This window comes from Streptomyces sp. NPDC057682 (genome assembly GCF_042799575.1).
In the GTDB taxonomy this organism is placed as follows: Bacteria; Actinomycetota; Actinomycetes; order Streptomycetales; family Streptomycetaceae; genus Streptomyces.
Genome location: NZ_JBHVIN010000005.1, coordinates 1 through 54,638, shown reverse-complemented (window position 1 = coordinate 54,638; position 54,638 = coordinate 1). Strand labels below are relative to the sequence as shown.

Below are 54,638 nucleotides of genomic sequence, written 5' to 3'. Positions count from 1 at the left end.
ATGAGCGCGGAGGCGCCGAGGCGGTTGGCGCCGTGGTCGGAGAAGTTGGCCTCGCCGATCGCGAACAGTCCGGGGATCGTGGTCTGGAGGTCGTAGTCGACCCAGAGCCCGCCCATCGTGTAGTGCACGGCCGGGTAGATCCGCATCGGGGTCTCGTACGGGTTCTCCGCGGTGATCCGCGCGTACATGTCGAAGAGGTTGCCGTACTTCTCCTCGACCTTCGCGCGTCCCATCCGTTCGATGGCCTCGGCGAAGTCGAGGTAGACGCCCTGGCCGCCGGGTCCGACGCCGCGGCCCTCGTCGCAGACGTTCTTGGCGGCGCGGGAGGCGATGTCCCGGGGCACGAGGTTGCCGAAGGCGGGGTAGATCCGCTCCAGGTAGTAGTCGCGCTCGTCCTCGGGGATCTCGGCGGCGGGCCGGTCGTCGCCCTTGGCCTTCGGCACCCAGATCCGGCCGTCGTTGCGCAGCGACTCGCTCATCAGGGTGAGCTTCGACTGGTGGTCGCCGGTGCGCGGGATGCACGTGGGGTGGATCTGGGTGAAGCACGGGTTGGCGAAGTAGGCACCCCGGCGGTGGGCGCGCCAGATCGCGGTGGCGTTGGAGTTCATCGCGTTGGTCGACAGGTAGAAGACGTTGCCGTAGCCGCCGCTGGCCAGCACGACCGCGTCCGCGAAGTAGGTGTCGATCCTCCCGGTGATCAGGTCGCGGGCCACGATGCCGCGCGCCCGGCCGTCCACCACGATCAGGTCGAGCATCTCGGTACGGGAGTGCAGTTCGACGTTGCCCGCGGCGATCTGCCGCGACAGCGCCTGGTAGGCGCCGAGCAGGAGCTGCTGCCCCGTCTGGCCCCGGGCGTAGAAGGTGCGCGAGACCTGGACGCCGCCGAAGGAGCGGTTGTCGAGGAGGCCGCCGTACTCGCGGGCGAAGGGGACGCCCTGGGCGACGCACTGGTCGATGATCTCGACGGAGATCTGGGCGAGCCGGTGGACGTTGGACTCGCGGGCGCGGAAGTCGCCGCCCTTGACCGTGTCGTAGAAGAGCCGGTGGACCGAGTCGCCGTCGTTGCGGTAGTTCTTCGCGGCGTTGATGCCGCCCTGGGCGGCGACCGAGTGGGCCCGGCGGGGCGAGTCCTGGAAGCAGAACTGGACGACGTGGTAGCCCTGTTCGGCCAGGGTGGCCCCGGCCGATCCGCCGGCCAGGCCGGTGCCGACGACGATGACGGTGTGCTTGCGGCGGTTGGCCGGGTTGACCAGCTTGGCCTGGAAGCGCCGGGTGTCCCAGCGTTCGGCGACGGGCCCCTCGGGCGCCTTGGTGTCGGTGACCGGTTCCCCGGTCGTGTAGCGCGTGTAGTCGTTCATGTCAGCTCACCACTCCGGTCATGACCGCGACGGGTACGGAGACGAAGCCCACCGTCAGCACCAGGGCGAGGGCGTCGGCCAGGGTCTTGAGGACGCGGTCGCGGCTCGCGCTCCCGGCGCCGAGGGTCTGCGCGGCGCTCCAGAACCCGTGCCGGACGTGCAGCCCCACGGCGACCACGGCGACGATGTAGATGACGTTGCCGTACCAGGTGGAGAAGGTGTCGATGACGTTCTGGTACGGGTGCCCGGACTGGAAGCCGCCCGAGTGCACGGTGCCGGTGGTCAGGTCGAGGATGTGCCAGACGATGAAGAGCGCCATGATGATGCCGCCCCAGCGCATGGTGCGGGTGGCGTAGCTCGTGCGGGCCTTGCGGTGGACGTACCGGTCGGGCCGGGCCCGCAGGTCGCGCCGGCTGAGCTGGTACGCGGAGACGGCGTGCAGCACGACGGCGGCGACGAGGACGACGCGGACGATCCACAGCGCCCACTCGTGGTGCAGGAAGGGCTCGCCCATCACCCGCAGCCAGTGCGCGTAGCCGTTGAACTCGTCGGCCCCGAAGAAGATCTTCAGATTGCCCAGCATGTGGACGACCAGGTAGAGGAGCATGATCAGACCGCTCACGGCCATGATCGTCTTCTTGCCGACGGACGAGTCCCAGAGCGTGCGCGTCATGGACGGCCGTCGATCCGTCCGCGTTGCCAATGCCATGAGCACGACGCTAGGGGCGAAGGGCCCGATCAGTCCAAGACATGGAATGGCTGATATCCATAGAGGCTCCCTATCGATAGGGGTAGGCTGGATGCATGCAGCTCCAGCAGCTCACCTATTTCGTGGCGGTCGCCGAGACCCGGCACTTCACCCGGGCCGCGGAGGAGGTCCATGTCTCGCAGCCCTCCCTCTCCCAGCAGATCAGGGCCCTGGAGAACGAGCTGGGCGCCGAGCTGTTCAGCCGGGCCCGGGGGAACATCACGCTGACGGACGCCGGCGAGGCACTGCTTCCGCTCGCCCGGCGCATCCTGGCCGACGCGGACACCGCGCGCCACGAGGTCCAGGAGCTGGCCCAGCTGCGCCGGGGCCGGGTCAGGCTGGGCGCGACCCCCAGCCTCTGCACCGGGCTCCTCCCGGATGTGCTGCGCGCCTTCCACGACCGGCATCCGGGCATCCAGCTGCTCCTGGAGGAGGGCGGTTCGCACGACCTGGTCAGGGAGCTGGCCCGGGGCGCCCTCGATCTGGCCCTGGTGGTGCTCCCGCTGCCGGCCGCCTCCCCCGCGCTGACCACCGTCGAACTGCTCCAGGAGGACCTGGTGGTGGTCTCGGCGGCGGACGCGCCCCGGCCGGGGCGGCGCGGCGAGGTCCGGATCGCCGATCTGGAGGGCGTTCCACTGGTGATGTTCCGTCACGGGTACGACCTGCGCGAGCTGACCGTGGCCGCCTGCCGGGCGGAGGGCTTCGAGCCCTCGTTCACCGTGGAGGGCGGGGAGATGGACGCGGTCCTCGGCTTCGTCCGGGCGGGGCTGGGCGCCGCCGTAGTCCCGAGCATGGTGGCCGGCCGGGCGGGCCGCGACCTGCGGACGACGCCGCTGGCCCGGCCGGGTCTGCGGCGCACGATCGCGCTGGCGCACCGCAGCGACGTGGCCCCGCCGCGCGCGGCCCGCGAGTTGCAGCGGATGCTGCTGACCAGCCGGGCGGACACCGTCTGAGGCGTCCGCCCGGCCGGCTCACACCGCGTCGGCCAGCAGCAGCGAGTGGATCCGGTCCGGGGCGCCGGGGCGGGCGTAGTACCAGCCCTGCGCCGTGTCGCAGCCCAGCTTGCGCAACTGCTCCGCCTGCGCCCCGGTCTCCACGCCCTCCACCGTCACGGCCAGGTCCAGGCTGTGGGCCAGCGAGACGATGCCCTCGACGATCTTCAGGTCCACCGGGTCGGCCGGGTGGTGCTGCATGCCCTGGGTGAAGGAACGGTCCAGCTTGAGCACGCTGACCGGCAGCCGTCGCAGGTTGGCGAGGTTGGAGTAGCCGGTGCCGAAGTCGTCGAGAGCGATGTCGACGCCCATCTCGGACAGTTGCCGCAGCGGCTTCAGCAGGTCCTCGTCGGCCCCGATGAGCGCGGACTCGGTGACCTCCAGGCAGAGCGCCCCGGCTTCGAGCCCCGAGCGCTCCAGGACGTCCACCGTCTCGGCGACCAGGTTGGGGTGGTGCAGCTGGGCCGGGGAGAGGTTGACGTTGATCCGCAGGGGACCGCCGTCGCTGTGCCGCTCCTGCCAGAAGTTGGCCTGCCGCACCGATTCCTCCAGCACCCACCGGCCCAGCGGCACGATGAGCCCGGTGTGCTCGGCGAGCCCGATGAAGCGGTCGGGCCCCAGCACCCCGTGCTGCGGATGGCACCAGCGCACCAGCGCCTCCGCGCCGTGCACGGAACCGTCGCCGAGATGGACGAGCGGCTGGTACTCGATGAAGAACTCGCCGCGCTCCAGCGCCGCCGGCAGGGCCGTGGTCAGCCCGTGCCGGGTGATCGCACGGGCGTCCGCCTCCGCGTCGGCGCGCTCGAAGCGGTTGCCGCCCGCGGACTTGGCCCGGTACATGGTGATGTCCGCGCTGCGCAGCACCTCGGCGGCGCTGCGTTCGCCGGCCGGGCCCTCCACGACGCCGATGGAGCCGCGCACGCTGAGTTCGCGTCCGTCGAGCCGGATCGGCGTGCCGAGGACTCCGAGGATCCGGCAGGCCAGCTCGTCGACCTCGTCCGCCGTGTCGGTGCCGGTGGTGAGGGCGACGAACTCGTCGCCGCCGAGCCGCGCGACCATCTCGCCGGGCGCGGTGGCACAGCTCTGCAGCCGGTCCGCGACCTCGACGAGCAGCCGGTCGCCCGACGCGTGGCCGAGGCTGTCGTTGATGGCCTTGAAGCCGTCGAGGTCCAGGTAGCAGAGGCCGAAGCGCAGGCCGTCGCCCGCCGAGAGCGCTTTCTCCAGACGTTCGAAGAAGAGCGTGCGGTTGGGCAGGCCGGTGAGCGCGTCGTGGGTGGCCTCGTAGCGCAGCCGGAGGTTGAGCAGCCGGCGCTCGGTGGTGTCCTCCAGCAGCGCCAGCTGGTACTCCGGCCGGCCCTCGGCGTCGCGCAGCAGCGACACCGTCAGATTGGTCCACAGCACGGTGCCGTCGTTGCGGTAGTACGGCTTCTCGACCCGGTAGTGCTCGCGTTCGCCGCGTACCAGCTCGTTGTAGTACTTCCAGACCTGCGGCGAGTCCTCGGGGTGCACCCACTCGTTGATGCGGTGGCTGAGGACGTGGTTCTCCAGGCCGCCGAACATCCGGGTCAGGGTGTCGTTGACCTCCAGCACACGGCCGTCGAGGTCGGCGATGCCGATGCCGATCGCGGCGTCCTTGAAGACCGCGCGGAAGCGGGCCTCCGTGGCGTGCAGGGCCTGTTCGGCCTGGGAGCGCGCGGCGAGCGCGGAGCGGGCGATCGCCTCCTGCTCGGCGAGGGTGCGTTCGCGCAGTGCCTGGGAGAAGCCTCCGGCGACCGCGTGCTGGATGCGCGCGGCCCGCGACCGGCCGTCCTCGGTGGACAGGGCCTGGGGTCCGTTGCCGCCGAGGTAGAGCACCAGGTAGGAGTCGACGACGCCGAGCGTGGAGCTGAGCGCGTCGGGGTCCGTGCAGTGCGCGGCGACGAGCGCGGTGCCCACGGCGGCGGCGGGTGCCGCGTCGAAGGGGTGCGCGTGCAGGATGCCGTCGAGGGTCCGGGCCAGGGGGAGCAGATGCTGCTCGAACTCCGGCCGGGTCATGGACGTGGCCGTGGACGGGAAGATGGCCCGGCTCCAGATCGTGGCGAATCTCCGGAGCCGGTCCTCGGGCCCGTCGGGCTCCGCGTCCGGGGCTTCGGACTGCTGGGCGGGGATGCTCACGCCTTGCGTCCCACTCCGGCGAAGCCCGAGAACGCGTACGGGTCCTCGTTCTCCCGGGCGCCCGGGGTCTCGGGACGCCAGTCCGGCATGGCCACCAGACCGGGCTCGACCATCTCGTAGCCGTCGAAGAACCGGGCGATCTCGGCGCTGGAGCGCATGATCAGCGGATTGCGGATGTCCTTGTAGACGCCGACCGCGCCGCCCGCCTGCTCCTGGGTGAGCGGGATCCCCTCGTACGAGGCGTGGGTGACGACGAGAAGGCTGCCGGGGGCGAGCATGTCGCGCAGGGCGGCGACGGCGGTCTGCGGGTCGTCGGCGTCCTCGATGAAGTGGAGTACGGCGACGAGGAGCAGGGCCACCGGCCGGTCGAGGTCGAGCACCTTGGCGACCTCGGGGTGGTCGCGGATCTCCTCGGGGCGGCGCAGATCGGCGGTGGCGATCACGGCGCGGTCGTTGCCCTCCAGGACCGCCTGACTGTGTGCGACCGCGACCGGGTCGTGATCCACATAGGCGACGACCGCCTTCGGGTCGATCGCCTGGGCGACCTCGTGGACGTTTCCGAAAGTCGGTATCCCGGATCCGATGTCCAGGAACTGACTGACGCCCTCGTCCAGCGCGTAGCGCACGGCGCGTCGCATAAAGGCCCGGTTCGCCTGCATCACCTTGGGAAGTCCCGGCATGAACTCCATGGCCTTGCGGGCCGCTTCCCGGTCCACCTCGAAATTGTGCGAGCCGCCCAGATAGAAGTCATACATTCGGGACACGCTCGGCACCGAAATGTCAATGCCTTGCGGTGCCCAGGCGGGACGCTCCATCGATGTCTCCAACAAGTCGCCACGGCGATCCGGCCATGTTCATGGTCAGTGTTGACCAGAGGCTACTGATCCACCGCCAAGAGAGCGAGCGGAAACGGAAATTAGCGGTCCGTTATTGGTCACACACCAGTGGCATGTGCAACCGTCCCGTCGCTACGCGTGACATTCACCGTTCCGCGACGAACGGGAAGGGCTCCCGGACAACGCATTCCCGCCCTCTCCCCCAGCTCACCGAACAGATTGGGCCACAGGCACAACAATCGGCCACTTCGCACGACAAGCCCCGCGAAGAGCCGACTTGGCCCGCACCGGCCTTTCGCACCGTCGCCTTCGCAATTCCCCGCCGGTCCCCGCCGCCCGCCCGGCGCCGGCCGCACTCCGACCGCGGCCCGGCGTCAACACACGCGAGCCCGGCCGTCGGTACGCGAGCGTGTCGCGCGGTGTGAACTCCCGTGAAAAAAGGGGCTGTTGTGACGAAAGATGCCAGCTTCACCGGTCCAGGGGTACCCGTCCCCGGGGCGCGAACCCGCACCATCCGCACGCCGAAAGTTCCCGGGTCCCAAACACCGGGTACTCCAAGTCCGCTCCATCGGGCGAACCGGGCGACACTCCGGCGTGCCGTTCCCCGGCCCGGAACATGCTCCCCGTCGTGTACGGATCACTCATCGGCCGGCTGACCGCGGCCGTCGCCCTGACCTGGCTGCTGACCGCGCCCGCACCCGCGGTCGCCGACAGCTGCGCCTACGCGTCGATCGGGGAGGACGGCACGGGTTCCTCGGTGGCCGTCAGCGGCGACGGCGACTGCTGGGCCGGACCGGTCGAGCCCTCACCCACCCCGGAGCCCACGCCCACTCCGGCCCCGCCACCCGCGCCGCCACCTCCTCCACCACCCCCGCCCCCTCCCCCGCCGCCGTCGCCCGAGCCCCGGCCGGCCCCCGCACCACCGCCTCCGCCACCGCCCACACCCTCGCCTCCCGAGCCGGCGCCACCCCCCTCACCCGCGCCGACCTCGTCCGTGCGCCCGACGTCCGCGGCCCCCGTCGCCCTGCCCACCTACCGCCGCCCCGTCCGGAAGACGCTCCGGCGCCACACCTCGCTGGTCACGCTCACCCTCATGATCACCGCGCCCGCGGTGTTCGCCGTCGCCGTGCTGCGGCCCCGCTCCCGATGACCCACGGAGGCATCCATGTCGGAATGGCTTGTTCTCACCCTCGCCATGGCCGCGGCCTGCGCGGTCGTGCTGACCATCGCCGTCCTCAGCAACCGGCGGCTGCCCGAGGACGACGACCCGTCCGAAACACCGGACGTCATCGAGTACATGACGATGATGATCGGCGTGGTGTACGCGATCGTGCTGGGCCTGGCCATCGCGGGCGTCTGGGAGGGACGCGGCGCCGCGCAGGAGTACGTGCGCCAGGAGGCCCAGGCGCTGCACGAGGTCAGCGCGCGCTCCTCGGCCTACCCCGTGGAGGTGCGCACCCGGATCCGCGCCGATGTCGACGCCTATGTGAGCTTTGTCGTGCACGACGAATGGCGTGTCATGACCGACCACGGCAGGCTCGACGACCGCGGCACGGAACTGCTGAACCGGGTACGGGCCGACGTCACGGACTACCACCCGAAGAACGACTACGAGGGCCAGGCCTACCAGCCGCTGGTCGACCAGGTCGCCGCCGCGGACGACGCCCGCACCGCGCGCGGCCAGAGCGCCGGAGCGACGATGCCGGGCGTGGTCTGGTTCGGCCTCGTCACCGGGGCCCTGGTGACGGTGGGGCTGATCTTCACGCTCCAGATCCGGCGTACCTTCCGCGAGCTGCTGCTGGCGGGGCTCTTCAGCGTGCTGATCGCCTTCCTGCTCTTCCTCATCTGGGACTTCGACTCCCCCTTCGGCCGGGGCCTGTCGGCCACCGAGGCACCGTTCCTGGATCTGTTCCCCCAGGTGACCGGGGGTTAGGTCCTCCCCGGCGGGCCGTTCGCCCCCGGGCGGTCCGCCGCTCGGGGGACAGCGAAGCCCCATTGGCCGTTCCCCGATCGCGGGCGAAATGCGGCACTTCTAGCGTGGCCGCATCGAGGTGCATTTCTGACGCTTTGTGGAAATCCGTTCCGCAACTGCTCCTCGGGGACCCGGAGGATTCACCATGCGCGCAATACGTGTCGCTCCCGTCGCCCTGCTCGGTGCCGCGGCACTCGCCCTGTCCGGCCCGGCCGTGACCGCGTACGCCGCGACCACGGGCGGTCCGCCCAGCGGTGGCGGATACACCGTCACCCCATCGGTGATCTCGCCGGGGGGTCAGGTCACCCTGGCCGCCATGGGCTGCTCCACCACCGCCACGGCGTCCTCGGGAGTGTTCGACACCGTCACCATTCCCCGGAACGGGACCGCTCGGGCGACGGTCGACTGGGACGCCAAGCCCGGTGCCGTCTACGAGGTGACGTTCATCTGCAACACCTCGCCGAGTTCCACGGCCAAGGTGAACCTCACCGTCAGCGCCGCCTCGGCCTCGCCCACCACCAGTTCGACCCGCTCGCCCGCACCGGGCGTCTCCCCGGGTTCGACGGTCTCCCCGGCCGGGGTGCAGGGCGGTCTCGGCGGAAGCATCGACAGTGTGGACACCGGTGAGATCGTGGCCGGCACCGCGCTGGCGGTCGCCGCCGCCACCGGCACCGTCTTCATGGTGCGGCGGCGCAGGGAGAGCCGCTCGCACTGACCGGCGCCGACAGCGGAACGCACGTCGCCCCGGGTCCTCGTGGAGGACCCGGGGCGACGTCGGTTATCGGTCCGGCGGGGACGTCCCCGCGGTCAGATCGCCCCATGGCCCGCCCTCCGGCGGCGCATGAGGTACATGCCTCCGCCGAGGGCCGCCGAGGCGACCAGGCCGGCGCCGATGCCCATCTCGGCCGGGGTCGCGGCCATCGAACCGCCCAGGCCGCCCTGCGCACCGCGGCTGTCGAGCACCGTGAAGCGGTGGCTCGCCGTGCGGTCGGTGCCGTCGCAGCGCACCGTCAGGTTGTACGAACCGGGCGTGGCGTCGTTGAGGATGCGCACCCGGGCGTGGCCGACCCGGCCCGCGGAGAGGCGGGTCGTGCGGAAGGCGTTCGACGAGACGCTGCCGCCCCGGCCGCAGCCCTCGGCGCTGACCTGCATGGCCGCGCCCTGGTGGACGCGCTCGGGGTCCACGGTCACGTTGTTCGGACCGTTGTTGCGGCCGCGCCCGTTCCCGTCACCGTTGTTGTTGCCGTTGTTGTTGCCGTTGCCGCCGTTGTCCCAGTTGCCCGGGTCGTTCCAGTCGTTCTGGTTGTTTCCGTTGTTCTGGCCGCCGCCGACGTCTCCACCGGCCGCGGCCATCGGGGCGCCGAGCCCGAGGGCGGCGACCGCGGTCGCGGCGACCACGAGAGCGCGTGTAGCACGCATCGTACGAACCTCCAGCGGGAAGCGCCCCGGGGCTCTGTGCGCCGGGATGGATCGACGAGAACGCCTCCCATGACGAACCCTCACCAGAACCTTGATCCACCGCATTTCGGGACTGCTCCACTACGGTGATCCGACACGCCGGGCGGACCGCACCGGTGCTGACGGACGCGCAGGTCACAGACCGTCAGAAGATTTGTCCGGGCACTACTCCGAAGAGAAGTGCCCCGGTTCGCCGCCACCCGTTCGCCCTTCCCGTCATGCCGCCGGGGCGGCCCCGGCCTAGCGTTCCCCTCGTCGCGACGAAGGGAGAACCATGGGCCGGGACAACTGGCGCCCCGAACGCATCAGACACTCGCCGTGGGGCGCGCTGGCGCTGGCGATGCTCACCGGTCTCGCGCTGATGCGCAACGGCGCGGACCTCTCGCCTGGTCCGCCGCAGCCGGTGGCGGCCGCCTCGGTGGGGCTCCAGAAGGACGCGCCGGGCGCGCCCGTGGCGGACGGTCCCGCCGTGAAGCCGCTGGCGTACGCCCCCGTCGACCGGGTGGCCATCCCGGCGATCCGGGTCGACGCGCCGGTGATCGACGTGAACCTCGACCCGGACGGCTGGATCGAGACACCGCCCCCGCAGGACCCCAATCTCGCCGGCTGGTATCAGAACGGCATCGCACCCGGACAGATCGGCACCTCGGTCGTCGTCGGCCATGTCGACAACCAGGCGGGTCCCGCCGTCTTCTACGGGCTCGGTTCCCTGCGCAAGGGCAATCGGATCGAGATCACGCGCAGCGACGACCGGGTCGCGGTGTTCGAGGTGTACGGCGTGGAGGTGTTCTCCAAGAACGACTTCCCCGGTGCCCGGGTGTACGGCGACACCGGCCGCCCCGAACTGCGGGTCATCACCTGCGGCGGCGGTTACACGAAGGCCAACGGCTACGACGGCAATGTCGTGGCCTTCGCCCGCCTGGTCGCGACCCGCTGACGTCAGCGCCTGCGCGGCACGGTGAGCCGGTAGCCGTCGTCCAGCAGTGCCGGCAGATAGCGGCGCAGGGCGGCGACGCTCTGCGAACGGTTGCCCCCGGCGTCGTGCGACAGCACCACGACCCCGGGGGCCGCGCCGTCGCGGACCCGGCGGACGATCGTGTCGGTGCCCGGCACGGTCCAGTCCAGGGTGTCGACGGTCCAGGCCATCGGTTCCATGCCCAGGGACGCGCCGATCTCGAAGGAGTTGCGGTTCCAGGCCCCGTAGGGCGCCCGGTACCAGAGCGGCGGGGCGCCGGTGATCTCCTCGATGACGTCGCTGGTGCGTCCCAGTTCGTAGGTGACCCCGGCCCGGGACAGGCCGGTGACCAGCGGATGGGTCCAGGAGTGGTTGCCGAGGGTGTGGCCCTCGTCGGCGATCCTGCGCACCAGGTCCCGGTTGTCGTGGGCCATCTCTCCGCAGAGGAAGAACATCGCCCGGACGTCGTGGGTGCGCAGGGTGTCCAGGATGTGCGGGGTGTAGAGGGGGTCGGGGCCGTCGTCGAAGCTGAGGACCATGGCCCGGCCGATGTCGGGCAGTTCCTCGAACGGCCGGGTGCGCACCGGGGGCGCCGCCGGACGGTACGGCGGCGGATTGTCCGCCGTCATGGGCCTGAGCCGGTACGCGAGCGGCCCGGCGGCCGCCGCCGGCTGCGGACCGGCGGCCGCGACGGGCGGTGCCGGGCGGTGGAGCGGCGCCCGGGTGGAGTCCGCCGGCACCAGGCGTACGGCGGTGGCGGCGCCGAGCACGGCCGCCAGCCCCAGCAGCGTGCGACGGCTGCGCGGCGTGGAAACGTCTCTCATGCCCCACTGCTCGCACGTGCGCGCGGCCGGCCCGCACAACGACACCGGATCCGTCCGGTTCTGCACCCGATGGGGGGAGCGTACGGGCGCCATCGGCAGCAGCGCGCCGGGGCGGACGGGAGGCCGGACCGGGACGGGCCACGGCGACCGATAGCCTCCTGCCGTGACAGAACATCAGCCTCACCAGTTCGAACGTGGCACAGACGGACCGAAAGTGATCGTTGCGGGCATCGACGGTTCCGAGTCCTCGATGCGGGCGGCGGCGTACGCGGCAGGCCTGGCCCGGCGCCAGCGGGCCATGCTCGCCCTCGTCTACGTCCAGCCGGTCCTCGCGGCGGGTGCCGCGCTGGGCGCGCCGGTCGGTGACGCGACCGCGGAGGTCGCCGAGGGGCTGATCAACGAGATCCGGACGGCGACGGACAAGATGAAGGACATCTGGGACGTGCGCTGGGAGTTCCACACCTTCCGGGGCGATCCGTACAACGGGCTCGTGACGGCCTCGGACGAACTGAAGGCGGACGCCGTCGTGGTGGGCGCCTCGGAATCGGCCGGGCACCGCTTCGTCGGATCGGTGGCCGTGCGCCTGGTGAAGGCCGGGCGCTGGCCCGTCACCGTGGTCCCGTAGCGCTCTCGCGTTCGCCTCCCGTACCCCTTCCGTCCCCCTCCGGGCCGCCGTCCGACCGTTCACCGCACCATTCGCCGCTCGGTGCGACCGCTCGTCGCACGGGACCGCTTTTGTCCTGTTGCCCGTGGCGCGAATGCGTTCGTATACCGCCGTCGGCAGCGGGGCCGCAGGGCCTGGGCGGAGAGGGCGATCACATGACCACGACGACGACCGATGAGCGGGCACTCGCGGATCTGCAGCGTGAGCACGGGCCCGCCCTGTTCCACTTCCTGCTGGGGCTGACCTTCGGCGACCGGCAGCGGGCCGAGGACCTGCTCCAGGAGACGCTGGTGCGCGCCTGGCAGCACCCGGAGGCCTTCGACGGGCCGTACGAGTCGATGCGTCCCTGGTTGTTCACGGTGGGGCGGCGCCTGGCCATCGACGCCCGCAGATCGCGGCTGGCCCGGCCCGCGGAGGTCGGCGACGCCGTGCTGGAGAGCGCCCCCGCCGTCCGGGACACGGCCGATTCCACCGTCGCCGCGCTCGATGTGCGCGAGGCGGTCCGCACGCTGAGCCCCGAACACCGGGCGGTGCTCGTCCAGATCTACTTCCGCGGGCTCAGCGTCGGCGAGACCGCCGAGGTCCTCGGCATACCCCCGGGGACGGTCAAATCGCGCTCCTACTACGCGCTGCGCGTGCTCTCCCGCAATCTGCCCGGTTACTCCAGCAGGTCCTCCGCGCTCAGCAGCGGCAGCAGCGCGGCGGCCTCCAGCACGGCGGCGTAGTCGGCGGTGCAGCGGTCGCAGCGCCGCAGGTGACGGGCCACCTCGTCCGCCTCCTCGGCCGGCAGCGCGTCCAGGACATAGGCGCCGAGCAGCTCACGCACATGTGCTCCCTCCCCCGGGTCGGCGGTCATCGCAACCTCGTGTCTGTGACGGATCGGGTCCGACGGATCCTGCCCTTCTGGCCACGCGGGGCGCGCCGCCCCGGTTCAATGCTGCGTGGGGGCCGGCCCGGAGCCGGCCGCCGACGGCGCCCGGTCCGGTACCGGGAGGGGAAAGGAACGGCACGGAATGCGTCCGGAACGTCATGACACGGCCGACGGGGGCGAGCTGCTGGTCCCGATGGCCTGGATGTACGCGGAGTACCTCGCCGACGAACTGCTGCGGACCGGGGACCTGATGGAACCGGCGACCCTGGAGTACCGGGCGGGACGGGACGCGCTCGCGCTGACCATCTTCCTCTCGGACGGCGCGGTGGCCGAGGCGCTGCCCGCCGCGCGGGTCGACGAACTGCGGCTGCTGACGGCGTACGGGACGCCGTGGCGGCGCTGGATCTGCGAGCGGCTCGACGCCTCGGAGGCGGCCGCACCGGGCCCCGACCCGGATCTGGCGCTGGCACGCGGGGCGTGGCGGTGGCTGGAGGAGACGGAGCTGCTGGCCGCGGACCTGGAGACGATCGGCCCGCTGCCCTGGGAGGAGACCGGCGCCGACGAGCCGGACACGGAGGACGCCGCGCAGGTGTGGACGCCGGCCTGGCAGCTGGGGCTGCCGCTGGGACATCTGGCGATCCACCTCTACTGAGCGCACCGGCGGCCGGCCTCAGGAGCCGTGCACGCCGGCGCGGTACTTCGGCAGCCGTACGGTGATGCGCATCCCGGCCCCGATGCCGGTCTCGATCACGAGTCCGTAGTCGTCCCCGTACACCTGGCGCAGCCGTTCGTCGACGTTGAGCAGGCCGATGCCGGTGGAGGTGCCGCCCTCGCCGCGCAGGATGTGGCGGAGCCGTTCGGGATCCATGCCCGTGCCGTCGTCCTCGATGACGACCTCGGCCTCGGAGCCGGCGTCCAGGGCGCTGATGGTGATGCGGCTGGAGGTGACCGCGCCCTCCAGGCCGTGTTTGACGGCGTTCTCCACGAGGGGCTGGAGACAGAGGAAGGGCAGGGCGACGGGCAGCACCTCGGGGGCGACCTGGAGGGTGACGGAGAGCCGTTCGCCGAAGCGGGCGCGGACCAGGGCCAGGTACTGGTCGATGGAGTGCAGTTCGTCGGCGAGGGTGGTGAAGTCGCCGTGGCTGCGGAACGAGTAGCGGGTGAAGTCGGCGAACTCCAGGAGCAGTTCCCGGGCCTTCTCGGGGTCGGTGCGGACGAACGAGGCGATCGCGGCCAGGGAGTTGAAGATGAAGTGCGGGGAGATCTGGGCGCGCAGGGCCCGGATCTCGGCCTCGATGAGCTGGGTGCGCGAGCGGTCGAGTTCGGCCAGTTCCAGTTGGACGCAGACCCAGCGGGCGACCTCGCCGGCCGCTCGGGCCAGCACCGCGGACTCGCGGGGGGCGTAGGCGATCAGGGCGCCGAGCACCCGGTGGTCGACGGTGAGCGGAACGGCGACGGCCCAGCGCAGCGGGCAGTCCAGGTCCTCGCAGTCGCTGTGGAAGGCGGTGTCGCGGCCGGTGGCCAGGAGCTCGCCCACCTCGTCCATGACCTGCCGGGCGTGGTGGCCGCCCTCGCCGTCCCAGACGAGGACGCCCTCGCGGTCGGTGAGGCACAGCGCGTCCGTGCCCAGCAGCGAGCGGAGCCGGCGGGCCGACCTGCGGGCGCTCTCCTCGGTGAGTCCGGCGCGCAGCGGGGGCGCGGCGAGCGAGGCGGTGTGGAGGGTCTCGAAGGTGGCGTGCTCGACGGGGGTACCGACGTCGCTGGTGCGGACGGGGCGCGCGGTGCGCCGGCCGGTGAGCAGTCCCCCGGCGAACAGCAGCAGCGCGAGCAGCACCACGGCGGACCAGGCGGTCGCGGTCATCGGTGTCTCCCGGCGGTCAGGGCCTCCGGCAGGTGGAAGCGGGTCATCGCGGCGTTGGTCCCGGCGGGTATCCGGCCGGGGGTGGCGAGCGAGACCAGGATCATGGCGAGGAAGCCGACCGGGACGGACCAGACGGCGGGCCAGGCGAGCAGGGCGTGTGCCCAGCCGGGTGGGCGGACCGCGCCGCTGACGGTGATGGCGACGGAGAGGAGCGCGGAGCCGCCGCCGAGGACGAGGCCCGCGGCGGCGCCGGGCGGGGTGAGCCGGCGCCACCAGATGCCGAGGACGAGGAGCGGACAGAAGGAGGACGCGGACACGGCGAAGGCCATCCCCACCGAATCGGCCACCGGGACCCTGCTGACCAGCAGCGATCCGCCCAGCGGCACGGAGATGGCGAGGACGGTGGCCAGCCGGAAGTGGCGTACGCCGCGCGAGGGCAGGACGTCCTGGGTGATGACTCCGGCGACGGCCATGGTGAGTCCGGAGGCCGTCGAGAGGAACGCGGCGAAGGCACCGCCGGCGATGAGCGCCCCGAGCAGATCGCCGCCGAGCCCGCCGATGACCCGGCCGGGCAGCAGCAGCACGGCCGCGTCGGCGTCGCCGCCGTGGATGAGTTCGGGGGCGTAGAGCCGGCCGAGGGCGCCGTAGACCGGGGGCAGCAGGTAGAAGACGCCGATCAGGGCGAGGACGGCGACGGTGGTGCGGCGTGCGTCGCGGCCGTTGGGGCTGGTGTAGAAGCGGACGACGACGTGCGGCAGGCCCATGGTGCCGAGGAAAGTGGCGACGATGAGTCCGTAGGTGGCGTACAGCGGATGGTCGGCGCGGAAGACGGAGAGCTGTTCGTCGAAGGTGACGCGGGGGCGGCCGTCGCCCTGCCAGGCCAGCACCAGGAAGAGGGCGGGGACCAGGAGCGCGGTCAGTTTCAGCCAGTACTGGAAGACCTGGACGAAGGTGATGGAGCGCATGCCGCCCGCGGCGACGGCGAGGACGACGACCGAGGCGACGAGCACGTCGCCGAGCCAGCCGGGGGCGCCGGTGAGGATCTTCAGGGTGAGTCCGGCGCCCTGGAGCTGGGGCACGAGGTAGAGCCAGCCGGCCCCGACGACGAGGACGCTGACGAGCCGGCGCACCTGCCGCGACTCCAGCCGGCCCTCGGCGAAGTCGGGCAGGGTGTACGCCCCCGAGCGGCGCAGCGGCGCGGCGACGAAGACCAGCAGCACGAGATAGCCGGCGGTGTAGCCGACCGGGTACCAGAGCATGTCGGGGCCGTGCACCAGCACCAGTCCGGCGATGCCGAGGAAGGAGGCGGCGGAGAGGTACTCGCCGCTGATCGCCGCCGCGTTGAGCCGGGGGCGCACGGTGCGGGAGGCCACGTAGAAGTCGGAGGTGGTCCGCGAGATCCGCAGTCCGAACCCGCCGACGAGGACGGTGGCGAGGACGACGGCGGCGACCGCCGCCACCGCGTACGTACGGCTCACTGGGCGGGGCGGCCTTCCACGAGCCGGGCGAAGTCGCGCTCGTTGCGCTCGGCCCGGCGCACGTACCACCAGGCGGTCAGGGTGAGCGGCGGGTAGGCGGCGAAGCCGAGGACGGCCCAGACGACCGCGGAGCTGTGCAGGGCGGCGAAGACGACGGGCAGGGTGCCGACGACGACGGCGAGGACGGTGAAGGCGGTGAGTCCGGCGCGCAGCTGGCTGCGCATCAGGGACCGGACGTAGGCACCGCCGAGCGCGGTCTGCTCGTCTATCTCCGACTGGGTGCGGTAGCGCGGCAGCGGACGCACCCGGCGGGGCTCCCCCGTCACCACTTCACGCCGGGGCGCTGGCTCTGCGGACATGGGGCCGGAGTGTAGGCGGCACCCGGCCCCGCTGGGAAGGGGGCCGGGTACGGGGTAGGCGCTGGTCAGCGGCCGGTCTGCCGCATCAGCAGATCCCGCAGGGCGCGGGTGTGCCGGCGGCTGACGGCCAGCTCCGCGGTGCCGATGCGCACGCTCATGCTGCCCGCGTCCAGCCGCAGTTCGTCGATGCGGCCGAGCGCGACGAGGTGCCGGCGGTGGATGCGGACGAAGCCCCGGGTGCGCCAGCGCTCCTCCAGGGTGGTCAGCGGCACCCGGACGAGGTGGCTTCCGGTGGCGGTGTACAGCCGGGCGTAGTCGCCCTGGGCCTCGGCGTAGGCGATGTCGTCGATCGGGACGAAGCGGATGACTCCGCCGAGTTCGACGGGGATCTGGTCCTGGGCGGTGTCGTGGACCGGGGCCGAGCGGTCGCCGACCTGTTCGGCGACGCGGCGCACGGCCTCGGCGAGCCGTTCGCGGCGTACGGGTTTGAGCACGTAGTCGACGGCCTTGAGGTCGAAGGCGTGCACGGCGAAGCCCTCGTGCGCGGTGACGAAGACGATCAGCGGGGGCGCGGCGAATCCGGCCAGCAGCTGGGCGACGTCGAGTCCGGTGAGGCCGGCCATGTGGATGTCGAGGAAGACGACGTCGATGGCGGAGGGGTCGTCGGGTCCGGCGTCGACGGCGCCGCCGATCCGGCGCAGCGCCTCGGTGGCGCCGGTGGCGCCCTCGGCGCTGCGGATGCGGGGGTCGGCGCGCAGGAGGTAGAGCAGTTCCTCCAGCGCGGGTTCTTCGTCGTCGACGGCGAGTACGCGCAGCATGGCGGGATCCTAGGGCCTGTCCGCGGGGTGTGCGGTGCGGCTATTTGAGCAGCTTGGACATCCTGCGGTCGGCGAGCGGCTTGCCCCCGGTCTGGCAGGTGGGGCAGTACTGGAGCGAGGAGTCGCTGAAGGAGACCTCGCGGATGGTGTCGCCGCAGACGGGGCAGGCCTCGCCGGTCCGTCCGTGTACGCGCAGCGCGCTCTTCTTCTCGGCCTTGAGGCGCCCGGCCTCGACCCCGCCGGAGCGGGCGACGGCGTCCGCGAGCGTGGTGCGCAGGGCGGTGTGGAGGCGGGTGATCTCGTCGTCGGTGAGGTGGGCGGTGAGCTTGAAGGGGGACATCTTCGCGGCATGCAGGATCTCGTCGCTGTAGGCGTTGCCGATGCCCGCGATGAGGGACTGGTCGCGCAGGGCGCCCTTGATCTGCCGCCGCTCCCCCGCGAGGAGCGCGGCGAACGCGTCGCGGGTGAAGGACGGGTCGAGCGGGTCGGGTCCGAGGCGGGCGATGCCGGGGACCTCGGCCGGGTCGTGGACGAGGTACACGGCGAGGCGCTTCTGGGTGCCGGCCTCGGTGAGGTCGAAGCCGTCGCCGCCGGCGAGGACGGTGCGCAGGGCGAGCGGCCCCTTGCCGGGGCGCGGCGGGGCGTCGGGGAAGGAGTCCTTCCAGCGCAGCCAGCCCGCGCGGGCGAGATGGGTGACCAGATGGAGCCCCGCCGCCTCGATGTCGAGGAACTTGCCGTGCCGGCGGACGCCGGTGACCTCGGCACCGTGCAGGGCGGTGAGCGGCGGGTCGTAGGTCTTGAGGACGCTGATGGCGAGGGGCAGGACGCGGGCGATGTCCCGGCCGACCAGATGGTCGTCGAGGAAGACCCGCAGCGCTTCGACCTCCGGGAGTTCGGGCATGGTTCCCAGCGTGCCGCAGCCGGTGGCGCCCTGCCTACCGGAGGACGTAGACGCGTTCGGCGGTGGTGGCGAACACGGCCTCCCGCTCCGTGTCGCTGAGCCCGTCGGTGAGGGTGCGTGCGGTGTCGACGACCTGGGTGTACGTCGCGGCGAGCCGGCAGACCGGCCAGTCGGAGCCGAACATCAGCCGGCCGGGTCCGAAGGCGTCGAGGACGGTGTCGGCGTACGGGCGGAGCGTGTCGGCGGTCCAGCGGTGCACGTCCGCCTCGGTGACCAGGCCGGAGAGTTTGCACACGGTGTTGGGGAGGGCGGCGAGCCCGCGCAGATCGTCGGCCCAGGGGCGGGTGGTACCGGACGCGACGGGCGGTTTGCCCGCGTGGTCGAGGACGAAGGTGAGGCCGGGCAGCCGGGCCGCGGCGCGGGCGGCGGCGGGGAGCTGATGGGGCAGGACGACGAGGTCGTAGACGAGTCCGGCGTCGGCGACCGCGGCCAGTCCCCGCAGCACGTCGTCGCGGAGCAGCCATTGCGGGTCGCTCTCGCCCTGGACCTGGTGGCGCAGTCCGACGAGCCGGTCGCCGCCGGGGAGTTCGCGCAGGGCGGCCAGGGTGTCGGCGAGGCCGGGTGCGGTGAGGTCGCTCCAGCCGACGACTCCGGCGACGAGGTCGCTGCCGGCGGCGAGGGCCAGGAGTTCGGGGGTCTCCTCGGCGACGGTGACGGTCTGGACGAGGACGGTGGCGTCCACCCCGTTGGCGCGGGCCTCGGGCTCCAGGTCGGCGAGGGTGAAGTCGCGGCGCAGCGGGGCCAGGGCCTCCCCGGTGATCCAGTCCTGGTCCCGGACCGCGAGGTCCCAGACGTGGTGGTGGGCGTCGACGGCCCGGGGCGGGGCGGTCATCTCACAGCTCCCAGACGACGGGCAGCGCGGCGTCGGCGCCGTCGGCGGAGTAGTCGTGGGCGACGTCGAGGAGTTCGGCCATCCGGGCCTGCCAGGCGATGTTGACGGGGAGCTTCTCCAGCGCGGCGATGAGCCGGGCGTAGTCGTCGCACTCGATGACGTGGAAGAGGTCGGTGCCGCTGCGCCAGATCGTCCAGGAGGAGGCGCCCGCGGCCCGGATGGCCGAGGTCAGCTCGGCCGGAACCTCGCGGTGGGCAGCGTCGTACGCGGCGGTGCGGTCGGCGCGGACCTTGGTGTGCAGGGCTATGCGCATGTCACTGTCCGTTCTCGGTGAGCAGGCCCTCGGTACGCAGGTCGTCCCAGAGGGCGTCGGGAATCTCCGTGCGGAGCAGGGCGGCCGCGTCGCGCACCTCGATCGGGGAGCGGGTGCCGACGAGGACACCGGCCACGGCGGGGTGGGCGAGCGGATAGCGCAGGGCGGCGGCGCGCAGCGGGACGCCGTGGCGTTCGGTGACGGCCTTCAGCCGCAGCGCCCGGTCCAGGAGGGCCAGGGGGGCGGCGGCGTAGTCGTAGGTGGCGCCGGGGCGCGGGTCGGCGAGGAGTCCGGAGTTGAAGACGCCGCCCATGACGACGCTGCGGCCCCGCGCCTCGGCGGCGGGCAGCAGGTCGTGCAGGGCCGACTGGTCGAGGAGGGTGTAGCGGCCGGCGCAGAGGACCACGTCGACATCGGTCTCGACGACGAAGCGGGTGAGCATCTCCGTCTGGTTCATGCCCGCCCCGATGGCCCCGATCAGCCCTTCGGCCCGCAGTTTCTCCAGCTCCGGGTAGGCCTCGCGGAAGGCGGCCTCGGCATGGTCGTCCGGGTCGTGGAGGTAGGCGATGTCGATCCGGTCCAGGCCCAGGCGCTCCAGGCTGTCCTCCAGGGAGCGGCGGACCCCGGCGGCGCTGAAGTCCCATCGCCTGCGGTGGGTGGCGGGGACGTCGAAGCCCTCGGAGAGCGTGCCGGGGGCGGTGGGTCCGGCGTCGGGGACCGCGTCGAGGACCCGGCCGACCTTGGTGGACACCACGTACGCGTCGCGGGGCCGGGGGCGCAGGGCGGCGCCGAGTCGCCGCTCGGAGAGGCCGAGCCCGTAGTGCGGGGCGGTGTCGAAGTAGCGGATGCCCTCGTCCCAGGCGGCGTCCACGGCCGCGGCGGCCCGCGCCGGTTCGACGGCGGTGAAGAGATTGCCGATGGCGGCCGCCCCGAAGGACAGTTCGGTGATGTCGACCGCGCTGTTTCCCAGTCTGCTGCGCCGCATGTGTCGGCCGCCCTCTCCGATGATCGCTTCCCGCACACAGGAATATTCATCGGATCACTTGGGCACGTCAACACCCCTGTGACCATCAGCCATCGGGAAACCGCATGGATCTGTCCGATCTATTCAGGAGTCGGTGGAGCTCCGGCGGGGATACGGGAGGCCGGGGGCAGCAGGTCCAGGAGCGCGGACACCTCCTCCTCGGCGCAGCGGCCCAGCCGGTCCAGATCGGGCACCGCCTTCCCGTCGGCGACCAGCCCGATCTGGACCGTCGAGCCGTACGTGGTGAGCGCGACGGCCAGGGACTGGCCCCGGGCCAGCGGCGCCATCGGATAGAGGGCGCGCAGCGGGCAGCCCGCGAGGGAGAGCGCGGAGCGGGGCAGCGGGACACTGGTCACGAGCACGTCGAAGAGCATCCGGGCGGCGCTGCCCGCCAGCGGCGCGCCCAGCCGGTGGGCCAGCGAGGGCAGCTGGTCGGCCAGGACGGCGACGGCTCCGGCCCCGCGCAGCGGCCCGGCCGCCTTGTTGCGGTCCATCGCCTCGCGCACCAGGCGCAGCCGCTCCCGGGCGTCGGGTTCGGCGACGGGCAGGCCCAGCAGATACGCGGAGAGCCGGTTGCCGTTCCCGGCGGCCGGTCCGCCGGGGCGGCGGCGCGACACGGGGACGAGGGCGCGGGGTTCGGTGCCGGGCAGCGGCTCACCGCGCTCCAGCATCCAGCGGCGCAGGGCCCCCGCGACGACGCCGAGCAGGACGTCGTTGCCGGTGCCGCCGGTCCCGCGACGGATGCGGCGCACCGCGTCCAGGTCCAGATCGGCGGTGGCCAGCCGCCTGGTGCCGCTGGAGCCGGCGCTCAGGGCGGGCACGCCGCGCAGATCGAGGCGGCTGGCCCGCACCAGGGAGGCCCCCACCCCGAAGGCCCGGCCGAGATCCTCGATGCGTCCGAGGGCGAGTCCGGCGACCTGACGCGGGCCGGGCATCCAGGAGCGCGGCGGCACGGAGCGGACCCGGCCCGCCGGGACACCGTTCCCGGCGCGACGGGTGAGCGAGGCGATCTCGTCGAAGATCCCGGCCCCGATGGCGACGGCGCGCATGCCGTCGGCGAGGGCGTGGTGGAGTTTGACGAGCACGGCGAAGGGACCGTCGGGACCCCCGTCGAGGAGGTACATCTGCCAGGGCGGCCTGCCCCGGCGCAGCGGCTGTTCCATCAGTGCGCCGGCGAGGCGGGTGGCGCCCGCCATGAAGGCGTCCTCGCCGCCGCCGGGCGCGGTGTCGACCCGTACCCGCTTGACGTGGCGGTGGACGTCGAAGTCCTTGTCGACCGACCAGGCGGCGCCGCCGACGGGCAGCAGGACGTCGCGCACCCGCATCCGCAGCCGGGGGATCGCGGCGGCGCGGGTGCCGAGCAGGTCCAGCAGGGCGTCGGGGCCGGGCCGGGAGCCGGGGCCCGGGGCAAAGATGGCGAGTGCGCCGAGGTGCATGGGGTGCGCGTCGGACTCAAGGTGCCAGAAGGCCAGGTCCAGGGGTGCCAGTAGCTCGGTGCCCAAGTTTCCTCATGTCGTCGGGGGCGACCGCTCGTCGAGGGCGGATGACCGACCGATGCGGCCACTCCTCGCAGTCAATCCCCAGCGGTCGGTTACGGTCAAGGACAGACATGTTACGTTCTGTTACTGATCAGTAGCGCTCAGACGCCGGCCGAGGGGCGGAAGAACCGCACAGCGGCAGCCCCTTCAGTCGCGCGGCGGCATGACGAACTCGCACCACACGCACTTGCCGGTGCCGCGCGATTCGACGCCCCAGGCGTCGGCGAGCCGGTCGACGAGCATCAGCCCGCGCCCCGAGACGCCCGACTCCCCCGCGTCGCGGCGGCGGGGCAGCGCGCTGGAGCGGTCCTCCACGTCGACGCGCAGCCGCCGCTCGGCCCCGGCGAGCACGCGGATGGTGACGATCGCGCCGCCGTCGGTGTGCATGAGGGCGTTGGTCGTCAGCTCGTCCGCGGCCAGTTCCACCTCGTCGGCACGGTCCTTGGCGCCCCAGGCCCGGACGGCGGCGCGGATCATGTGGCGGGCGGCGCTCAGCGCCTCGGGGTCGTTCTGCGCCACGTGCTGCTGGAGCCGGCCGCCGGGCTGCGGGGCGTGGGCGGCCTTGCGGCGCAGCAGCAGCACGGCCACATCGTCCTCGCCGCCGCGCTCGTCGACCGCCGCGCAGAGCCGGTCGGCGAGCGCCTGGAGGTCCTGGGGGCCGTTCGTGACCATCGCGGTGAGCAGTTGCACGCCCTCGTCGAGGTCCGCGCCCGGCATCTCGACCAGACCGTCGGTGAACAGCACCATGGCCTGGCCGGGGTCCAGTTCGAGGGTGCTGACGGGATACTCCAGCCGGCCGAACTCGGCGGAGAGGCCGAGCGGCAGCCCGCCCTCGACGGACACCTTGTGGCAGCTGCCGTCGGGTTCCCGCACCAGTGGGTCGACATGTCCGGCCCGGACGACCTGGACGACACCGGTGGTCAGATCGGCCTCGGCGTAGGTGCAGGTCGCGAAGCGGTCGGTGTCGAGTTCGTGGAGGAAGACGGAGGCGCGCGCCATGACGGTGGCGGGGCTGTGCCCCTCGGCGGCGTACGCGCGCAGCACGATGCGCAGCTGGCCCATGACCGCGGCGGCGTGCGTGTCGTGGCCCTGGACGTCGCCGATGACGGTGCCCACCCGGCCGCCGGGGAGCGGGATGACGTCGTACCAGTCGCCGCCGATGTCCCGGCCCAGCCGCGCCGAGCGGTAGCGCACGGCGATCTGCGCGCCGGGCACGTCGGGGATGCGGCGCGGCAGCATGGCCTGCTGGAGCCCCTCGGCGAGGTCGTGCTCCTGCTCGTAGAGCATGGCGCGCTGGAGGCTCTGGGCGATGGAGCTGCCGAGCGCGACGAGCAGATTGCGCTCGTCGTCGGTGAATCCGTCCTTGTCGCTGTAGAGCAGTCCGAGGGCGCCGATGGGGCGGGCCTGGGCGATCAGCGGCATATAGGCCGCGGAGGTGATGCCCAGATGGCTGATGTGGGGCCACAGGACGGGGTACGACTCGGCGAAGTCCTCCGCCGACTCGATGAAGCGGGGTGCGAGCGTGCGCACGACCTCGCTCATCGGGTACTGCTCGTCGGTGCGGGTGTAGCGCGTCCCGGGCACGAAGGAGCCCTCGGGCCCGTCGGCCACCAGGTGGATGCGGCCGGCCTCGATCAGCCCCATGACCAGGCTGGTCGCGCCCAGGTGGGCGAGCGGCCGGGAGTTGTTGAGCACGTCGATGACGTCCTTGACGGTACGGGCGTGGGCCAGCGCCGCCGTGGTGGCCTCGACCAGGCTGGTGCGCCGCCGCCGCTCCTCGTCCAGCTCCTGGCGCGCCGTGGAGTCGGCCAGCTCCTGGGTGGCGTCGCGGACGATGCCGATGATGCGGCGGGGGCGCCCCGTCTCGTCGCGGCGGACGAAGCCCTGGGTGTGGGTCCAGCGCAGGGTGCCGTCGCGCAGCAGCATCCGGAAGTACGCCCCGTAGTTGGCCTCACCGTTCTTCAGGGCCTCCGTGACCATGGCGTCGAGCCGTACGCCCTCGTCCGTCGGCACCCGGGTGCCGAGGGTGAGCGGATCGTTGTCGTACTCGTCGGCCCGCAGGTCGAAGACATCGAGGGCCGCCTGGTCCATGTACATGAGGCCGCTGTCGAGATCCCAGTCGAAGGTGCCCATACGGTTCAGGGCCAGGCTGAGATCCGGGTGGGCGGGCCATGCGTCCGGGAGTGACTGGGCACCCGCTACCCGATCATCCATGTGGGTCACTCTGCCACCATTTGTCCGATTCTTCGAGTGAGTCGTCCACCTGCTGAACGTGGGATGGAACACATTTCCGAGTCCGGCCGTCCGGGCCGCACCCCGGGAATCGCACGGAATTCCGCGGACCGGCCCGCGCGCGACCCACCGGAGGCGGCCGCGGAACGCCGCCCCGCCCCGGAACCGGCCCCGACCAGCGACTACCGTGTGCGTGGGGCGGAGTAAGCCAAGCCTTACCACGGCCCGCCCCGATCCCGCACACCCGTACGAAGGAACAGCCCTCCATGACACGCCCCGTCCGCGTAGCCATCGTCGGAGCCGGTCCCGCCGGCATCTACGCAGCGGACGCGCTGCTCAAATCCGATGCCGCCGCCGACCCGGGCGTCTCCATCGACCTGTTCGAGCGGATGCCCGCCCCCTTCGGCCTGATCCGCTACGGCGTGGCCCCGGACCACCCGCGGATCAAGGGCATCGTGCAGGCGCTGCACCAGGTGCTGGACAAGCCGCAGCTCCGTCTCTTCGGCAATGTCGACTACCCGAACGACATCGGCCTGGACGAGCTGCGCACCTTCTACGACGCGGTGATCTTCTCCACCGGCGCCGACGCCGACCGCGCCCTGGACATCCCGGGCCACGACCTGGACGGTTCGTACGGCGCCGCCGACTTCGTCTCCTGGTACGACGGACACCCCGACGTGGCCCGCACCTGGCCGCTGGAGGCCGAGAAGGTCGCCGTGCTGGGCGTCGGCAACGTGGCGCTGGACGTCGCCCGCATCCTGGCCAAGACCGCCGACGAACTGCTGCCCACGGAGATCCCGGCCAACGTCTACGACGGCCTCAAGGCCAACAAGGCGCTGGAGGTGCACGTCTTCGGGCGGCGCGGACCGGCCCAGGCCAAGTTCAGCCCGATGGAGCTGCGGGAACTGGACCACTCGCCCAACATCGAGGTCATCGTCAACCCCGAGGACATCGACTACGACCAGGGCTCGATCGAGACCCGGCGGGGCAACAAGCAGGCCAACATGGTCGCCTCCACGCTGGAGAACTGGGCGATCCGCGATGTCGGCGACCGTCCGCACAAGCTCTTCCTGCACTTCTTCGAGTCCCCCGTGGAGATCCTCGGCGAGGACGGCAAGGTCACCGGTCTGCGCACCGAGCGCACCGAGCTGGACGGCACGGGCAACGTCCGGGGCACGGGCCGGCACACCGACTGGGACGTGACGAGCGTCTACCGCGCGGTCGGCTACTACTCGCAGGAGCTGCCGAAGCTCCCCTTCGACGTGGCCTCCGGCACGGTCCCGCACGCCGCGGGCCGGGTGATCGAGGGCGGCGAGCCCCTGGAGTCGGTCTATGTGACCGGCTGGATCAAGCGCGGTCCGATCGGGCTGATCGGGCACACCAAGGGCGACGCCAACGAGACGGTCGCCTGCCTCCTGGAGGACCACGCCGAGGGGCGGCTGCCCGCGCCCGAGCGTCCGGAGCCGTCGGCCGTGACCGAGTTCCTGGAGGCGCGCGGCGTCCGTTACACCACCCGCGAGGGCTGGCACCGGCTGGACGCGCACGAGCGCGCCCTCGGTGAGGCCCATGGCCGCGAGCGGGTGAAGGTCGTGGAGCGCGAGGGCATGCTGGACGCCTCGGGCGCCTGAGTTCCCGTCCGTACGGCGAAGGCCCCGGTCCACCCGCGCGGGTGGACCGGGGCCTTCGTCGTGGCCGTGACGGGCTCCGACGGACCGGGAGGACCGGGGAACGCGACCGCCGAGCGGGCCACCGGGCGACACCGGGGCCGCCCGTCAGCCGTGGACGGTTCCCCGGCCGTCCCCGGGCGGGCGTCCCCCGTCCTCGCGCCACGGCAGCCGGATGGACGTCTGGGGCTCGTCCGTCATCAGCGGGACCAGGTCCTCCGGCGGTGCGTCGGGGTCGGCCGGGGTGCCGGTGGGCTCGTCGGTCGGGATGCCGGGGAACGGTTCGGGCCGGCCGCCGGTCGGCTCACCGCTCGGCACCGGGCAGTCCGTCGCCGCACCCGGTTCACGCGGCGCCACTACGGCCTCGCCCGGCGGCGTCGTCCCGGTGGGCGGGCAGTCCTCCGGCGCCGGGGTCTCGGGCTTCGGCCGCGCGCTCGGCGAGGGGGAGACCTCGGGCAGCGGCCCGGTGATGTCCGTCTCGGGCGCGTAGGGCGGGGGCTCGGCCGGAGCACGGTCGCGGGCCCCCTCGTCGCCGGTGGGCCGGGCGATCCACCGGCCGTGCGCGGAATCGACGACGAGCAGTTCCGTGAGGGCGCGGGCCGCCGGTGCGACGACGACGGTCCGGGCCGGGTCGTAGCCGGTCCACGCCTCACCCCGCTCCGGACCCCGCACACCGTCCGCGCCGGCGGGCCGGCCCAGCGGGTTCCCGCAGGCGCAGCGGACCCGTGGCAGGCCTCGCCCGTCCACCAGGACCGCGGTGCCGCCCTGGAGGACGGCGGGGAAGGCGGTGGCGGCGCCGTCGCGGAATCCGTGGTCGGTCACGCGGGTGTCGGCGCGCAGGACGACCGGGGTGAGCCCGCGCAGGAAGCCGGCCACCTCGGCCGCGGGGACCCCGGCGGCGCGGGCGAAGGCCTTCTGCCGGGCGGGGTCGGCGGCGAGCAGACGGATCTGACGGGCCACGTCGCACGAGGAGACGGAGCGGACGCCGCCGTAGAGGCCGGGGGTGGATCCGGGCAGGGTGTGCGGGCCGGAGCCCTCGGGGGCGGGGGCCCGGTGGGACGGGGTGGCGCTCGCCGCCGCCCCGGAGCGGCGCACCGTGGACGCGGTGAACGGGTCGGGACCGTGCGCGGCGGCCGGCTGGAGCAGGATCTCGCCCGCACCGGCCGTGCCCTCGGTCCCGAGGCCGCCGTCCGGGGCGTTCCGCGCACAGCCGGTGGCGGCGAGCAGGCCGGCGCAGAGCGTGGCGAGGACGGCGTGGCGCAGGCGCGGGGGTGCGTGCACGGGGGTCTCCTGCCTGGTCACGGGTCCGTTCGGGTCACCTCATGTCTGCCGCAGTTCCCCTCGGGCCGCAAGCGGGCGGGCGCGGTGCGCCCGGGGTGCGGACCGCCACTCCCCCACCGTATTGAACACGTTCAAGAAAGGTTCTAGAGTCGGCCGCGACACTGCTTGAACACGTTCAATCAAGGGGGTGGTCCGCCATGGGGGTCCTGGTGGACCTGATCGTGATGCTGGGCATGCTGGTGATCGTTCCGACGGGACTGCGGCTGACGCGGGACCCGTCGCTGGACCGGATCCGGCGGTTCTGGCCGCTCTTCGCCGTACCGGGGGCGGTCTCCCTGTGGCTGCCGCGCGGCCCGGCCGCGACGGCCCCGGCGCTCTGCTACGCGGCCGGCGCCCTCGTGCTCGCGCTGCACGCCCCGCCCCGGCTGCTGCGGCGCCCCGCGCCGCTGCGGGCGTGGCGGACCGCGCCCGCCGAGATCGCGCTGCTGACGGCGCTCGTCACCCCGGCCGTCGCCGCGGCCGCGCTGGTCGCCGAACGCGCCGGACAGCCGCTCCTCGGCTTCGGCACCGGCATCCTGGCGCTGACCGTGCCGCATTTCCACTTCGCGGGATTCGCCGCGGCGCTGGTGGCCGGGCTCGTCTGCCGGGCCGAGGCGGGTCCGGCGGGACGGTTCGCCGCGCTGAGCGTGCCGCTGGGCACCCTGCTGGTCCTGGGCGGTTACTTCGTCGGTGACCGCGCCGAACTGGCCGGCGCCGTCGTGCTGACCGCCGGGATGTGGGCCGTGGCCCTGCTGACCTGGCGCACGGTGCGGCCCGGTACGGGCGACCGGACCACCCGGCTCCTGCTCGGCGCCTCGTCCGCCGTGCTCGTGGTCACGATGGTCCTCGCGCTCAGCTGGGCGCTGGGCGAGGCCACCGGGATCCCGCACCCCACCCTCGCCTGGATGGCCGCCACGCACGGCGTCGGCAACGCCCTGGGCTTCGCCCTCTGCTCCCTGCTCGCCTGGCAGCGGCTCGGCCGCCCCGCCCCCACCGGAGGAAGGTCCGCGTGAACGCCCTCAGCTACCCCGAAGCGGGTGCCACCCGGCTCGGCCCTCTGCCCGACGGCTACCACCATCTGCACCACCGCACCCGGGTCGGGCGCGGCCGCGCGGACTTCGAGGCCGCCGGCGCGGCGATCACCGGCTTCCGGATGCACCGGGCCTCCGGGGCCCGGGTCACCGCCTCGTCCGCGCGTGCCGAGCCCGGTGCGTCCGTTCGGGTGGCGGCGGCCGTCGGCCGACTGCGGATCAGCGCGCCCTGCCGGGTGATCTGGGCCGAGTACGGGAACCAGCGGACCGGCTTCGCGTACGGAACGCTGACCGGGCACCCCGAGAGCGGCGAGGAGTGCTTCGTGGCCGAGCTGGCGGACGACGGCACGGTCACGTTCACCGTGATGGCGTTCAGCCGGCCCGCCCGCTGGTACACCCGGCTCGCCGGGCCGCTCGTCCCCGTGGCGCAACGCTGGTACGCGCGCCGTCTCGGCCGCACGCTGCGGCGGCTCGTCACCCAGGAGCGGCGGGCCCGGGGCCGATGAGCCGGGCGGCGGGGGCGGGCCGATACTGGAGGCGATGCAGTGGTTCACCGCGGACGGGTACGAGCTGGGCCGGCTGATCTTCCAGAAGGCCCTGGCCGTGGTCTATCTGACCGCCTTCCTCACCGCCGCGCTCCAGTTCCGGGCGCTGATCGGCGACCGCGGCATGCTGCCCGCCCGCGACGTGCTGCGGCGCACGACCTGGCGCACCGCCCCGGGACTCTTCCGTTTCGGCTTCTCCGACCGTCTCTTCGCCCTGGTGGCGTGGACGGGGTGCGCGGTCGCCGTCGCCCTGCTCGCGGGGGCGGACCGTGCCGTGCCGTTGTGGGCGTGTCTGCTGATCTGGGCGGTGCCGTGGGTGCTGTACCTGTCGATCGTGCAGGTCGGCGGGGTCTGGTACGGCTTCGGATGGGAGTCGCTGCTCCTGGAGACGGGCTTCCTCGCCGTCTTCCTGGGCAACGACGACACCGGGCCGCCGCTGCTCGTGCTGTGGCTGCTGCGCTGGCTGCTGTTCCGGGTGGAGTTCGGCGCGGGACTGATCAAGATCCGGGGCGACGCGTGCTGGCGCAGGCTGACCTGTCTGGACTTCCACCACGAGACTCAGCCGATGCCGGGGCCGCTCAGCTGGTTCTTCCACCATCTGCCCCGCCCGCTGCACCGCGCCGAGGCGGCGGCCAACCATGTGACCCAGCTGCTGGTCCCGTTCCTGCTGTTCACCCCGCAGCCGGTGGCGGGCGCGGCGGCGGCCCTGATGATCCTCACCCAGCTGTGGCTGGTGCTCTCCGGGAACTTCGCCTGGCTCAACTGGCTGACGATCGCGCTCGCGCTGCCCGCGGTGGACTGGCCGCTCGTCGCCGGGCGCCGGCCGGCCCTCCCGGCGGCGCCCGTCTGGTACGAGGTGCTGGTCGTCGCCGTCACCGCGCTGGTCCTGGTCCTCAGTTACCGCCCGGCCCGCAATCTGGTCTCGCGCCGCCAGGTGATGAACCGGTCCTTCGACCCGCTGCGCCTCGTCAACACGTACGGGGCCTTCGGCAGCGTCAGCCGGGTCCGGCTGGAGGTCGTGGTCGAGGGCACCGACGAACGGGAGCTCCACCCGGGGACGGTCTGGCGGGAGTACGGCTTCCACGGGAAGCCGGGCGATCCCCGGCGGCTGCCGCGCCAGTTCGCCCCGTACCATCTGCGGCTCGACTGGATGATGTGGTTCGCGGCGCTCTCCCCCGCGTACGCCCGGCCCTGGTTCGGTCCGTTCGTGGAACGTCTGCTGGCCGGTGACCTGGACACGCTGCGGCTGCTGCGGCACGATCCGTTCCCGGACGCGCCACCGGCGTACGTCCGCGCCCGGGTCTTCCGCTACCGGTACACCACCTGGAGCGAACTGCGGGCCACCGGCCGCTGGTGGCACCGCGTCCCCGTCCGCACCTTCATGGCCCCGACCCGGAGCGGGCCGCGCTAACGGTCCGCGTCGCGGGCGCGCAGCAGCCGGCTGATCTGCTTGACGAGTTCGTCGTCGCTGCTGACCCGGGCGCCGGAGACCAGCGCGCCCAGTCGCTCCGCGGTCTGGAAGTCGTACGCGCGCTCCACCTCCTCGCCGGGGACGTTCGCGTACTCCTCCTTGGCGCGGAAGCCGACGGTCAGGTCCACCACCTTGGCGATGATCCAGGTCAGGACGAAGGAGAAGGCGATCACCGAGACGATCGCGACGAGCTGTTTGCCGAGCAGCCCCCAGCCGCCGCCGTAGAAGAGGCCCTTCTTGCCGCTGATGCGGGCGGTGGCGAAGAGGCCGACCATGATCAGGCCGATCAGGCCGCCGACACCGTGCACCCCGACCACGTCGAGCGTGTCGTCCACGTTGAAGCGGAATTTGAGCGTGATCGCGAAGGCGCACACCGCGCCGACGACGAGACCGGTGATCACGGCTCCGAGGGTGTTGATCTCGCCGCAGGCCGGAGTGATCGCGACCATGCCGGCCACGGCCGAGGAGACGACGCCCATCGTGGTGACCCGGCCGGTGCGCCACTTCTCCACCAGCGGCCAGGTGACCATGGCTCCGGCGGCGCCGAGCTGGGTGTTGATGAAGGCCGCGGCGGCGGTGCCCTGGTCGCTGAGGGCGGAACCGGAGTTGAAGCCGAACCAGCCGAACCAGAGCAGCCCGACCCCGATGACCACCAGCGGAATGTTGTTCGGGCGCTCCTCGCGGCGGGCGAAGTCGCGCGGTGCCCGCAGCACCAGGGCGACGGCCAGTCCGGCGACACCCGAGTTGAGCTCCACCGGGAGCCCCCCGGCGAAGTCGAGTGCGCCGAGGTGCTTCACGATCCAGCCGTCGGGGTCGAACACCCAGTGGGCGATGGGGATGTACACGATGAGCAGCCAGAGCACGACGAAGACCAGCCAGCCCCTCATCGTGGCGCGGTCGGCGATCGAGCCGCTGACCAGGGCCACGGTGATGACGGCGAAGCCCATCTGGAAGGTGCTGTAGACGTAGGTGGGGATGTGCCCCGTCAGGGTCGTGAGCCCGATGTCGTGCATGAAGACGTGATCGAGGTTGCCGATGAGTCCGGCGCCCCCGACGTCGGGACCGAAGGCCAGGGTGTAGCCGATGACCCACCAGACGAGCGTGCCGAAGGCCAGCGCGGCGAAACTCATCTTGATCATCATGAGCACCTGACGGGTGCGCACCATGCCGCCGTAGAAGAACGCGAGACCGGGCGTCATCAGCAGCACCATGGCGGTGGAGGCCAGCAGCCAGGCGGTGTCGCCGGAGTCGTACGCGGCCGGCATCGGCGCGGGGGCGGTGTTCATCGGCGGATCCCTCGGGTCGTGGGGGCGGGGCGGGCCGGGTGCTTACGGCTTGCGGAGATCGGGCGCGGGGTGACCGGTGAGCAGTCGGCGTACGGTCTGGTGGGCCGCCTCGTGCGCGGCGGCGACCAGGACCGGGCTGTCGTCCAGGACCCGCGCCCAGGCGCCGCAGTCGTGGGGCAGGACGCTCACCCCGTGGAGCACGCCGAGCCCGTCGAGCGCGTCGTGCAGGGCGTCGGCCAGCGCGGCGGCGGGAACCCGGTCGGTCACCGCGTAGAGCGTGGCCACGTGGTCGCGGCCGGCGAACACCCCGGGGCCGACCACCCCCTCGCCGTCGCGACCGGGGACGAGCCGCAGGGTGTCCAGGGCGAGGAGCGCGCCGTCGGGCCGGGCGATGCGCAGATCGGTGGCGAGCACCCGGTACGCGTGGCGCTCGCCGCGGGCGAGGCGTCCGGCGGTGACGGTCTCGCCGAGGACGACGGTGGCGCCCGGGGCCACCGTGACCTCGGTGCGCTGGTAGAAGCGCGCGTCGCGGAACGGGATCAGCGGGTCGGGCAGGTACTCGACGTAACTCCCCGCCTCGGCCGTCAGATGCACCCGCTGGCTCGCGTAGTCGTGCTCCATGCGGAAGATCTTGGTGGCGGCCTGGGTGGTGAGGTGGACCTCGGTGTCCGGGCCGCAGCGGAAGTCCATCCGGTAGCGGTCCGCCTGGGCGATCCCGCCGCCGGTCGCCATCATGTAGACGTAGCTCATGCCGGGCCGCGCCGGGTCGATCCAGAGCGGCCGCATGATCTGGAGCGGGGTCTTCTGGTAGCGCTCGACGAGCTCGGTGCGCTCGCCCCGCACCGCGAAGGCCAGGTCGAGGATGCCCACCTTGGCCGGGGAGCCGGGGGCGAGGGTGTCCGGTACGGAGGCCAGGGACGCCACCTCCGGGGGGACGCGGACGGGGGTGTAGTAGTCCTCGGCGAGGCGGTCGGCGCGGGGCCGGTGCGGGGCGAGCGTCATGTCAGATCAGCACCTTGCGGCGCGACTCCAGGAAGACCGCGATGTCGTCGATGCCGACGCCGGTCAGGCAGTCGGTGAGGACGACGGGGCGGTCGCCCCGGACCCGGTGGGCGTCGGACTCCATGACGTTGATGTCCGTGCGGACGTACTGCGCGATGTCGATCTTGTTGATGACGAGCAGGTCCGAGTCGGTGATGCCGGGGCCGCGCTTGCGGGGCATCTTCTCGCCCTCGGCGGTGTCCAGCACGAAGAGGAAGAGGTCGACGAGGGCGGGGCTGAACGTCAGGGTGAGGTTGTCGCCGCCGGACTCGTAGAGCAGCGTGTCGACGTCCGGGAAGCGCTCCAGCATCTCGGCGCCGGCCGCCAGGTTCATCGTCGGGTCGTCCCGCACGGCGGTGTGCGGGCAGGCGCCCGTCTCCACGCCGACGACGCGCTCCGGTTCGAGCACTCCGGCCAGGGTGCGGCGGACGTGCTGGGCGTCCTCCTGGGTGTAGATGTCGTTGGTGATGACGGCGGGGCGGTGGCCGCGTCCGATCAGGACGGGGACCAGCGCCTCGATGAGCGCGGTCTTGCCGGATCCGACCGGTCCGCCGATGCCGACCCGCAGTACGTTGTCGTCCATGGTGCTCCCTCGGGGGTGAGTGGGTGTCAGCTCGCGAAGAGCCGGGCCTCGGCGCGCTCGTGGCGGCCGGACATGACGTCGGAGGCGAAGACGGTGGCACCGAGGTCGTCGAGATCGCGGCGCAGGGCCGCCTCGACGGTCTCCTCGATGACGGGGGCCGCGCCGCGCAGCAGGGTCTGCGCCGTACGGTGGTCGGTCAGCCGGAGCCGCAGCGCGGCACCCGCGAAGCTGACGCAGAAGGCGAACAGATCGGCGGCGACGGCCTGGCGGGCCGGGACACCCGTCGCCGCGTAGATGACACCGGCCGCCACCGCCTGGGTGCCCGGCGCCTCGCCGCCCACGACACGGGCGAAGTAGGCGGCGATCTCGGGGCGGTCGAAGACCTCGCTGCCCAGGTCGAGGAGCTGGCGTCCGGTCCGGGTGGCGGCCTGGCGCATCTCCCGGCCGAGCTTGGTGGCCAGCAGATGGTGGTCGACACGGACGACGGCGTCCGGCTCGCCCGCCGCCGTGGCGCGGTGGGCGAGCGCGAGCGCGGTGGCGTCGGCGGGGCCGACGCCGTGCCGCAGCAGGTCGTTCAGGAGGTCCGGCAGGCTCGCGGCGTCGACGGCCCCGGCCTGCGCGTACCCCTCCAGGCTGTGCGACAGCGTGTAGAAGCCGCTGGGGAAGGCGGAGTCGGTGAGCTGGAGGCTGACCAGCAGGGGCCCGAGGCCCGCCCCGGCACCGCCACCGGTCGCGGTGGCGGCCTCCTCGCGGGCTTCGCTCTCGTTGCGGTACATCGCCCCTAGACCAGGAAGTAGAGGTGGTTGAGGGGCAGCGTCTCGGCCGGGTCGATGGTGGCGACCTTGCCGTTGAGCGTGACCTTGAACGTCTCCGGGTCGACCTGGATGTCCGGCAGGGCGTCGTTGCGGACCATGTTGTGCTTGCCGATGGTCCGGGTGCGGCGCACCGGGAGGACCTTGCGCTCCAGGCCGAGTGCTTCGGGAACCCCGGCGGCGATGCCCGCCTGAGACATGAAGGTGGCGTGCGTGGCCTGGTGGGCCTTGCCGTACTGGCCGAACATCGGCCGGTAGATCACCGGCTGCGGGGTCGGCAGCGAGGCGTTGGGGTCGCCCATCTGCGCCCAGGAGATGATGCCGCCCTTGATCACCATCTTCGGCTTGGCGGCGAACGAGTGGATGGGCCAGAGCACGATGTCGGCGAGCTTGCCCTTCTCGATGGACCCGACGTGGTCGGCGATGCCGGAGGCGATGGCCGGGTTGATGGTGACCTTGGCGAGGTAGCGCAGCACCCGCTCGTTGTCGTTCCGCTTGGAGTCGCCCTCCAGCACACCGAGCTTGTCCTTGCAGTGGTGCGCGATCTGGAAGCAGCGGGTGAAGGACTCTCCGACGCGGCCCATGGCCTGGGAGTCGGAGGAGACGATGCTGATCACGCCGAGGTCGTGGAGCACCGATTCGGCGGCGATCGTCTCGGCCCTGACCCGGCTGTCGGCGAAGGAGACGTCCTCGGGGATGTCGTGGCTGAGGTGGTGGCAGACCATCACCATGTCGAGGAGTTCGTCGACCGAGTTCTTGGTGTACGGCAGCGTCGGGTTGGTCGAGGACGGCAGGACGTTGGGCTCACCGGCGATCCGCAGGATGTCGGGGGCGTGACCGCCGCCCGCGCCCTCGCTGTGGAAGGTGTGGATGGCGCGGCCGTCGATCGCGGAGCGGGTGTCCTCGAAGAAACCGCTCTCGTTGAGGCTGTCGGTGTGGATGGAGACCTGCACGTCGTGGGCGTCGGCGACGTTCAGCGCGTTGTCGATGACGGCCGGGGTGGCGCCCCAGTCCTCGTGCACCTTGAGCCCGCAGGCACCGGCCTCCACCTGCTCGTCGAGGGCGGCCGGCAGACTGCCGTTGCCCTTGCCCATGATGCCGAGGTTGACCGGCATCGTCTCCGCGGCCTGGAGCAGCTTGGCGATGTTGTACGGGCCGGGGGTGCACGTGGTGCCGTTGGAGCCGTCGGAGGGCCCGGTGCCGCCTCCGATGAGGGTGGTGATGCCGTTGGTCAGCGCCTGCTCGGCCTGTTGCGGGGCGATCAGGTGGACGTGGGTGTCGATGGCGCCCGCGGTGGCGATCAGGTGCTCGCCCGCGATGGCCTCGGTGCCGGGGCCGATGACGAGGTCCGGGTCGACGTTGTTCTGCGTCTGCGGGTTGCCGGACTTGCCGATGCCGACGATGAAGCCGTCCTTGATCCCGATGTCGCACTTGACGACGCCGACCACCGGGTCGATGACGACCACGTTGGTGATGACGGTGTCCAGGGCGCCCTGGGCGGCGGTGGCCTGCGGGTCGGCGGCCATGCCGTCGCGCATGGTCTTGCCGCCGCCGTAGACGACCTCGTCGCCGTACAGGCCCTCGCTGTAGTCCTTCTCGACCTCGACGAGCAGATTGGTGTCGGCGAGGTAGAAGCGGTCGCCGACCGTCGGGCCGAACATGTCGGTGTACTGCTTGCGCGGGATGATGGGCATCAGCGCGAACCCTTCTTCTTTTCCTTGGCGGCCTTGGAACCGGACGAGCCCTTGGCGCCCTTGCCGGAACCGGCCGTTTCCCGGGCGCCCTGGAAGCCCATCTCGATGGCCTTGCGGAAGGCTTCGAAACGGGCCGGGTGGGAGGCGAGGCTGCCGTTGAGCAGTCCGCTGAAGCCGACGAGCCGGCCGGTTCCGGCGTACGCGCAGAGCTCGACCTCGCGCGAACCGCCGGGTTCGAACCGCACGGAGGTGCCGGCGGCGATGTTGAGGTGCATGCCCAGCGTCTCCTGGCGGTCGAACGACAGGGCCGAGTTGACCTCGAAGAAGTGGTAGTGGGAGCCGACCTGCACCGCGCGGTCACCGGTGTTGCTCACCTTGACCTTGAGGGTGCGGCGGCCCGCGTTCAGTTCGATGGGGTCCTTGCCGTACAGATATTTCTGACGGAACGTCATGCGATGCTCCCGATGGCTCGGTCCGCGCCGGCGGCGGACGGGTGGTGGTGGTGCGGATGCGGGGGTCCCGGCGCGTGCGGCCCGTGGCCGTGCGCGTCGTCCGAGGGGTGCGCGTGGTGGTGCGCGTGACCGTGGCCGTGGTCCTCGCCGGGCGGATGCGTATGGGAGTGGCCGTGGTCGTCGGCCGCGGTCAGACCGGCGGCGACACCGTCGTCACCGTGCTCCCGCCACCGCCGCCGGGCGTCGGACACCCGCTCCGCGAGCACCCGGCGCAGCGCCGGTGGCGAGAGCAGCGGCCCCGCGAGGTCCACCGGCACCGTCCCGTCGGCCGCGGGCAGCTCCGGCGGCGCGAACGCGGCCGGCAGCAGCGCCACCCGACGCGCGCCGAGCAGCCGGCACCGCCGGACGCCCTCGGCCGGATCGGGGTCGCCGCCGGAGAACGCCACCTCGACGAGGCCCCGCCGGCCGTAGCGGCGCACCAGCGCGGCGACGCGGTGGAGTTCGGCGTCCTCGAAGGGGTCCCCCGCCGGGGCGGTGATCAGCAGCGCCGCGCTCTCCTCCACCCGTCCCGCCGCCGCGCGCAGCCAGCCGACGAGGTGCTGGGCGGTGCCGAGGGGCGCGGCGAGCAGGGTGGTGCCCCGCGCGTCGGGCGGGACCGCGCGCAGGGTGCGGGCGGTGTCCGCGACGAGTCCGGGCTCCCGGCCCAGCGTCATGGGGACGACGACGGTCTCCTCGCCCCGGCGGCCGTGGGCGGTGACGGTCCGGAACAGGGCGCGCCCGGCGGGGACGACGGTCACCCCGTCGGCCGCGAGGCCGTCCAGGGCGCCCCCGTAGGCGGCCTCGTGGCCGCAGACGGCGATGACGGCGCCGCGTTCGGCCACGGTCAGCCGCCGATGGGGTCGTGGCAGGACACCAGCTTGGTCCCGTCCACGAAGGACGCCTCGACCTGGAGCAGGCCGAGCATCTCCCGTACGCCGTCCATGGTGTCGGCCTCGCCCACGACATGGCGGCCCAGTTCCATGCAGTCGGCGACGCTCTTGCCGTCGCGGGCCGCTTCGAGGATCGCCTCGGTGATCAGTGCCACCGATTCGCTGTAGTTGAGCTTGAGTCCGCGGCTCTGGCGTTTGCGCGCCAGATCGGCCACGACGTAGACGAGCAGCTTGTCGATCTCGCGGGGGGCGAGGTTCATCGTCAGTACCTTCCTCGGGTGAACGGGCGGTGGGGGCGGGGTCCGGTGCGGTCAGTCGCTCCGGCGCAGACGGGGCAGGAGCGGCACGGCGGCCAGCAGGGCCCAGGTCGTGAGGATGAAGGGCCAGGTGAAGGTGTGGCCGCCGAAGGGTTTGAAGAAGGAGGTCAGCGAGGCGGTGAGCCCGGTGCTGGCCGCCGCGCCGAGCAGGGCGTAGACGCCGGTCCAGACGGTGTTGGCCATGAAGACGGCGCCCAGGGCGATGGCGACGAGGACGGCGTTGTACCCGTAGATGCCGTTGGCGATCAGTTCGGTGGGGGCACCGAGGAGCCAGGCGGCGACGATTCCGGTCACGCTGCCGAGGGCCGCGTAGAGCACGACGCGCACGGAGGCCAGGGCCAGGCCGACCAGCATGATGAGGCCGACGTACCAGCTCTCGACCAGGAAGATCTGCGAGACGTTGTTGAAGAACGCGTGCCACAGGACGTCCCACGACATGGCGGTGTCGCCGCTGGTGGTGCTGGAGACCGCCTTGGGCGCCCCGTGCCAGACGCGTGAGAAGGACGGGGCTCCGACCACCATCACCCCGGAGACCAGGCAGAAGGGGGCGGTCATCGGGGTGAGGCCGTACGGGGTGAGGAACGTGCCGAGCGTCGCCATGAGGACGGTGCACATGACGGCGCCGATCACGGTCAGCACATAGGTGGCGGGGTGGTGGCCCAGCGAGGACACGAGGGCGATGCCGGTGAGGCAGCCGGCGAAGCCCTGGAGGCCGAGCGCGATCTTCCCCCGGTCGACGTCCAGCGCGTAGGCGGTGGCGGTCGCGATCAGGGTGCCGAGCGTGGCGAACAGGCCGGTCTCCCAGCCCGCCACCCAGAGTCCGACGAGGATCGCCGCCCCGGTCAGCAGACTCGACTGGAAGTCGACCTGGCCGACGCCCCGTAACGAGGCCAGCAGATACGCGGACGGCTGACGGCTCTCCAGCCGCCGGACGATGTCCGGCTCGGCGAGGGGCATGACGTGCTCCAGGGGCGCGACAGATGATGCCCCACGCGCGGGAGCGCGGTGCGGCATATGACGACATATGCCATCAACGCACAGAGTGGTGACCTTCTCACCCCGTGTACCCGACCGGTAGGCCAGTCAGGTACAGCCATGGTCCGACGGGCGCGCTCGGGCCCCCGGCGCGCGCATCCCTTCCGTAGGTTCGCGGTATGCGCCGGAAGATGAGGTTGCACCTCCGCACCCACCCCGACCACCACCCCGGGGTGCAGTGGTCCGTCGTGGCCGTCGTCGCGGTCGGCGGCGCCGCCGGGGCCGCCGCCCGGCACAGCGCCGAGGACATCTGGCCGACGGCTGTCACCGCCTTCCCCTGGACGATCCTGCTGGTCAACACCGTGGGCTGCTTCCTGATGGGCGTGCTCATGGTCACCCTGAAGCTGCGCTTCCCGCAGGCGCCCCGGCTGATCAGCCCGCTGCTGGGCACCGGGGTCCTGGGCGGCTTCACGTCCTTCTCGCACTACACGGACAACGTGCGCCAGCTCTTCGACAACGACGAGCCCGGATACGCGGTCGGCTGCCTGGTGCTGACGGTGGTGTGCGCGCTGGCGGCCGTCACCGCGGGCGCGCTCGCCACCCATGCCGCCTTCGGGCGCTCCTACCGCACGGAGGACGACGCCTCGTGACCGACATGCTGTTCGTCCTGGCCGGCGGGCTGGTGGGGGCGCCGGTGCGCTATCTGCTCGGCGTCGACGCCAAATTCCGTCTGCACAGCGCCTTCCCGTGGGGCACCTTCGCGGCCAACGCCGCCGCCGCCCTGATCCTCGGCTTCCTGGCGGAGGCGGTGACCGACGGCGAGCTGAGCACGCGGCTGAACATGCTGCTGGCCACCGGGTTCTGCGGGGCGCTGTCGACCTGGTCGACCTTCTCGTACGAACTGCTCACCCTGACCTCGGCCCGCCGGCTGGCCCTGGCGGCCGGGTATCTGGTGCTCACCGTCGCCGCGGGCGTCGGGCTCTCGTTCGGCGGGGCCGCCGTGGCGGACGCCGTCTTCTGACCGCTCCGTGAGAACGGCTCCGGCCCCGTCCCTGGGCGGGGCGGGGCCGGAGCCGGTGTGACCGGGGGCGGAGCACTCAGTCGATGCCGGGCAGGATGTGCGGCTCGGCGAGGTCGTCCTCGTAACCGGCCAGCCGGATCGGTGCGGAGCGGGCCCAGACCTCGATGTTGCGGAGGGTCTCGGGCCGGCGGGCCCGCTCTCCGCGTCGTTCGGCGGGCCGGTTCTCGTGCTTCGTCAGTTCGGGTGTGGTCACCGCGCACTCCTTTGTGTCGCGTAGCCCCGGGCGCAACCGACGCTACGGCGTCATATCCGGTCGTCGACCGCCCATGTGCGGGGCAGGGCAGGATCTGTTCGGTCGCGGTGGCGCCGGGTGAGGGGCGGGACGCCGGTCCGGTTGACGGACCTGTCCCAGGACGGCCGAGGAGTCTTCGTGGATCCCTTGGTGGCGTCCGTTCCCCTCAGCGTAACCAAATGAGCGCTTCCCTGCTCGATGGAACGTGTGCAGTGAGTCACTTTCGGCCATTCCACAGGGAAAAGACCCGGCCGGAATGGTGTCCGGCCGGGTCTTTTGGGGTCCGTGTGCCGCCCGGTGGCGGCCGCGCTCACCAGTTGGCGGGCGCGTAGTCCTTGAGGAAGCAGCCGTACAGCGCCTCGCCCGACTCGCCGCGCACGATCGGGTCGTAGACCCGGGCGGCGCCGTCCACCAGGTCGAGCGGGGCGTGGAAGCCCTCCTCGGCCAGGCGCATCTTGTCCGGGTGCGGGCGCTCGTCGGTGATCCAGCCGGTGTCGACGGCGGTCATCAGGATGCCGTCCCGCTCGTACATCTCCTGGGCGCTGGTGCGGGTCAGCATGTTCAGCGCGGCCTTGGCCATGTTGGTGTGCGGGTGGCCGGCGCCCTTGTACCCGCGCCCGAAGACGCCTTCCATGGCGGAGACGTTGACGACGTAGGCGTACTTGGCGGCGGTCGCGGCCATCGCCGGACGGAGCCGGCTGATCAGGATGAAGGGGGCGGTGGAGTTGCAGAGCTGGACCTCCAGCAGCTCGATCGGCTCCACCTCGTCGACTGTCTGGATCCAGCTGTTGCTGGCGTGCAGGTCCGGAACGAGCCCGCCCGCGTCGATCGCGGTGCCCGCGGCGATCCGGGCCGGCGACGCCGAACCGGTCACCAGCGCGAGTTCGGTGACGTCCTGCGCGGTCAGCCCCTCCGAGCGGGCGGCCGGCAGCGCGGCCACCCGGTCCACCGAACCGCTGCCGAAGGTGCCGATCACCTCGGCCGGGGGCAGCTCGCCCGCGGGCAGCGGGGCGGACTCGGCGGCGACCAGCTCGCTGTAGGCCTGCGGCGAGCGGCGGACCGTCTGCGCGGCGTTGTTGATCAGGATGTCCAGCGGCCCCTCGGCGGCCACGGAGTCGGCGAGCGCGACGACCTGGGCCGGGTCGCGCAGGTCTATGCCGACGATCTTCAGCCGGTGGATCCACGCGTCACTGTCCGGCATCGCCTTGAAGCGGCGGATCGCGTCGTTGGGGAAGCGCGTGGTGATGGTGGTGTGGGCGCCGTCGCGCAGCAGCCGCAGCGCGATGTACATCCCGATCTTGGCGCGTCCGCCGGTGAGCAGCGCCCGGCGCCCGGTGAGGTCGGTGCGGGCGTCGCGGCGCGCCCGGTTCTCGCGGGCGCAGTCCTGGCAGAGCTGGTGGTAGAAGGCGTCGACCTCGACGTACCGCGTCTTGCAGACGTAGCAGGAGCGGGGGCGGCGCAGCACGCCCGCGATCTCGGAGGTGGCCGTGGACGACGGCAGGACGCCCTGCGTCTCGTCGTCGATGCGCTCGGCGGAGCCGGTCGCGGTGGCCTCGGTCACGGCCTTGTCGTGTGCGGTCTTGGCGGCCCGGCGCTCCTGGCGGCGGCGCTGCTTCACGGTCCGGTAGATACCGGCCGTGGCCCGGCGCACCGCGATCGCGTCCGGGTGGTCGACCTCGATGGAGTCGAGCTCGTCGAGCACGCTCAGGCAGACGGCCAGCCGCTCCGGGTCGATGCCGGGACCGAATTCCCCGATCCCGGGCTCGGTCCGCGGGCTGTCCTCTGTCACCGTCATTGCCGTTCCTCTGTCTGTGTCCCTCGTGGCGGCGAACGCCCCGGTCAAGTCTGCCATGGGCCCGGGGCTGCTCCGCATCGGCGGAAGGGGCTCCGGCCGGGGCCGCGCACCGGCCGTTTCCGCCACAGTTGCGTCACATATGCTTCGCTGCGATACGGCGACGCGAGGCCCTGGGGGCGGTACGTGACGGAACTTTCTGCGGGCGGGGCGGAGGTGTCCCCGGTCCGCGTCGACGCCGTCCCGGCCCAGCACGGCCCCGGCCCCGCGGGCGGCGGTTCGGTGTGGGACGTCGACGCCGTGATCCTGCTCGTCGAGGACGACGCGGGGGACGCGCTGCTGGTCGAGGAGATGCTCGCGGACGGCGAGCTGGACTCCGCCCTGACCTGGTGCCGGACGCTGGCCGAGGCCCGCGCGTTCCTGGCCGGCTGCCGTACGCCCTGCTGTGTGCTGCTCGATCTCCATCTGCCCGACGCGGTCGGTGTGGACGCCGTCACCACGCTCGTCGAGTCGGCCCCCGACGCCGCCGTGGTGGTGCTGACCGGCACGGCCGAGGCGGACACCGGGCTGGCCGCGGTGGCCACCGGCGCACAGGACTATCTGGTCAAGGGCCGGCTCGATCCGCAGGTCCTGGGCCGCTCCGTCCGGTACGCGCTCCAGCGCAAGCAGGTCGAGCGGGCGGCGGGCGCGCTGCGCGCCAACCGGCTGATGGCGCAGGAGAACGCCCGGCTGGAGCGCGGGCTGCTGCCCGTGCCGCTGCTGCGCGACGGCGGTTTCGAGGCCGTGGCACGGTACGAGCCGGGACGGGCCCACGGGCTGCTGAGCGGTGACTTCTACGACGTGGTGCAGACGTCCGACGGGACCGTGCACGCGGTGATCGGCGATGTCTCGGGGCACGGGGCGGCGGAGGCCGCGCTCGGCGTCTGTCTGCGGGTGGCCTGGCGCACGGCGGTGCTGTGCGGGACCGACCGGCTCGAACAGGTCCGGGTCCTGGAGGAGATCCTGGTCGCCGAGCGGTCCGACCCGCATCTGTTCGCCACGCTCACCTCCCTGTCCTTCCCGCCCGGTGGCGACCGGGTCGACGTGGTCAGGGCGGGGCACCCCGGGCTGCTGCTGCGCAGCGGCACGTCGGTGAGCTGGTCCGAGCCGGATCCGGGGCTCGCCCTCGGGGTGCTCCCCGGCACCGGCCGCTGGACGGTGTCCGAGCTGGCGCTGCCCGCGGGCGGCCGGATCGTGCTGTTCACCGACGGGCTCTTCGAGGGGCGCACCGGCCCGCGGACCCGGCTGGGCGAGGACGGGCTGCTGGCCCTGGCCCGCCGAAACGGTTCGCTCGGCGCCCGCCCCTTCGTCGACACGCTGGTCGCCGAGGCGTCCCGGGCCGCCGCACCCTACGGAGGGCTCGCCGACGACGTGGCAGTGCTGCATCTGGGCTGGGCGCGCGGGGGTGCGTGGTGATCCGTCCGCGCCCCTCGACGGATCCGTACCGTCCGGGTGCGATCGCGCGGCTGTCCGTGCAGAACTGGGTCCATCTGATCCTCGGCGGCTTCGTGCTCGTGGTGTGCGGGGCGCTGGTGGCCGGCGGTCTGGTCCTGTCCCGGATCTCCGACCGCACGACGGAGCTGGTGGACCGGATCCAGCCCGCCAGGTCCTCGTCCTTCCAGCTCCAGAACGCCCTGCTCGACCAGGAGACGGGGGTGCGGGGCTTCGCGCTGACCGGTGACGACTCCTTCCTCGACCCGTACCAGGCGGGGCGGCGGGCCGAACAGGTGCGGCTGGCCAGGGTCCGGGCGCTGGTCGGGGAGGAACAGCCCTTCGCCGGGGACCTGGACCGTATCGAGGCCGCCGCGCGCGGCTGGCGCGCGCATCACGCGGAGCCGCTGATCGCCGCCGTCCGCAGCAGCGGTCCGGCCTCGGAGACCTCGCAGCCGATCCGGGGCAGCAAGGACGGGTTCGACACGCTGCGCCGCCTGTACGCCACGCAGCAGGACCATCTCGACACCGCGCGCGACCGTGCCCGCGCCGATCTGGAGCGGGCCCGCGCCACCCGGGACGAGGTGGTGATCGCCCTGGTCGCGGGGCTGCTCCTGGCGGTGGTCTCGCTGAGTCTGCTGCTGCACCGGACGGTGGGCCGGCCGCTGAACCGGCTGAGCGCCGCGTCCGACCGGGTGCGGGCGGGGGCCTTCGGCAACCGGATCGAGGTGCGGGGCCCGTCCGACGTCCGGGCGGTCGCCGCCGCCGTCGAGGACATGCGCCGGCGCATCGTCGACGAACTGGCCGGGTCCCGGGAGCGCGAGGCGCTGCTGGACGGTCAGGCGCAGGAGCTGCGGCGCTCCAACGCGGAGCTGGAGCAGTTCGCCTATGTGGCCTCGCACGACCTCCAGGAGCCGCTGCGGAAGGTCGCCTCGTTCTGCCGGCTGCTGGAGAAACGGTACGGCGGTGAGCTGGACGAGCGCGCCCATCAGTACATCGACTTCGCGGTGGACGGGGCGGCGCGGATGCAGGTGCTCATCGACGATCTGCTGACCTTCTCGCGGGTGGGCCGGGTCCACGACCGGTGGCGGACGGTTTCGCTCGACGCCTGTCTGGACCGCGCCCTGGCCGATCTCGCACTCGTCGTCGAGGAGTCCGGGGCCACCGTCGTCCGCGAGGCCCCGCTGCCGGAGGTCACCGGCGATCCCACCGCGCTCGCGATGGTGTGGCGGAATCTGATCGGCAACGCAGTGAAGTTCCGGCGGCCGGACGTTCCGTGCCGGATCCGGATCGACTGCGTCCGGCAGGACGGCACCTGGCGGCTGTCGGTGACGGACAACGGCATCGGCATCGCCCCCGAGTCGGCCGAGCGGGTCTTCGTGATCTTCCAGCGGCTGCACGGCCGGGACGCCTACGAGGGCACGGGGATCGGGCTGGCTCTCTGCCGCAAGATCGTCGAGGTCCACGGCGGCGGGATCGGCATCGACGTCGAGCACACCGGGGGCACCCGGGTGCGGTTCACCCTGCCCGTCGAGGGGCAGGGTCCGCGGCCGGCCACGGACCGCCCGGACGCCGCCGTCTCCGTGCCCGCTCCGGGAGGGCCCGCGTGAGCGCCCCGCGCCCCGGGCCGTCCGACGGGTCCCGGCACGACCGCCCGCCGCCGCACCGGCCGGAGGCCGGGGCGCGGCGGATCTCCGGGGATCCGCCGGGCCCTGTCCGGAGTGGGACGGCCGTGCGCGGGTATGCGGACGCCGAGACATGGTCACCGACCTCCCCTGCGTCGCCCTGGCGGGAGCACATGAACGAACAGGTCACCTCCCGGTCGGCCGGGTGTCCCGACCGGGACCGGCCGCCGGAGGTCTTGCACAGCGCCGAGGTCTTCGACGGCGAGCCGGGCTGCATCGCGCGGGCCCGCGCCCTGGCCGACCGTTTCCTGGCCCGCCTGGCGGCCGAATGGCTGGCGGTCTTCGGTGAGCACACCCGCAGCGATCTGCTGCTGGCGGTGAGCGAGCTGGTCACCAACGCGGACCGCTACAGCCATGGCCCGTACCTGCTGGAGCTGGAGGGCACCGCGCAGCGCGTCAGTGTGACCGTGTACGACAGCAGCACGTCCCTTCCGCATCTGTACGCCCCCGATCCCACGCGCCCCGGCGGGCACGGCATGGAGATCGTCGTGGCGGTCTGCGACCGGCTGACCGCCGAGCGGGTGCCGGTGGGCAAGCGCATCCGGGCCGAGTTCCAGCTGAGCAGCTGAACGCCCGAGCCGTGGGGCGGGCGGGACGCCGCCCGCCCCACATCCACCCCGGGCGCCTCAGGCGCTCCCGGCCGCTCCCCGGCCTCCGCGCGGCACGTGGTCGAGGGCGCAGTCGCCGCACAGCCCGCCGCCCGGGACCCGGTAGTAGAGGCAGCAGGTGCGCCGCCGGAAACCGGGGCCGCGCGCCGCACTCGTACCGCGCAGAAGCGGGTCGTCGAGGAGCCCGGCGGCCAGCGCACCGGCGCGGGCCGCGGCGTCCGGCCGTCCGTGCGTGCGCGCCCACGCCGTCAACTGCCCGGCGGCGCCCGCCAGAGCCGATCCGGCGTTGCCCCACAGCAGCCGTTCGGACACCCGGGTGTCGCGGCGGACCGCCGCGACGAGCGGGACGAGATGGCCGTGGAGGACCGCCTCCCGGATCCGGTCGGCGGTGCCGGGCAGACGGCGGTCCGCGTCGAGCCGGAGGTCGTCGGGGGCGGCCGCCCCCGGGTCCCAGCACAGCAGTTCCGGCCGCGGGTCGGGGAAGGTGCCCGTGAGCGCCGCCGGTCCGAGCGCGAGCGACCAGAGCCGGGACGCCAGACCCAGCTGGGCGACGGAGGCGGCGACCCGTCGCTCCGGTGTTCCGAGCCGCTGGGCGACGGTGTCGACACGTGCCGTGAGCGGGGCGTCCTCCCCCGCGTACAACCGGCTCAGCGGTCGGTGCGCGCCGCCCGGCACCGGGGCCGTCGCCACCGCGAAGAACCCGCCCGGACCTGCCGGTTCGCCCTGCGTCATCCGGTCACCGCCTCCCCTCGCACGGTCACGTGCCGTGGTGCCGCGGCCACCGGCCGTGCCACGGTCCGCCGTTCACCGTACCGCCGCGGGATGATCGTTCTGACGTCACCCGCGAGGAGGACTACCGTCGGGAGGAGGACACCCGGGCTGCTCCCGTACTACCAAAGCAGTACGTGAAATCGCCGTCTCAGGGACGACGACGCGGAGGCTTCGAAGGGAGATCGTGGTGTACATGAGTTCCCTCGCGCTGTCCGTGCTGCTGTCACTGGTCTCTGCGGTCGCCTACGCGGCCGGGGCGATCGTCCAGGAGCGCGTCGCGGCGACCTCGGAGGACGGCAGTTCCCTCACCCCGCTGCGCAACCGCGTCTGGTGGGCGGCGGTGGTGCTGAACGGTCTCGGCGCGCTGCTGCACGTGGTGGCGCTGGCGTACGGGCCGCTCAGCCTCGTCCAGCCGCTCGGCGCGCTGACCATAGTCTTCGCGCTGCCGATGGCGGCCGTGTTCGTGCGCCGCAGGGCCGGGGCGACCGCCTGGCGCGGCGCGGTCATGGCGACCGCGGGTCTGGCCGGGCTGCTGGCCCTGACCGGGAGTTCGGACGCGCACGCGCTCGGCGGTCCGCAGCAGCTGATGCTCGCCGTGGTGACGTTCGGCGCGGTGGCGGCGCTGATGCTGCTCTCGCGGGTCATGCGGCGGCCCGTGGTGCGCAGCGTGGTCCTGGCCGGTGCGGCGGGCGTCGCCTTCGGGATCGCCTCGGTGTTCACCAAGACCGTGGCGATGCGGTGGACGTCCGGTCAGGTCGGCGAGGGGCTGCCGTCGCTGCTGGTGATCGGGGCGCTCGCGGGGGCGGGGCTGCTGCTGTCCCAGGCCGCGTACCGGGGTGCCGGGCTGACGGCTCCGCTGGCCACCGTGACCGTGGTCAATCCGGTGGTGGCGGCCGCGGTCGGGCTCACGCTGTTCGGTGAGCAGTTCCGGCACGGCACGGCGGGGACCCTGCTCGCCCTGGTGTGCGGGGCGGTCGCGGCGGGCGGTCTGATCATGCTCACCACCGAGCGGATGAGCGCGGAGCGCGGAGCGGACGCGTCGGCGGACTCCTCCGACCCGGGCTCCGCCTCCTCCTCCACGCTCGCTCCCGCCCGCGCGGAGGGCGAGGATTTCGCCGGGCCCGCCGGCGCGCCGGCCCCGGTGGGCACACCGTCCGGCCGGCCGGACGGACCTCCTGCGGCGGACGGGCCGGTCTCCCCGGCCGCGGTGCCCCTGCCCGCGCCCCAGAACCCGAAGCGTCCCTCGGTGGTGCTGGAGGCGATCCCGGCACCGCCGCTGCATCACCGGCTGTACCGGGTGGAGTTCGGACCGGAGCCGCGTCCGGGCGGCGGCGGGCGGAAGGACGCCGAGCCCGTGGGCTCCGCCGCCGGGACCGGTGACCGGCCCGGCGTTCAGACGCTGACGCCACCCGCCCTGAGGTAGGCCAGCGGGTCGATGTCGGAGCCGTAGCCGGGGCCCGTGCGGATCTCGAAGTGCAGGTGCGGTCCGGTGACGTTGCCGGTCGAGCCGGAGCGGGCGATGCGCTGCCCGCCACCGACGTGCTGGCCGGAGCGGACCAGCAGCGAGGAGAGATGGGCGTACTGGCTGTACTTGCCGTCGCCGTGCCGGATGACGACCTGGTAGCCGTACGCCCCGCCCCAGCCCGCCGAGACGACCGTGCCGGACGCCACGGACTTCACCGAGGTGCCGGTGGGCACCGGGAAGTCGACACCCGTGTGGTAGCCGCTCGCCCAGGAACCGGACTGGTGATACGGGGTGCCGGTACGGGCGGCGACGGGGGCGGTGAGCCCGGTGTGCTTCTGGGTCCGCTGCGGCGTGCGGGTCTCGGCCTTCTCGGTCTTGGCCGGGTGCGTCTGCCGGGGCTTCGCCGCGGGCGCGGGGTGCGTCCGCTTCGGGGTGGCGGTCGGCTTGGGCCGGGCCTGCTGGGTGTGCTCGGGCTGTGCGGCCTTGGGCGCGGCGGGGTGGGCCGCCTCGGGCGCCGCCTTCGACGCCGCGCGCTTCTGGCCGGCGGACGCGTCCTTGGAGTGGTCCGGGGAGGTGGCGCTCTTCTTCGCGGGCGTGGAGGAGACCGTCCGTGCCGCGCCCCCGATGCTGAGACGCTGCCCCGGGAAGATCAGGTCCGGGTCGTCGCCGACGACGGAGCGGTTGTCCGCGTAGAGCCGCTGCCAGCCGCCCGTGACGTGCCGCTCGGCCGCGATCCCGGAGAGCGAGTCGCCGCGCGCCACGGTGTACGAGTCGCGCACACCGGGCACGGTCGTCGGGGTCGCGGCGGGGGTGGAGGCCTTGGGGGCCGCGGGCGCCCGGGTGGCGGGCCCCGCCTTCGTCACCGGGGCCGTGTGCTCGGTCTGCGGGCTGATGTCGGGGGCGTCCCCTCCCCGGGACAGGCCCGCCTTGCCCGAGCAGACCGGCCAGGCGCCCGGTCCCTGGCCCCCGAGGACCTTCTCGGCGATGGCTATCTGCTGGTCCCGGGTGGCCAGGTCGGCGCGCGGCGCGTAGACCGTCCCGCCGTACGCGGCCCAGGTCGACCGGGTGAACTGGAGCCCGCCGAAGTACCCGTTGCCGGTGTTGATGTGCCAGTTGCCGCTCGACTCGCACGCGGCGACCTTCTCCCAGACGTCCGCCGACGCCGCGCCCGCGGAGGCGGCGGTGATCAGCGGAAGGGCGATGCCCGCACCGCCCGCCGTCACCGTCAGCGAGACACGGTTGACGCGGCTCGGCTGGTACTTGCGGTGCCGTCCGTTCGCGGCCATGTTGTGGCTCCCCCACTCGCTGTAGGACACGTCGCAAGCGGTCAACTTATGTGCAGACAACGGGTGATGACAAGGGCACAGCGAGTTCCGGCCAAGGGTCCGAAAGAGGGGCGTACGGGACGTCAGCGGAGCGCGAAGGTGGTGGACGGGGCGATTCCCACGGAGCGCGCGGAGGCGCCCGGAGCCTGTCCGGTCACCCGGGCGGTGAGGGTGAGCAGGCGGACGCCGCCGTCCAGCGCGCGGGCACCGGCGAAACGGAGCCGGATCGGACGCGACGCGTCCGCGGGCAGCGCTCCGACCGCCAGGGTGAGGGTGTCGCCGCCGAGGGAGCCGTCGTCCGGCGGGGTCACGTCCTTCCACCGGCCGTCGTCGTACCACTGGACGCGCAGCTCCGCCGTCACCCGGCGGTTGTCCGAGCCCGGACCGCAGGTGTCGGCGGACTGCGGACCGTAGAGCCCGGTCGCGCAGGCGCGGAACTCGGCCAGGGCCGTGGCCTGCGGATAGGCGGTGCGCGAAAGGTTGGTGGCGGTGTAGCGCACCTCGGTCCAGGGCCCGCGTCCCAGAGGGGCCGGTTCGCGGAGCTGTGCCCGGTCGAGCGACAGCGCCATCGGGTGCACGCCGCCGTGGGCACGTACGAGCGTACGGCTGCCGTCGGACACGCTGATGTCCAGCGGGAGCGCGTCGCCCTCGACCCGGGGCCCCGCGTGCGGGGTGACGCCCAGGAAGGCGGTCGTGCCGCCGCTCGGGAGGCTCATCCGGAACGTGCCGGACGCGCCGCTCCCGTCCTTGGTGAGCGGCAGCCCCTTCCAGCCGTGGCCCGACTTCTCCTCCACGTCCGGCAGGGCGCCTCCGGAATGGCCGGAACCGATGTGCACCCGGACGACGACGTCCGACCGGGCGGCGCTCCCGTTGGAGAGGTGCAGCATCAGGCCGAGCCAGTCGTCGTAGGGGGTCATCTCCTCCAGCTTCAGCGAGACGGCCGCAGAGGGCGACGGGTCCGGTTCCGGACCGGCTCCCCCGCCTCCGCCGCACGCCGCGAGGAGGGCGAGGAGGGCGCATGCGGCCGTGCCGCGCAGCCGTCTCGTACGTCCACCGGACATCGCGCACCCTCCCCCGGGACCGAAGACCGCAGGCATCCTACGCGCTGTCCCGAGGGTTCCTGGCGGGTGCGCGACGCCGGCCGGGCCCGGTGGAACGGCACTTGGGCCCTGCCGCCGCGGGGCCGGCGGGGTCCCGGTGACACGGCCGGCACCCACCCCTTCCGCGTCCGCCGTGACGGTCCGCACGCCCCGGGCCCCCATTGACACGGTCGGCGTCGGCCAGCGACGCTGGGCGCGACATCCCGGGAGAGCGCTCTCCGACTGTGTGGGAGCGCGGTGCGCGAAGGAGCACGGCCGCCATGACGGACGAAGAGATCGATGCGTTGCTCGACAAGCTCGACACGGCGGGAAAGGTGCGGCTGCTGACCGGGGCGAGCACCTGGCGCACCCACGGCGAGCCGGCGCTCGGGCTGCGGCAGCTCACCCTCTCCGACGGGCCGGCCGGGGTGCGCGGCGAGACCTGGGACGAACGCGAGACCTCGCTCGTCCTGCCCTCCCCCACGGCACTCGCCGCCTCCTGGGACGAGCGGCTGCAGACCGAACTCGGCGCCCTGCTCGCCTCGGAGGCCCGCCGCAAGGGCGTCGACGTACTCCTCGCCCCCACCCTGAATCTGCACCGCTCCCCGCTGGGCGGACGGCATTTCGAGTGCTTCTCCGAGGACCCGCTGCTCACCGGGCGGACCGGTGCCGCGCTCATCAGGGGCATCCAGTCGGGCGGAGTGGCGGCCACCGCCAAGCACTTCGTGGGCAACGACTCCGAGACGGACCGGCTGACCGTCGACGTCCGCATGGACGAACGGACCCTGCGCGAGGTCTATCTCGCCCCGTTCGAGGACGCCGTGGAGGCCGGGGTGTGGGCGGTGATGTCCGCGTACAACCGGGTGGACGGCGTCACGATGTCCGCCTCCCCGCTCCTGGAGAGCCCGCTGAAGGACGACTGGGGCTTCGACGGGGCGGTCGTCTCCGACTGGGGCGGTGTGCGCACCCTGCTGGACTCCGCGCGCTCCGGCCAGGACCTGGCGATGCCGGGCCCGCAGGGGCCGTGGGCGGAGGGGCTGCTGGACGCGGTGGAACAAGGACTGGTGTCCGCCGGCACGATCGACGACAAGGTGCGCCGGCTGCTGCGGCTGGCCGGACGGGTGGACGCACTGGGACCGGCCCGCCCCGCCCGACGGCCGGCCCCCGCCCCCGACGCCCGCCGCGCCCTGCTGCGCCGCGCCGTCTCCGCCGGTGCGGTACTGCTGCGCAACGACGACGCCCTGCTGCCGCTCGACCCGGCGGCCCTGCGCTCGGTCGCCGTGATCGGGCCGCACGCCACGGCCGTGCGCGTCCAGGGCGGCGGCAGCGCCGAGGTCTTCCCCGAGAGCGTGGTCACCCCGCTGGCCGGGATCGAGAAGGCACTGGACGGGGCGGCCGCCGTGTCGTACCGGCCGGGACTGCCGCCGTCGCCCCGCCCGGCCCCGCTCGGCCGCGACCGGTCCCGCGATCCGCGCACCGGCGAACCCGGTGTGCTCGTCCGCCTGCTGGACGCGCGGGGCCGCGAACTGCACGCCGAGCACCGGCTGTCCGGGCGGATCGTGGAACCGTCGGTGCCGGCCGGCGCGGCCGCCCTGGTGGAGATCCGGGCCCTGTTCCGGCCGGGCGCGAGCGGGGAGTGGACCTGGGCGGTGGGCGGCTGGGGCGATCTCTCGCTCTCGGTGGACGGGCGCGAGGTACTCAACGGCACGTTCCCCGTGGACAGCGACGACCCGACCCGGGTCCATGTCGCCCCGCCCCTGCGCACCGGCCGCGCCGTGCTGGTGGCGGACCGGGAGGTGGAGGTGGTGGCCCGGCGCTCGCTCACCCCGGGCTCCGGTGTCGCGACGGTCCTCGCCGCCGCCCCGCCCCCGGCCGATCCCGAACGCGCGCTGGCCGAGGCGGTGTCGGCGGCCCGGGTGGCCGATGTCGCCGTGGTGGTCGTCGGAACGACGGAGCAGAGCGAGTCGGAGGGGCACGACCGTACGGATCTGGCCCTGCCGGACGGGCAGGACGCGCTGGTCGGGGCCGTGGCCCGCGCCAATCCGCGCACGGTCGTGGTCGTCAACTCCGGTGGCCCGGTCGCCCTGCCCTGGCACACGCGGGTGCCCGCGCTGCTGCTCGCCTGGTTCCCCGGACAGGAGGCCGGTGACGGTCTGGCGGACGTGCTGTTCGGCCGGGCCGAGCCGGGCGGCCGGCTGCCCACGACCTGGGCCGCCGCACAGCGCGACGTCCCCGTCCTCACCACCGTGCCCGGCCCGGACGGGACGCTGCGCTACGAGGAGGGCCCGCACATCGGCCACCGGGCCTGGCTGCGCTCCGGCGCCGCGCCGGCGTACTGGTTCGGCCACGGTCTCGGGTACACCCACTGGGAGTACCAGGAACTGACCGCCCCCGCGTCCGTGGCGTCCGGGGAGCCCTTCGACGTCCGTGTCCGGGTGCGCAACACCGGGCGGCGGCGCGGTCGCGAGGTGGTGCAGGTGTATCTGGCGCGGACGGAGTCGGCCGTGGAGCGGCCGGTGCGCCGGCTCGTGGGGTACGCGGCGGTGGAGGCCGATCCCGGCGGGAGCGCCGTCGCGGTGGTCCGGCTGGGCGGGCGCGCCCTGGCCCACTGGTCGCCCGAGCGGGGCGGCTGGGAGACGGAGCCGGGCGGGTTCACGCTGCTCGCGGGGCGTTCGGCGGGCGATCTGCCGCTGGCCGCCGAGGTCGTTGCCCGGACTCCGCGGGACTCGGCGGGGAAAGGATCCGGTAACGGTTCGGAGCACGATGGAGAGCGCTCTCCGCTGATGCTATAAATGCGCTCATGACGGATGACCCGCGACCGGCCGGCACACCCACTCTCGAAGACGTGGCGAGGGCGGCCGGGGTCTCCCGCGCCACCGTCTCCCGGGTGATCAACGGCGTACGCAATGTGGACCCGGTGATCCAGGAGGCGGTGCGCCGGGCGGTCTCCGAGACCGGTTACGCGCCCAACCGTGCCGCGCGCTCCCTGGTGACGCGCCGCACCGACGCCATCGCGCTGGTGGTGTCGGGGGCGGGCGTGGAGTCCGAGCCGGTCGAGGGGGCGGACGGGGCGGAGGGCGACGAGGGGGCGTCGTTCACCGCCCAGGTCTTCGCGGACCCGTTCTTCGGGCGGGTGGTGACCGGGGTGGTCAACTATCTGCGGCCGCGCGGGATGCATCCGGTGCTGATGTTCGCGGAGACCTCCCGGGCGCGCGAGGACGTGGTGTCGTTCCTGCGGCAGGGCAGCGCGGACGGCGCGCTGGTGGTCTCGACGCACGCGGAGGACCCGCTGCCGGGTCTGCTCACCGACGCCGGGCTCCCGGCGGTGCTGTACGCGCGCCCGGCCCGGCCGGTCCGGATCAGCTATGTCGATCTGGCGCACCAGGACGGTGCCCGGCTGGCCGCGGAGCATCTGCTGGCCCGGGGCTGCCGCCGGGTGGCGACGATCGCGGGTCCGCTGAACGTGCCCGCCGGCCAGGAGCGGCTGACCGGTTTCCGCGAGGCGATGACGCGGCACGGCCATGCGTACACCCCGATCGCGGAGGGGCAGTTCACCCAGGAGAGCGGCGAGGCCGCCATGGAACGGCTGCTGGCCGAGCACCCGGATCTCGACGGGGTGTTCGCGGCCAACGATCTGATGGCCGTGGGCGCGTGCCATGTGCTGCGGGAGCACGGCAAGCGGGTGCCCGAGGACGTGGCCGTGATCGGATTCGACGACAGCAGCGCGGCGTCCGCGTGCCGGCCACCGCTGACGACGGTCCGCCAGCCGGTGGAGGCCATGGCGGCCGAGATGGCCCGGCTGCTGATCGAACGTCTGGGCAAGCCGGACGGCGCCGCGACCTCGGTGATCTTCGAACCGGCCCTGGTGGTCCGGGACTCGGCGTAGAGGGTGTCCGGCACGGCCCGGGGTGACCTGCCGGCCGGTGTCGCGGCCCCGGGCCGTGACCTGCCGGCCGGTGTCGCGGCCCCAAGTCGTCACCTGCCGGCCGGTGTCGCGACCCCGGGCCCTGACCTGCCGGACATGGCCCCGGGGCCCGCTTTCCGATCATGCCGCCCACGGGGTGTTGTGCCGGGCGGTGGCGCCGTGAAGGATCGGACGGTCGTAGTGCGTGGTGATCGGGGGCCCTGGTGAGCATGACCGAACGGATTCTTCCCCTCGCGGGTGTCGGCCTGGGGGCGCTCCTGTCGTTCCTGGTGACCAGCCTGAACGAGCGGACCCGGTGGCGCAGGCAGCAGTCCGTCCGGTGGGACGAACGGCGGCTGACGGCCTATGCCGAGTACGCCCACGCGGTGAAGGAGCTGGCGGCCCGGTACCACCGGGTCGCCGCCGCCCGGGGGCTGGTGTCCGGGCCGGTGGAGCTGGAGCCGACACCGGACGTGCTGGCCGAACTCGGCGAGATGGAAGCCCGCCGGTCGGCCCTGTCGGAGACGCTCGGGCTGCTCGGCGACACGGAGGCGAACACCGCGTCGAAAACAGTGGACCACTGTCTGTGGCGGCTGGAGTGCCTGGCCCGGGGCGTGCCGATGGAGGGCGAGCACGACTGGGACGAGGCCTTCCAGGACTTCCGTGCCGCGCGGAGCCGTTACGTGGAGCACGCGCGGGCGAGCCTCGGGGTGCCGGGAGCCGTGGCCCGGGACGTGCCCTGGTCCGCGGAGTGGCGCCCGGCGCCGGAGGCCTCGTCCTGATCCACGCGGCCCCGCGTCCGGACCCGTCCCCGGGCCTCCGTGCGCCGCGACCGGGGCGGGCCCCGCCCGCCCCGGT

The 54,638-nt window shown here is 73.0% G+C and carries 53 protein-coding genes (1 of these 53 running past the window's edge); 21 read left to right on the top strand and 32 right to left on the bottom strand.

Going from position 1 to position 54,638, the window contains the following annotated elements; genetic code table 11:
- Nucleotides 1-1,358 carry the 5' portion of a fumarate reductase/succinate dehydrogenase flavoprotein subunit gene (locus tag ACFVDM_RS10090; RefSeq protein ID WP_383635635.1) on the bottom strand. It extends 592 nt beyond the left edge of the window, so only the first 1,358 of its 1,950 coding nucleotides appear in the window; its start codon is at nt 1,356-1,358; the stop codon falls past the left edge of the window.
- 1 nt (nt 1,359) lies between these two features.
- Nucleotides 1,360-2,067, bottom strand: coding sequence for a succinate dehydrogenase (locus ACFVDM_RS10085; RefSeq protein WP_383635632.1), 708 nt, complete (start codon nt 2,065-2,067; stop codon nt 1,360-1,362).
- Between the two features lie 95 nt (nt 2,068-2,162).
- Here ACFVDM_RS10085 and ACFVDM_RS10080 point away from each other — a divergent pair, with 95 nt between their 5' ends.
- Nucleotides 2,163-3,059: a LysR family transcriptional regulator gene (locus ACFVDM_RS10080; protein WP_383635629.1), complete on the top strand. Its 897-nt coding sequence runs from the start codon at nt 2,163-2,165 to the stop codon at nt 3,057-3,059.
- A gap of 18 nt (nt 3,060-3,077) precedes the next feature.
- Here ACFVDM_RS10080 and ACFVDM_RS10075 read toward each other — a convergent pair whose 3' ends face one another.
- Both ACFVDM_RS10075 and ACFVDM_RS10070 read right to left on the bottom strand, forming a co-directional pair.
- Nucleotides 3,078-5,252, bottom strand: a complete 2,175-nt coding sequence (locus tag ACFVDM_RS10075; RefSeq protein WP_383635627.1) for a putative bifunctional diguanylate cyclase/phosphodiesterase — start codon at nt 5,250-5,252, stop codon at nt 3,078-3,080.
- Nucleotides 5,249-6,067 (bottom strand): SAM-dependent methyltransferase, encoded by an 819-nt coding sequence (locus tag ACFVDM_RS10070; RefSeq protein WP_383635624.1) that lies wholly within the window; start codon nt 6,065-6,067, stop codon nt 5,249-5,251. Before ACFVDM_RS10070 ends, ACFVDM_RS10075 begins: the two co-directional genes overlap by 4 nt.
- 649 nt (nt 6,068-6,716) lie before the next feature.
- On the opposite strand from ACFVDM_RS10070, the gene ACFVDM_RS10065 reads away from it, so the two are divergent.
- The 3 genes from ACFVDM_RS10065 to ACFVDM_RS10055 all read left to right on the top strand — a co-directional run bounded on the left by ACFVDM_RS10065 (nt 6,717) and on the right by ACFVDM_RS10055 (nt 8,775).
- Complete coding sequence (locus tag ACFVDM_RS10065) at nt 6,717-7,238, top strand: hypothetical protein (RefSeq protein ID WP_383635621.1); 522 nt, start codon at nt 6,717-6,719, stop codon at nt 7,236-7,238.
- A 15-nt stretch (nt 7,239-7,253) separates the two neighbouring features.
- Complete coding sequence (locus tag ACFVDM_RS10060) at nt 7,254-8,021, top strand: hypothetical protein (RefSeq protein ID WP_383635619.1); 768 nt, start codon at nt 7,254-7,256, stop codon at nt 8,019-8,021.
- Between the two features lie 184 nt (nt 8,022-8,205).
- On the top strand, nt 8,206-8,775 hold the full coding sequence (locus ACFVDM_RS10055; protein WP_383635616.1) for a hypothetical protein: 570 nt from the start codon (nt 8,206-8,208) through the stop codon (nt 8,773-8,775).
- Between the two features lie 92 nt (nt 8,776-8,867).
- Here ACFVDM_RS10055 and ACFVDM_RS10050 read toward each other — a convergent pair whose 3' ends face one another.
- Entirely contained in the window at nt 8,868-9,479 is a 612-nt protein-coding gene (locus tag ACFVDM_RS10050; protein ID WP_383635613.1) for a hypothetical protein, read from the bottom strand.
- Nucleotides 9,480-9,792: 313 nt separating this feature from the next.
- On the opposite strand from ACFVDM_RS10050, the gene ACFVDM_RS10045 reads away from it, so the two are divergent.
- Entirely contained in the window at nt 9,793-10,455 is a 663-nt protein-coding gene (locus tag ACFVDM_RS10045; RefSeq protein WP_383635610.1) for a class F sortase, read from the top strand.
- Between the two features lie 2 nt (nt 10,456-10,457).
- Here the strand turns inward: ACFVDM_RS10045 and ACFVDM_RS10040 are convergent, their stop codons facing one another.
- Entirely contained in the window at nt 10,458-11,297 is an 840-nt protein-coding gene (locus ACFVDM_RS10040) for a polysaccharide deacetylase family protein (protein WP_383635607.1), read from the bottom strand.
- Nucleotides 11,298-11,460: 163 nt separating this feature from the next.
- Between ACFVDM_RS10040 and ACFVDM_RS10035 the strand changes: the two genes are divergently transcribed.
- Together ACFVDM_RS10035 and ACFVDM_RS10030 are read left to right on the top strand one after the other, a co-directional pair.
- Nucleotides 11,461-11,922: a universal stress protein gene (locus tag ACFVDM_RS10035; protein ID WP_383635604.1), complete on the top strand. Its 462-nt coding sequence runs from the start codon at nt 11,461-11,463 to the stop codon at nt 11,920-11,922.
- A gap of 194 nt (nt 11,923-12,116) precedes the next feature.
- Complete coding sequence (locus ACFVDM_RS10030; RefSeq protein ID WP_383635601.1) at nt 12,117-12,686, top strand: sigma-70 family RNA polymerase sigma factor; 570 nt, start codon at nt 12,117-12,119, stop codon at nt 12,684-12,686.
- Here the strand turns inward: ACFVDM_RS10030 and ACFVDM_RS10025 are convergent.
- Nucleotides 12,620-12,817, bottom strand: a complete 198-nt coding sequence (locus ACFVDM_RS10025) for a zf-HC2 domain-containing protein (protein WP_383635598.1) — start codon at nt 12,815-12,817, stop codon at nt 12,620-12,622. The two genes, ACFVDM_RS10030 and ACFVDM_RS10025, sit on opposite strands and share 67 nt — an antisense overlap.
- Before the next feature lie 157 nt (nt 12,818-12,974).
- On the opposite strand from ACFVDM_RS10025, the gene ACFVDM_RS10020 reads away from it, so the two are divergent.
- On the top strand, nt 12,975-13,484 hold the full coding sequence (locus tag ACFVDM_RS10020) for a hypothetical protein (protein WP_383635595.1): 510 nt from the start codon (nt 12,975-12,977) through the stop codon (nt 13,482-13,484).
- An 18-nt stretch (nt 13,485-13,502) separates the two neighbouring features.
- Here the strand turns inward: ACFVDM_RS10020 and ACFVDM_RS10015 are convergent, their stop codons facing one another.
- From ACFVDM_RS10015 to ACFVDM_RS09970, 10 genes are all read right to left on the bottom strand, one after another.
- Nucleotides 13,503-14,693, bottom strand: a complete 1,191-nt coding sequence (locus ACFVDM_RS10015; protein ID WP_383635592.1) for a sensor histidine kinase — start codon at nt 14,691-14,693, stop codon at nt 13,503-13,505.
- A complete protein-coding gene (locus ACFVDM_RS10010) occupies nt 14,690-16,171 on the bottom strand; it encodes a cation acetate symporter (protein WP_383635589.1) in 1,482 nt (493 codons plus the stop codon). Before ACFVDM_RS10010 ends, ACFVDM_RS10015 begins: the two co-directional genes overlap by 4 nt.
- The gene (locus tag ACFVDM_RS10005; RefSeq protein ID WP_383635586.1) at nt 16,168-16,530 is read right to left on the bottom strand and encodes a hypothetical protein; all 363 of its coding nucleotides are present in this window, start codon (nt 16,528-16,530) and stop codon (nt 16,168-16,170) included. Before ACFVDM_RS10005 ends, ACFVDM_RS10010 begins: the two co-directional genes overlap by 4 nt.
- A 65-nt stretch (nt 16,531-16,595) precedes the next feature.
- On the bottom strand, nt 16,596-17,348 hold the full coding sequence (locus ACFVDM_RS10000) for a LytR/AlgR family response regulator transcription factor (RefSeq protein WP_383635583.1): 753 nt from the start codon (nt 17,346-17,348) through the stop codon (nt 16,596-16,598).
- 40 nt (nt 17,349-17,388) lie between these two features.
- Nucleotides 17,389-18,249 carry an Fpg/Nei family DNA glycosylase gene (locus ACFVDM_RS09995; RefSeq protein WP_383635580.1) on the bottom strand — a complete coding sequence of 287 codons (861 nt, stop codon included), beginning with the start codon at nt 18,247-18,249 and terminating at the stop codon, nt 17,389-17,391.
- A 34-nt stretch (nt 18,250-18,283) separates the two neighbouring features.
- On the bottom strand, nt 18,284-19,141 hold the full coding sequence (locus ACFVDM_RS09990; RefSeq protein WP_383635577.1) for an amidohydrolase family protein: 858 nt from the start codon (nt 19,139-19,141) through the stop codon (nt 18,284-18,286).
- Between the two features lies 1 nt (nt 19,142).
- A complete protein-coding gene (locus ACFVDM_RS09985; RefSeq protein WP_383635574.1) occupies nt 19,143-19,454 on the bottom strand; it encodes an L-rhamnose mutarotase in 312 nt (103 codons plus the stop codon).
- Between the two features lies 1 nt (nt 19,455).
- Nucleotides 19,456-20,439, bottom strand: coding sequence for an aldo/keto reductase (locus ACFVDM_RS09980; protein ID WP_383635571.1), 984 nt, complete (start codon nt 20,437-20,439; stop codon nt 19,456-19,458).
- 119 nt (nt 20,440-20,558) lie between these two features.
- Nucleotides 20,559-21,980, bottom strand: a complete 1,422-nt coding sequence (locus tag ACFVDM_RS09975) for a wax ester/triacylglycerol synthase family O-acyltransferase (RefSeq protein ID WP_383635568.1) — start codon at nt 21,978-21,980, stop codon at nt 20,559-20,561.
- Between the two features lie 183 nt (nt 21,981-22,163).
- Nucleotides 22,164-24,230, bottom strand: coding sequence for a SpoIIE family protein phosphatase (locus ACFVDM_RS09970; protein ID WP_383635565.1), 2,067 nt, complete (start codon nt 24,228-24,230; stop codon nt 22,164-22,166).
- A 284-nt stretch (nt 24,231-24,514) separates the two neighbouring features.
- Here ACFVDM_RS09970 and ACFVDM_RS09965 point away from each other — a divergent pair, with 284 nt between their 5' ends.
- A complete protein-coding gene (locus tag ACFVDM_RS09965; RefSeq protein ID WP_383635562.1) occupies nt 24,515-25,876 on the top strand; it encodes an FAD-dependent oxidoreductase in 1,362 nt (453 codons plus the stop codon).
- A 144-nt stretch (nt 25,877-26,020) separates the two neighbouring features.
- Here the strand turns inward: ACFVDM_RS09965 and ACFVDM_RS09960 are convergent, their stop codons facing one another.
- Nucleotides 26,021-27,193 (bottom strand): DUF6777 domain-containing protein, encoded by a 1,173-nt coding sequence (locus ACFVDM_RS09960; RefSeq protein WP_383635559.1) that lies wholly within the window; start codon nt 27,191-27,193, stop codon nt 26,021-26,023.
- Between the two features lie 197 nt (nt 27,194-27,390).
- On the opposite strand from ACFVDM_RS09960, the gene ACFVDM_RS09955 reads away from it, so the two are divergent.
- From ACFVDM_RS09955 to ACFVDM_RS09945, 3 genes are read left to right on the top strand one after another with little or no spacing between them, the layout of a single operon-like run.
- Nucleotides 27,391-28,245 (top strand): YndJ family protein, encoded by an 855-nt coding sequence (locus tag ACFVDM_RS09955; RefSeq protein ID WP_383635556.1) that lies wholly within the window; start codon nt 27,391-27,393, stop codon nt 28,243-28,245.
- Entirely contained in the window at nt 28,242-28,769 is a 528-nt protein-coding gene (locus tag ACFVDM_RS09950) for a DUF1990 family protein (protein ID WP_383635553.1), read from the top strand. Before ACFVDM_RS09955 ends, ACFVDM_RS09950 begins: the two co-directional genes overlap by 4 nt.
- Before the next feature lie 34 nt (nt 28,770-28,803).
- Nucleotides 28,804-30,219: a lipase maturation factor family protein gene (locus ACFVDM_RS09945; RefSeq protein WP_383635550.1), complete on the top strand. Its 1,416-nt coding sequence runs from the start codon at nt 28,804-28,806 to the stop codon at nt 30,217-30,219.
- On the opposite strand, the gene ACFVDM_RS09940 is transcribed toward ACFVDM_RS09945, so the two are convergent.
- From ACFVDM_RS09940 to ACFVDM_RS09900, 9 genes are read right to left on the bottom strand one after another with little or no spacing between them, the layout of a single operon-like run.
- Entirely contained in the window at nt 30,216-31,565 is a 1,350-nt protein-coding gene (locus tag ACFVDM_RS09940; protein ID WP_383635547.1) for an ammonium transporter, read from the bottom strand. The genes ACFVDM_RS09945 and ACFVDM_RS09940 overlap by 4 nt on opposite strands.
- Nucleotides 31,566-31,607: 42 nt before the next feature.
- Entirely contained in the window at nt 31,608-32,567 is a 960-nt protein-coding gene (locus tag ACFVDM_RS09935; RefSeq protein ID WP_383635544.1) for an urease accessory protein UreD, read from the bottom strand.
- Nucleotide 32,568: 1 nt separating this feature from the next.
- A complete protein-coding gene (gene ureG / locus ACFVDM_RS09930) occupies nt 32,569-33,189 on the bottom strand; it encodes an urease accessory protein UreG (protein WP_383635541.1) in 621 nt (206 codons plus the stop codon).
- 26 nt (nt 33,190-33,215) lie between these two features.
- On the bottom strand, nt 33,216-33,965 hold the full coding sequence (locus ACFVDM_RS09925; protein ID WP_383635538.1) for an urease accessory protein UreF: 750 nt from the start codon (nt 33,963-33,965) through the stop codon (nt 33,216-33,218).
- Nucleotides 33,966-33,970: 5 nt separating this feature from the next.
- Complete coding sequence (gene ureC / locus ACFVDM_RS09920) at nt 33,971-35,695, bottom strand: urease subunit alpha (protein ID WP_383635535.1); 1,725 nt, start codon at nt 35,693-35,695, stop codon at nt 33,971-33,973.
- Complete coding sequence (locus ACFVDM_RS09915; protein ID WP_383635532.1) at nt 35,695-36,147, bottom strand: urease subunit beta; 453 nt, start codon at nt 36,145-36,147, stop codon at nt 35,695-35,697. The genes ureC and ACFVDM_RS09915 overlap by 1 nt, the downstream gene beginning before the upstream one ends.
- Complete coding sequence (locus ACFVDM_RS09910; protein WP_383635529.1) at nt 36,144-37,028, bottom strand: sirohydrochlorin chelatase; 885 nt, start codon at nt 37,026-37,028, stop codon at nt 36,144-36,146. Before ACFVDM_RS09910 ends, ACFVDM_RS09915 begins: the two co-directional genes overlap by 4 nt.
- 2 nt (nt 37,029-37,030) lie before the next feature.
- Nucleotides 37,031-37,336, bottom strand: a complete 306-nt coding sequence (locus ACFVDM_RS09905) for an urease subunit gamma (protein WP_383635527.1) — start codon at nt 37,334-37,336, stop codon at nt 37,031-37,033.
- 51 nt (nt 37,337-37,387) lie between these two features.
- Nucleotides 37,388-38,350: an urea transporter gene (locus ACFVDM_RS09900; protein WP_383635523.1), complete on the bottom strand. Its 963-nt coding sequence runs from the start codon at nt 38,348-38,350 to the stop codon at nt 37,388-37,390.
- A gap of 209 nt (nt 38,351-38,559) precedes the next feature.
- Here ACFVDM_RS09900 and ACFVDM_RS09895 point away from each other — a divergent pair, with 209 nt between their 5' ends.
- Together ACFVDM_RS09895 and ACFVDM_RS09890 are read left to right on the top strand one after the other, a co-directional pair.
- Complete coding sequence (locus ACFVDM_RS09895; RefSeq protein ID WP_383635520.1) at nt 38,560-39,018, top strand: fluoride efflux transporter FluC; 459 nt, start codon at nt 38,560-38,562, stop codon at nt 39,016-39,018.
- A complete protein-coding gene (locus tag ACFVDM_RS09890) occupies nt 39,015-39,389 on the top strand; it encodes a fluoride efflux transporter FluC (RefSeq protein WP_383635517.1) in 375 nt (124 codons plus the stop codon). The genes ACFVDM_RS09895 and ACFVDM_RS09890 overlap by 4 nt, the downstream gene beginning before the upstream one ends.
- 76 nt (nt 39,390-39,465) lie before the next feature.
- On the opposite strand, the gene ACFVDM_RS09885 is transcribed toward ACFVDM_RS09890, so the two are convergent.
- Nucleotides 39,466-39,642 carry a hypothetical protein gene (locus ACFVDM_RS09885; RefSeq protein ID WP_383635514.1) on the bottom strand — a complete coding sequence of 59 codons (177 nt, stop codon included), beginning with the start codon at nt 39,640-39,642 and terminating at the stop codon, nt 39,466-39,468.
- A 349-nt stretch (nt 39,643-39,991) separates the two neighbouring features.
- A complete protein-coding gene (locus tag ACFVDM_RS09880) occupies nt 39,992-41,476 on the bottom strand; it encodes an SDR family NAD(P)-dependent oxidoreductase (RefSeq protein ID WP_383635511.1) in 1,485 nt (494 codons plus the stop codon).
- Nucleotides 41,477-41,689: 213 nt separating this feature from the next.
- On the opposite strand from ACFVDM_RS09880, the gene ACFVDM_RS09875 reads away from it, so the two are divergent.
- From ACFVDM_RS09875 to ACFVDM_RS09865, 3 genes are all read left to right on the top strand, one after another.
- Nucleotides 41,690-42,928, top strand: coding sequence for a PP2C family protein-serine/threonine phosphatase (locus tag ACFVDM_RS09875; RefSeq protein WP_383636757.1), 1,239 nt, complete (start codon nt 41,690-41,692; stop codon nt 42,926-42,928).
- Complete coding sequence (locus ACFVDM_RS09870; RefSeq protein WP_383635507.1) at nt 42,925-44,553, top strand: CHASE3 domain-containing protein; 1,629 nt, start codon at nt 42,925-42,927, stop codon at nt 44,551-44,553. Before ACFVDM_RS09875 ends, ACFVDM_RS09870 begins: the two co-directional genes overlap by 4 nt.
- Nucleotides 44,554-44,741: 188 nt before the next feature.
- Complete coding sequence (locus ACFVDM_RS09865) at nt 44,742-45,197, top strand: ATP-binding protein (protein ID WP_383635504.1); 456 nt, start codon at nt 44,742-44,744, stop codon at nt 45,195-45,197.
- A 57-nt stretch (nt 45,198-45,254) separates the two neighbouring features.
- Here the strand turns inward: ACFVDM_RS09865 and ACFVDM_RS09860 are convergent, their stop codons facing one another.
- Complete coding sequence (locus ACFVDM_RS09860) at nt 45,255-45,968, bottom strand: (2Fe-2S)-binding protein (protein WP_383635501.1); 714 nt, start codon at nt 45,966-45,968, stop codon at nt 45,255-45,257.
- Nucleotides 45,969-46,191: 223 nt separating this feature from the next.
- On the opposite strand from ACFVDM_RS09860, the gene ACFVDM_RS09855 reads away from it, so the two are divergent.
- Nucleotides 46,192-47,430, top strand: coding sequence for a DMT family transporter (locus tag ACFVDM_RS09855; protein WP_383635498.1), 1,239 nt, complete (start codon nt 46,192-46,194; stop codon nt 47,428-47,430).
- Here the strand turns inward: ACFVDM_RS09855 and ACFVDM_RS09850 are convergent.
- Nucleotides 47,400-48,758 carry a transglycosylase family protein gene (locus tag ACFVDM_RS09850; protein WP_383635495.1) on the bottom strand — a complete coding sequence of 453 codons (1,359 nt, stop codon included), beginning with the start codon at nt 48,756-48,758 and terminating at the stop codon, nt 47,400-47,402. The genes ACFVDM_RS09855 and ACFVDM_RS09850 overlap by 31 nt on opposite strands.
- Nucleotides 48,759-48,880: 122 nt before the next feature.
- On the bottom strand, nt 48,881-49,858 hold the full coding sequence (locus tag ACFVDM_RS09845; protein WP_383635493.1) for a hypothetical protein: 978 nt from the start codon (nt 49,856-49,858) through the stop codon (nt 48,881-48,883).
- A gap of 299 nt (nt 49,859-50,157) precedes the next feature.
- Here ACFVDM_RS09845 and ACFVDM_RS09840 point away from each other — a divergent pair, with 299 nt between their 5' ends.
- The 3 genes from ACFVDM_RS09840 to ACFVDM_RS09830 all read left to right on the top strand — a co-directional run bounded on the left by ACFVDM_RS09840 (nt 50,158) and on the right by ACFVDM_RS09830 (nt 54,562).
- Nucleotides 50,158-52,668: a glycoside hydrolase family 3 C-terminal domain-containing protein gene (locus ACFVDM_RS09840; protein WP_383635490.1), complete on the top strand. Its 2,511-nt coding sequence runs from the start codon at nt 50,158-50,160 to the stop codon at nt 52,666-52,668.
- Between the two features lie 8 nt (nt 52,669-52,676).
- Complete coding sequence (locus ACFVDM_RS09835; protein ID WP_383635487.1) at nt 52,677-53,762, top strand: LacI family DNA-binding transcriptional regulator; 1,086 nt, start codon at nt 52,677-52,679, stop codon at nt 53,760-53,762.
- A 248-nt stretch (nt 53,763-54,010) separates the two neighbouring features.
- On the top strand, nt 54,011-54,562 hold the full coding sequence (locus ACFVDM_RS09830; RefSeq protein WP_383635484.1) for a hypothetical protein: 552 nt from the start codon (nt 54,011-54,013) through the stop codon (nt 54,560-54,562).
- Nucleotides 54,563-54,638 lie beyond the last annotated feature (76 nt).

Excerpts from the sequence above, each read along its gene's own strand:
- ACFVDM_RS09830 (WP_383635484.1), top strand. The coding sequence starts at position 54,011 with ATGACCGAACGGATTCTTCCCCTCGCGGGTGTCGGCCTGGGGGCGCTC.
- ACFVDM_RS09915 (WP_383635532.1), bottom strand. The coding sequence starts at position 36,147 with ATGACGTTCCGTCAGAAATATCTGTACGGCAAGGACCCCATCGAACTG.
- ACFVDM_RS09900 (WP_383635523.1), bottom strand. The coding sequence starts at position 38,350 with ATGCCCCTCGCCGAGCCGGACATCGTCCGGCGGCTGGAGAGCCGTCAG.
- ACFVDM_RS10020 (WP_383635595.1), top strand. The coding sequence starts at position 12,975 with ATGCGTCCGGAACGTCATGACACGGCCGACGGGGGCGAGCTGCTGGTC.
- ACFVDM_RS09880 (WP_383635511.1), bottom strand. The coding sequence starts at position 41,476 with ATGACGGTGACAGAGGACAGCCCGCGGACCGAGCCCGGGATCGGGGAA.
- ACFVDM_RS09845 (WP_383635493.1), bottom strand. The coding sequence starts at position 49,858 with ATGTCCGGTGGACGTACGAGACGGCTGCGCGGCACGGCCGCATGCGCC.
- ureC (WP_383635535.1), bottom strand. The coding sequence starts at position 35,695 with ATGCCCATCATCCCGCGCAAGCAGTACACCGACATGTTCGGCCCGACG.
- ACFVDM_RS10040 (WP_383635607.1), bottom strand. The coding sequence starts at position 11,297 with ATGAGAGACGTTTCCACGCCGCGCAGCCGTCGCACGCTGCTGGGGCTG.
- ACFVDM_RS09955 (WP_383635556.1), top strand. The coding sequence starts at position 27,391 with ATGGGGGTCCTGGTGGACCTGATCGTGATGCTGGGCATGCTGGTGATC.
- ACFVDM_RS09925 (WP_383635538.1), bottom strand. The coding sequence starts at position 33,965 with ATGTACCGCAACGAGAGCGAAGCCCGCGAGGAGGCCGCCACCGCGACC.
- ACFVDM_RS09860 (WP_383635501.1), bottom strand. The coding sequence starts at position 45,968 with ATGACGCAGGGCGAACCGGCAGGTCCGGGCGGGTTCTTCGCGGTGGCG.
- ACFVDM_RS09895 (WP_383635520.1), top strand. The coding sequence starts at position 38,560 with ATGAGGTTGCACCTCCGCACCCACCCCGACCACCACCCCGGGGTGCAG.
- ACFVDM_RS09850 (WP_383635495.1), bottom strand. The coding sequence starts at position 48,758 with ATGGCCGCGAACGGACGGCACCGCAAGTACCAGCCGAGCCGCGTCAAC.
- ACFVDM_RS09865 (WP_383635504.1), top strand. The coding sequence starts at position 44,742 with ATGAACGAACAGGTCACCTCCCGGTCGGCCGGGTGTCCCGACCGGGAC.
- ACFVDM_RS09840 (WP_383635490.1), top strand. The coding sequence starts at position 50,158 with ATGACGGACGAAGAGATCGATGCGTTGCTCGACAAGCTCGACACGGCG.
- ACFVDM_RS10050 (WP_383635613.1), bottom strand. The coding sequence starts at position 9,479 with ATGCGTGCTACACGCGCTCTCGTGGTCGCCGCGACCGCGGTCGCCGCC.
- ACFVDM_RS10025 (WP_383635598.1), bottom strand. The coding sequence starts at position 12,817 with ATGACCGCCGACCCGGGGGAGGGAGCACATGTGCGTGAGCTGCTCGGC.
- ACFVDM_RS10070 (WP_383635624.1), bottom strand. The coding sequence starts at position 6,067 with ATGGAGCGTCCCGCCTGGGCACCGCAAGGCATTGACATTTCGGTGCCG.
- ACFVDM_RS09970 (WP_383635565.1), bottom strand. The coding sequence starts at position 24,230 with ATGGATGATCGGGTAGCGGGTGCCCAGTCACTCCCGGACGCATGGCCC.
- ureG (WP_383635541.1), bottom strand. The coding sequence starts at position 33,189 with ATGGACGACAACGTACTGCGGGTCGGCATCGGCGGACCGGTCGGATCC.
- ACFVDM_RS09980 (WP_383635571.1), bottom strand. The coding sequence starts at position 20,439 with ATGCGGCGCAGCAGACTGGGAAACAGCGCGGTCGACATCACCGAACTG.
- ACFVDM_RS09995 (WP_383635580.1), bottom strand. The coding sequence starts at position 18,249 with ATGCCCGAACTCCCGGAGGTCGAAGCGCTGCGGGTCTTCCTCGACGAC.
- ACFVDM_RS10080 (WP_383635629.1), top strand. The coding sequence starts at position 2,163 with ATGCAGCTCCAGCAGCTCACCTATTTCGTGGCGGTCGCCGAGACCCGG.
- ACFVDM_RS09835 (WP_383635487.1), top strand. The coding sequence starts at position 52,677 with ATGACGGATGACCCGCGACCGGCCGGCACACCCACTCTCGAAGACGTG.
- ACFVDM_RS09965 (WP_383635562.1), top strand. The coding sequence starts at position 24,515 with ATGACACGCCCCGTCCGCGTAGCCATCGTCGGAGCCGGTCCCGCCGGC.
- ACFVDM_RS09990 (WP_383635577.1), bottom strand. The coding sequence starts at position 19,141 with ATGACCGCCCCGCCCCGGGCCGTCGACGCCCACCACCACGTCTGGGAC.
- ACFVDM_RS10000 (WP_383635583.1), bottom strand. The coding sequence starts at position 17,348 with ATGCTGCGCGTACTCGCCGTCGACGACGAAGAACCCGCGCTGGAGGAA.
- ACFVDM_RS09905 (WP_383635527.1), bottom strand. The coding sequence starts at position 37,336 with ATGAACCTCGCCCCCCGCGAGATCGACAAGCTGCTCGTCTACGTCGTG.
- ACFVDM_RS10005 (WP_383635586.1), bottom strand. The coding sequence starts at position 16,530 with ATGTCCGCAGAGCCAGCGCCCCGGCGTGAAGTGGTGACGGGGGAGCCC.
- ACFVDM_RS09945 (WP_383635550.1), top strand. The coding sequence starts at position 28,804 with ATGCAGTGGTTCACCGCGGACGGGTACGAGCTGGGCCGGCTGATCTTC.
- ACFVDM_RS09935 (WP_383635544.1), bottom strand. The coding sequence starts at position 32,567 with ATGACGCTCGCCCCGCACCGGCCCCGCGCCGACCGCCTCGCCGAGGAC.
- ACFVDM_RS09985 (WP_383635574.1), bottom strand. The coding sequence starts at position 19,454 with ATGCGCATAGCCCTGCACACCAAGGTCCGCGCCGACCGCACCGCCGCG.
- ACFVDM_RS10085 (WP_383635632.1), bottom strand. The coding sequence starts at position 2,067 with ATGGCATTGGCAACGCGGACGGATCGACGGCCGTCCATGACGCGCACG.
- ACFVDM_RS10045 (WP_383635610.1), top strand. The coding sequence starts at position 9,793 with ATGGGCCGGGACAACTGGCGCCCCGAACGCATCAGACACTCGCCGTGG.
- ACFVDM_RS10030 (WP_383635601.1), top strand. The coding sequence starts at position 12,117 with ATGACCACGACGACGACCGATGAGCGGGCACTCGCGGATCTGCAGCGT.
- ACFVDM_RS10015 (WP_383635592.1), bottom strand. The coding sequence starts at position 14,693 with ATGACCGCGACCGCCTGGTCCGCCGTGGTGCTGCTCGCGCTGCTGCTG.
- ACFVDM_RS10060 (WP_383635619.1), top strand. The coding sequence starts at position 7,254 with ATGTCGGAATGGCTTGTTCTCACCCTCGCCATGGCCGCGGCCTGCGCG.
- ACFVDM_RS10055 (WP_383635616.1), top strand. The coding sequence starts at position 8,206 with ATGCGCGCAATACGTGTCGCTCCCGTCGCCCTGCTCGGTGCCGCGGCA.
- ACFVDM_RS09940 (WP_383635547.1), bottom strand. The coding sequence starts at position 31,565 with ATGAACACCGCCCCCGCGCCGATGCCGGCCGCGTACGACTCCGGCGAC.